Genomic DNA, 57,671 nt, shown 5'->3' on the forward strand with positions numbered 1-57,671 from the left:
ACCATACTGATATGTAACCTTTTTCCTTTTCGCTGAAGACTGTTCTTCATTATTTGGAACGCTCACAGACTCTCAGAATGCAGGAAGCAATGTGCGATGTCGGAATCTAACCAACAATTCGAACTCATTTTCTTTGAAGAAATGGCTGAACATCTTGAAGAGATGGAATCCCTATTACTTGAAATGAACCAAAATGATGACGAGCCTGACTTGGCAGATAAGCTTGACGCTATTTTTCGAGCAGTTCACTCGATAAAAGGCGGCTCTGGCATTTTTGGTTTTGACGATATTACTCACGTCAGCCACGTTCTCGAGAGCTTGCTCGATAAGATGCGCAATCATCAAATTACCCTCACCCAAGCCGTTGTCGATGCGCTACTTAATGCCCGTGACTTACTCGACGTACTCAAAGGCTCATATCAAGCCGATCACGACTCAGCGTCATTCAAATCGCAAATCGATACGCTGTGTGATGAGCTGCAGCGCGCAACAGTGTCACCAGATTCTCCACCAACAAATTCAGAGGCCGCCCCTTTCTCTACCAGCGCACCCTTGTCCGCGGCGGAGAAATCAACCATCAAAATCCTGTTGGTTGAGGACAGTAAGGTTATACAAAAAGTCGCCAGTTTCACTTTAAACAAGATTGGTTTTAGTTCAGTAGAGGTTGCAGAGAATGGCAAGCATGCACTAGAAATCTTAGAGGCCTCGCAAGACGAACCTTTCCAACTGATTCTCCTCGATTGCCAAATGCCGGTGATGGATGGATATCAAGCAACTGAAAAGATACGACAAGGCGCGGCGGGAGAGAGTCACAAGAGCGTCACCATTATCGCCATGACCGCAATGACAGGAGATGAAGAGCAGAAAAGGTGTATAGAAACGGGAATGGATGATTACCTGTTAAAGCCAATGAAAGCCGAGCTAGTAGAGAAAAAAATAAACCAGTGGCGCGGCAAAATACTCCCCAATTCTGAGCCAGCACCGCCCTCTAGCCCCATATCACAGCCGAAAAAAGCCGACAGTAGTCAACGCGCGATCCCAGCGACCAAGTCTCTGGAGTCGTCCTCAATTCGAGTGAGCACGCAAAAAGTTGACCTGCTTATCAACCAAGTGGGTGAGCTCATCATCACTCAATCTATGTTGCAAAAACTCACCTTCGATTTAGGGCTAAACAGCAACGAACTGCTTGCCGGTAGACTCAACCAGCTAGAGGCGAATACCAGAGATCTTCAAGCCACCGTCATGTCGGTACGCATGATGCCCATCGGCACCGTTTTTGGTCGTTTTCCACGTATCGTACGAGATCTTTCCCACGCCCTGAAAAAAGAGATTCAGCTCAACATCGAGGGTGAGCAAACACAGCTCGACAAAGGACTGCTCGAAATGTTGGTCGATCCGCTCACACACTTGGTTCGCAATAGTATTGACCATGGTATCGAGGCGCCAGAGCAAAGAGCGAAACTCAACAAAGCCTCCCACGGCACGATCACATTGTCTGCGGTGTATCGCGGAGGTGACGTCATTGTTCATGTCGATGATGACGGTGCAGGCATCGATCCACAAAAAATCCTCACCAAAGCCAAAAATAACGGGCTGACACTGCCTCAAAACATGAGCGAGCAGGACATATTTCAATTGATCTTTTCTGCCGGTTTCTCAACAGCAGAACAAGTCACCGAAGTCTCTGGTCGAGGTGTGGGTATGGACGTAGTCAAACGTAATATCGCGAGTATGGGAGGCACAGTAGAAATAAGTTCTACTCTTGGAATCGGAACCAGAATGTCGATCCGACTGCCGCTTACCCTTGCCATACTCGAAGGGATGTCGATCAGTGTCGGTGAGCATGTCTACATCATTCCATTGTCTAATATTGTTGAATCGCTGCAACCAAAACAGCACGACCTCAAAAAACTCAACAGCGGCGAGACCATGATAAAAGTACACGATGACTACATCCCAGTGCTTCGATTGCATAACTTCTTCAATCTAGACACCGACATCACCGACCTTAGCAATGGCATTATGGTGCTACTCGAACACGGCAGCAAAACCATTGCTCTATTTGTTGATAGCTTGCTTGGACAGCAACAAGTGGTGGTCAAAAACCTAGAAAACAACTTTCGCAAAATCCCTTGTGTTTCCGGAGCCACCATCATGGGAGATGGGCGAGTCTCGCTGATCTTAGATGTCGCCGATTTGGTTCGCCAGCCAGATACCTTGCACTGCAAATAACCGCTATCAACAAGTTAACTTGGTATAAGCCAACTATTTCCTAGACTATTTTCAACTCTATCAGTTTATTGCTCATAATGTGCTCACCTTAAGAGTGACATTAACCCAATGCAAAGGATAACCACTTTGGAAATAGGAGCGAAAATAGTGAACAGCGCCTCCGACAACGACAGCCAATCCGACGCAAAAGGCTACTTAACCTTTTGGCTTGGTGAAGAATATTACGGCATCGATATTCTCACGGTTCAAGAGATCATTACTTACAGTCAAGTGACTGCCATCGCCAACATGCCACCCTACATCAAAGGGGTCATGAACCTTCGTGGCGTAGTGATACCCATTGTAGATATGCGGCTCAAGTTTCAGCTAGAAGATGTACGCTATCACGACATGACCGTCGTCATTATTCTCAATATTGGTGAGCGTATCGTTGGCATTGTGGTCGATAGCGTCGCCGATGTGGTTGCCATCGACGCCAACGACATACAGCCCGCCCCCGACTTTGCTGACGCCCTTGATACCAAATACATTCAAGGGCTCGCTTCGCAAAGCGAGCTCATGCTTATTCTAATTCACATCCAAAAACTTATGACCAGCCGTGACATGGCACTGTTCGAACAACTCGATAGTGACGCTTCGCTTGTCCACGACAATCAGTAAGGTTATGCCCATGAGTAACAATGACCAAGAATACCTTATCAAAGAGAACGAGATACTGGTGTCAACCACGGACATGTCTGGGCGCATTACCTTTGCCGATGACAATTTTGTCCGCGTCAGCGGTTTCTCCAAAGAAGAGTTAATCGGAAGTCCGCACAACATTGTTCGCCATCCAGACATGCCGAAAGAAGTGTTTGAAGATCTCTGGCGCGAAATCAAAGCCGGCAACTGCTGGTCTGGGATCCTCAAAAACAAACAAAAAAATGGCGGCTTCTACTGGGTAAAATCTGATGTCACACCCCTGTATAAAGACGGGAATCAACTTGGTTTCATGTCTGTTCGCTCCATGCCCGATAAAGCCGAACTCGATAATGTCAAAGCGCAATATGCGAAGTTCAAAGACGGCGAACAAGATGACCACACCATACAAAGTGGTAAGATGGTGAAAAAACATCGAACAAACCCGCTGCGTGCACTCACCATTAAACAACGCCTGTTTGGCTTAGTGGCCATGGCCACTGTCGCCCTGCTTACTGTCCTCGGTATCGGCATACACAGCTCGTACACTGAAAAAGAAGCTGTCGAGCATCTTTACAATAATCATATCGAGTCCTACAGCCGACTGCACAGCATAGACAAACTCTGGATAGAGAATCGTTTATTGTTGCAATCTCTACTGCTACCCAACAGCTTCGACTATCGCATCACCGCGGGACAACAGCTCAAGCAAAACACGACAGAGTTAGAGCAGCTCAGCGAAGCACTGATCAATAAGTTTGATACCGAACACGCCTCCATCATCGAAAAGTATCGAGTCATCGCCAACCAAAGCACTCTGCTTGCAACCATGACTCTGCCTGAAATTTACAGCATACTGATGTCAAGCGATGCCAGCCTTCACGACAGTGAACTGTTTAGAACTCGCGTTTCTGTCGCCATTTCAGAAATCACCAGCTACGAAGACAATCTCGGCGCTTTGATTAGCGAGAACCGAGTTCAATCTGCGGAAATCTACGATCAAAGTAAGCAGGTATTCTGGTTTGAAGTCGCCTTGGCCTCGGCTATCACTCTGTTGTTTATCGGCATCTACTTGGTGTTTGCGTATCTGTTTAGCCACGACATCAATCGTCGACTCAAAGATATCCGCCGTTACTTTAAACGACTGGTCAAACAGGACTATCTGTTTGACATTGATATCAAAAACAACGACGAAATTGGCCAAGTTCTCCAGTCACTCAAAGTCATGAAAGTTCAATTAGCCTATAGCATGGAAAGCGTACGCCAAAAAGCAGTCTCGGCGACGCGAATCAAAATCGCGTTAGACAACGTGAGTACCAACATGATGATTGAAGACAGTGACCACACCATTATCTACGTTAATCCAGCCATCGAAGGTATGTTTGAGCAAGCCCAGCAAGAATTCCAAACCTTAGCTCCTGATTTTGATGCCACAAAGCTTGTGGGATCCAAAATCAAAGATCTAAATATTCCTGGGCTCTGCCCTCCACCCCACCAGCTCAGCCCTGCGAGTGGATTCGAGCAAGAGCCACATTCAGCCAATAAAGAGCAGGTGCAGGAAGTGGATATCAACGGCCGCATTTTCCGCATCGTCAGTAATCCTGTTATCGACGCATCAGGCCAGCACATTGGTTATGTGACCGAATGGTCAGATCGCACCACAGAGATCGCGGTCGAGAAAGAAATTGAGCACGTGATCGCCTCAGCCGTTGATGGTGACTTCACAAAACGCATGGCGCTTGATGGCAAGACCCCATTTTTCACCATGCTGTGTGGCAACATGAATCGCTTGCTAGAGATAAGCGAAGTGAGTTTGGCTGACATTGTTTCCGTGCTGTCTGCGTTAGCCAAAGGCGATCTTACCGCACAGATTGGCGCCGATTATTCTGGTGCGTTTGGCGAGCTTAAAACCAGCTCGAACCTTACTGTCAGCAAGCTTAAAGAGATGATTCAGCACATCAAAACCTCGGCAGATACCATCAATACTGCGACCAAAGAAATTGCCATTGGTAACATCGATCTCGCACAGCGCACAGAAAAGCAAGCGCGCAGCCTAGAAGTGACCTCATCCAGCATGGAAGAGCTGACGATTACCGTAAAACAAAACTCCGAGCACTCCAAACAAGCCAACCTACTCGCAAAACAAACCTCAGACAATGCACGTAAGGGCGGCGAAGTGGTTAAGCAGGTGGTTGATAACATGTCAGAAATCCATACCAGCTCACGAGAGATCATGAACATTATCTCCGTCATTAACAGCATTGCTTTTCAGACCAATATTCTCGCTCTCAATGCCGCCGTCGAGGCCGCTCGAGCAGGAGAGCAAGGACGTGGGTTTGCTGTTGTTGCTACCGAAGTTCGTAACTTAGCGCAGCGCTCTGCTGCAGCGGCCAAAGAAGTAGAGAGCCTGATTAACTCCTCAGTGAATAAGATTGAGACCGGTTCGAAACTGGCCTCACAAGCCGGTGATTCTATTTCTGGTGTGGTTAATTCCATTCAAGATGTGGCGCAGCTGATAGAAGAGATCACCCAAGCCTCAGTTGAGCAAAGCACGGGGATCGATCAGGTGACACAAGCAATACTAGAAGTCGATGATGTGACCCAGCAAAACTCTGCTTTGGTGGAAGAAGGCTCAGCAGCTGCAAGCTCACTCGAAGAACAGGTGGCTAACTTAGCACTCTATGTCTCGGTGTTTGATACCGGAGATCAAAATGTCAGTGACATTGGCGAGGTGCAACTTCCGACTCAGGAGAGCCATTTAAGACCCGTCAGTCCACGCTTACTTTCAAATAGTGACAACGAGGACTGGGCTGAGTTTTGATGATTGTACATACTCATTTTGAATATACCGATGACGACTTTGCTGCGATCGCCTCCCTTATCTACAAAAGAGTGGGCATTGACCTTCACAGCAACAAAAAAAAACTGGTCTACAATCGGCTAGTCGGAAGATTAAGAGCACATCAACTGAGCCGTTTTGCTCAGTATATTGCCTTACTTAACGACCAGTACCACGCTGAGTGGGAGTACTTTGTCAACGCGCTCACCACCAACTTGACCTATTTTTTCCGCGAACCTTATCACTTCACGCTCCTCAAGCAGCATGTTCGCGACCATTATGTTGGCAATAGAGTCATTGAGCCGATTCGGATCTGGTGCAGTGCCTGCTCAACCGGTGAAGAGGCGTATAGCATCGCCATCACCATGGCTGAGGCGTTTGAAAGCTATCAGCCTCCGGTCAAGATACTGGCAACCGATCTCAACACGCAAGTGCTCGCGACCGCCAAGCATGGACGCTATACATTGGAGCAATTAGGCAGCGCGAGTGAGGAGCAAAAAAAACGCTTCTTTCACTTTAATAAAGCGGCGAAAATGTACGAAGTAAAGCCAGAGATACAAGCGTTGGTGCACTTTAAGCGACTGAATCTTATGGATCATCAATGGCCAATGCAAAAGCAGTTTCACACCATTTTTTGTCGTAACGTACTGATCTATTTCAACAGAGAGACCCAGTACTCGATCCTGACTAAGTTCGCGAATTATTTGCCGAAAGACGCCTTACTGTTTCTCGGTCACTCTGAAAGCTGCCCTGCGGAGCAAACGCCGTTCAAGCTGCTAAAACAAACCGCTTACCGACGAGTATAACAACGATGCTAAAAGTACTGATCACCGATTCTAATAATGGTACCTGCCAACATCTAAAAAGCATCATCAGTAGTCAGACCAACATGACGGTAGTTGGCATCGCCCATGACGCTCACCAAGCCAGAGCGTTGATTAAAGAAGTCGAGCCCGATGTAGTTACGCTTGCTATCGAACTTGTTGGTATGAATGGTCTTGCGTTTCTCGGCAAAATTATGACCCTGCGTCCTATGCCAGTTGTCGTCATTTCTCAGCTTTTCTCCAATAACCCACTACTCGCCAAACAAGCCATCAAACTGGGCGCAGCGTCCTACATTCAAAAGCCAAATTTATCCGCAGTGTCAGCAAGCCATATTGATTCCTTCGCACGAGAGGTGATCAAAAAACTAAGAGAAGCGAAGTCTCAGTTCAAACGCGCGCAGCAAACCATGCATAATCAAAGCTACTCATCACCACTAAGACCGACATTGCAACAAGAGTCAGCACCAGTGTCGACAGGGCAAGTATCCCATCGACTCATTGCCATTGGCGCTTCAACTGGGGGAACCGAAGCCATTACCACACTACTTCGATGCCTGCCGGAAAATAGCCCCGGTATTGTCATTGCTCAGCACATGCCTTCAGGCTTTACCAGTTCATTTGCCTCACGGCTACAAGGTCTATGCTCGGTTCAAGTACAAGAAGCGCGCCATGATGAAGTGATCAAATCTGGCCACGTCTACATTGCGCCCGGCGGCTACCATCTAAAAATACAAAAACGCGCCGGCTGTTTTTACACACAGCTCAACGATGACGAACCAGTCAATCTCCATAAACCTTCGGTTGACGTTCTATTTGAGTCCGTCGCTGAGCAAGCAGAAAAAAGGGGCATCGGTATCATTCTTACCGGGATGGGAAAAGACGGTGCGCGCGGCCTATTAAAAATGAAGCAAGCAGGCGCTATGACCTACGCGCAAGATGAGCAAAGCTGTGTGGTGTACGGCATGCCAAGAGCGGCGAAGAACTTAGGGGCAGTGTCTAAAGAAGTACCCCTTGAGGATATAGCGGAAGAACTGCTTCAACTTAACTCTTATACCGTTACTCCTGATGTTTGACAGAGTTAATACTTGTTCACATGCTGTTAATATGTGTTTGCCCTACTAAAAGTAATCCCTTGTCTGTTGGATATTTGCAAGGCAAACTGCTGGGCAAAAGTTCGAAAACACTCTGAATGTCTAAAAATCGCCATATTTTTCGAAACGAGGGATTTTATATCATTGGCTTTTCGGTTTCGGTGGCTGAAAGTTTGGGATAATTTGGAAACCATTTGGAAATAGCTATGCCTGTACTCTTACCAGAGTAATAGCGACAGAAAATTCATTATTTCTGTTGCGCTGTACTTACGAACCGATAAGAACATAAATCGATATCTACTTAGCTATCTTTACACTCCTTTACATCACATGACGTTACCTTACCTATATTAGTATATTCTTAAATAATGATATAAAGAGAAGGAAAACGTCATGAAAATCAAAAGCACGATCATTGCATTACTCGGTATTGTTATCGCCTTCGGAGCAGTGGCAGGTGGAATGAATAAAGGCATGAACAACAATATGCCACGTCCAGCATTTTCACAGTTTGACCTGGATGGTGATGGCAAGATAACCGAAGCCGAGTTCAATCAAGCACGCTCAGAGCGTATCGCACAGCGAGCGGAAGAGGGGCGTACGTTAAAAAATATCAATCAAAGCCAAAGTTTTGCTTCGTTAGATAGCAACGCGGATGGCGCTATCTCTCAACAAGAGTTTAACGCTCATCAAGGCTTGGCGAACCCCCAAAATATTATGGGCAAAGGCAAAGGCAAAAACAATCTATAGCTCAATTCAAGCAGGCCTCCATTTGTGAGGCCTGACTTATTTTGAGATCAAGGAAGAAAGCATGCTTATGTTGGTGTGCTAATTTTACTTAAGGTAAAGCTAATGTATATGGTAAGGGAATCGCTATGACTAGGTATAGCTGGTTACAAAGGGCTCTGTTAATTCCACCTGTCTTGTTGGGCATCGCGCTATTGGTGGTGGCACCGGGCATGAAAGCCGAACCGCCTAAAGCGAGCAGTGCTGCCACTAAAAAGGTGGTACGGGTGCTGAAAGTTGAGCCACGAAACATCCAACCTTCAGCCATCGGATATGGGCATACCGAACCTGCTCAAGATTGGCAGGCGCAGTCCGAACTCGACGGTGCAGTTGTATGGGTTTCGGAGCAATACAAAACCGGTGCCATTATTCATAAAGACAGCGAAATCCTCAGAATCGATCCTGCCTCTTATCAACTCACCATTGCCCGCTTGCAGGCAGAGCTTGAAGTACTAATGCTAACGAATCAAACCATTATCGATTCTCTTAAGATCGCAGAGAAAGAGTTTCAGGTACAACAGTCTGAATATGCCCGATCAATCAAACTGAGTGAGACAGGGCATATATCCAAAACAGAGAAAGACCGCGCGACTAAAGACTTGCTCAGTAGCCAGCAACAACTTCAGACTCAAAAAAACCAGCTGGCGATTAATCAAGCGCAGCAGAAGGTATTACAAACGGAACTTGCGCTTGCAAACCGTGATCTTGAACAAACCGTGATTAAAGCTCCGTTTGATATTCGCATTGTCGAAACCTTGGTTGGGCTTGCTGAGTATGTCAACAAGGGGGAGTTGCTGTTCAAAGCGGATGGTATCGATGCCGTCGAGGTACGTGCGCAGTTTCCGCTTGGTAAAATGCGCCCACTGAGAAATTCCAATCGCTTAGACTCGCTTGACGAAGATGTGCATAGCAACTTGAGCGCGACAGTCGAGCTCCAAGCTGGCGATAAAGTGATCACTTGGCCTGCCGAGGTCAGCCGTTCCGGCGGTGAAATTGATGCTCAGACTCAAAGTCAAAGTCTAGTCGCGCAAATCAATCAGCCTTATCAGCAAGCCATTCCCGGGAAGAAGCCACCACTTATTCGTGGGACTTTCGTTAAAGTCACGATTAAAGCACCGATGATGGAGCAACAAGTCTTGCTACCGATAAACGCCATTCATGACGGTAAAGTTTACACTGTCTCTGAAGGTAAACTGAAAAGCAAACCTGTCAGGATTGATTTCGTCCAAGGGCAGGTAGCGGTGATCAAATCTGGCGTGGAATTCGGTGATGTGGTTGTACTAAGTAAACTTTCACCTGCCGTTGAGGGGATGGCTTTACAACCGCAACCGGATGAGAAAATCGGCCTTTGGTTGGATACGCAGAGCGGATTTAAAACCGCAAATGCGATTCAGAAAGAGGGCAAGCTATGATCGCTTTTTTCGCCCGCCACGCTACTGGCGCCAACGTCCTGATGATAGCGGTACTGCTGTTAGGTTTTTTTGCCTTGCCCAAACTGCAGAAAGACACTTTTCCGTTGACGCCGACCAAAAATATTGAGGTTCGGATCGTTTATCCGGGTGCGTCGCCATTTGATATGATGGAAGAAGTGTGTTATCCGTTGGAAGATTCACTCGATAAGCTGAGTGGAATGAAAGAGTTAAGCTGTGATGCCAGAGAGAATTTGGTCATCGCCAATGTGGAAATTGGTGATGATGAAGACATCGACGCCTTAACCAGTGATATTCAACAGCAGGTTAACGCAATCAATGATTTTCCGGATCGAGTTGAGCAGATTACGGTGTCGAAACTAGACCGGGTGGCAACGGTGGCCAGTGTCGCTATTACCGGCAATATGTCAGATAGGGACTTATATCTCTATGCCCAACAAATTAAGCACAAACTAAAAGAGAGCCCTCTTATCGCGCAGGTGACCGTGAGTGGTTTTGCGGATCAAGAAATAGAAATTCGCGTATCGCAGTGGAAGTTGCAACAGTACGGCCTGAGTATGTCTGACTTGTCCAATCTGGTACAACAGCAAAGTATCAGCACTCCTGCTGGTGTATTTAGTAATGACTTGGAAGAGATCAGTGTCCGCTTCGACCACTTAGGCAGCAACGTCAGAGACTTCGAAAATATCGTGATTAAATCCAGTGAGGCGGGGACTCAGGTTCGCCTCGGTGATGTCGCCGTTATTCAACAGAAGTTCACTACCGATGAAAATCAAATCCTGTTCAATGGTCAGCGTGCTGCTTTGCTCCAGGTGTCCAAAACACAATTTCAAGATACCTTGACGGTTAAGGATGCGATCGTCAGCATCGTTGAAAAAGAACAGGCGAAAGCCCCTCAAGGCGTCGCTTTAACCATCACCCAAGATTCCAGCACCAATATTATTGAGCGTCTGAGAATCCTCACCAGCAATGGCGTGCAGGGATTAGCACTGGCATTTTTGATGTTGTGGGCGTTCTTTAATATTCGCTTTAGCTTTTGGGTCACCATGGGGCTGCCGGTTTCATTCCTTGGCGCCATTTTTGCGATACAACTTCTCGGTTATACCCTGAATATGATGACGTTGGTTGGGCTGATTGTTGCCATTGGTTTGTTAATGGATGACTCGTTGATCATTGCAGAAAACATCGCCGCCAAGAGGCAACAAGGACTCCCCGCGTTTGACGCTGCAGTTGAAGGTACCAAGCAAGTCTTGCCAGGTGTGATTGCATCGTTTGCTACCACCATCATGGTGATAGGGCCGCTGATGTTTCTCACAGGCAATATGGGCGAAGTACTACGCTACATTCCCATCGTGTTATTGATTACGTTACTCGTCAGTCTGATAGAAGCTTTCTTGATCTTGCCGTCTCATTTGGCACACAGCCATACTGAATTGCGCTCTAATCCAATACGGGACAAGTTCATTGCCGGTTTTGAAAACATCAGAGACAGATTCTTTATGCCAGTGAGTGTCAAGGCGATGAATGCACCTTATCTTTCACTAGGGATATTGGTGATGGTAGTGATGATTTCAACCGCTTCCATTTCGTCAGGTTGGCTGAAATTCAAAGCCATGCCGGCCTTAGAAAGTGACGTACTGCAAGCGCGTATCTTACTCCCTCAAGGCAGTTTACTTAGCCAGACAGAGGCGGTGGTGGAGAAGGTGGCTAGCGCGCTTGATGAACTCAACCAAGAATACGCAGAGAAATACCCAAGCTCACAACCTTTGGTCGCGAGCACCACCATCATGTTCAACTCAAATGCTGATGCCAATGAATCGGGGCCGCATATGGCAACCGTCAGTGCCGATCTACTGCCAGCGCAGTTTAGGCAACAGAGCATTAAAGAGCTGATCCAAGATTGGAAACAAAAAGTAGGCCCTACTGCCGATGTGGTTTCACTCAAGTTTACCGACAAAGAACGCGGTATCGCTGGCAATGGCATTGATATTCGGGTTCAGGGTGAGTCGTTTGAACAGCTCAATCAAGTCAGCCGCTCGCTTGTGAAATGGTTGAAAGGATTTGACGGTGTTTATAACCTCTCCACCGATCTGCGTGAGGGTAGAACCGAATTTCATGTCAACCTTAAAGATGAAGCTGGTGTGATGGGGGTGAATGCTTCCAACATTGCTCAAACGCTGCGCAGCGCGGTAAAAGGCAGTACTGATCTGACGGTTTTCCAACAAGGTGAGCTGGTGGATATTAGTGTGAGATTGGATGAGTTTACGCACCAAGCTAGCCTGAATGAGTTGAATAATTTGATGGTGACGGCAGGCAATGGAACCCTTGTTCCGCTATCAAGTGTGGCGACATTTGACAGAAAGCAAGCCTTCTCGCGAATTCACCGTATTAATGGGATGAACACTGTGGTTGTACAAGGCAATATCGATACCCGTGTTGCCAATGCGCGTGAAATCATGCTGCAGTTCAATAGTGAATTTGTTCCGCAAATTCAACAGAAATTCCCAGAGGTCAGTTTTGCCTCTCAAGGTCAGGACAAAGAAAGCTCAGATACGGGCTCCTCACTAGCGACCTTCTTTGCGCTTGGCGTGGTGGGTATCTATCTTATCTTGGTGTTCTTGTTCCAAAGTTACACTCAACCTATCGCTGTGCTATTGGCGATACCGATGGGCTGGATTGGTGTGGTATGGGGGCACTTGGGCATGGGGTTCGATTTAACCATTCCAAGTTTGGTGGGCTTCGCAACCTTGGCGGGGATCGTCGTCAACGACAACATTTTGTTGGTCAATTTTATTAAGCAGAACATCGCTCAAGGCGAGCGTTTGATCGATGCGTGTAAAGTGGCAGTGCGTGACCGACTCAGAGCAATATTTATTACCTCGTTAACCACATTCGCAGGCTTGCTTCCACTGTTAACCGAAACCAGTACACAGGCTCAATTTTTGATCCCGTTAGTTGCCAGTATTGCGTTTGGCTTAGTATCGACGACGTTACTCGCGTCAATTGTTGTGCCTTGCGTGCTGCTTATTTTGGACGATTTAAAGCTGACCAAATGGGCACAAGATGCTCAATCTGCCCTTTGAGGCCCTTGAGAGTACATGCTGAATCGAGTCATTCAGCCCGGCATGAAAACGGTAGTTTGTGTAGGATTTATTTGTCAATTAAACCCTATCACTGACTGCTGTTTTTTTGCTTACCGTTAATCTGACTTTTGCTACATCTCGGCCAATCGATCAATTTGGGCTGTAAAACTTGGATTGAATGCGGACTACTATGGTACTCATTCCATACGCCGCACCAAAGCTACTTTGATCTATGCTAGAACAAAAAAACATTAGGGCGGTACAGATCTTACTTGGGCATTCGAAGCTAGATAACACTATTCGTTGATCTAGAAGACGCTCTGAGAAAACAGACTGCTGATAAGCGCTGATACAGGCTTTTCTTTTCTTCTGAAAAGCCTGTGCCCCATTGTAAGCTTTGGGTAGGAAGAGCCCTATCGAAAGTGACTAGATTTACACCTAGGCATACTAATGTTGGCCTGTATAAGCTAATGCATTTAATTAGACGTTCTATTCATCGTAATCTGAACTAGGCTTACGCGCAGGAAAGTTCTTGTCACAATGAAATGAGCGCATCACAATCTCCGCTTATCTCTCACACATGGTCGCTGCACCATCACCGTGATGGACGTCACTATCAACAATTAAAACCTTCTCAACCCTCTCTATAGTCACGGCTCTTTTGGCAGCAAGCACTAGGCCATTGATAAAACAAAAACTGCTTCCAAAATCTCGATGAGCATGGTGATAGCCGTCACTCAGAAGAATCGCAACACCATGTATTACTGCCTGTTCAACCGCATCATACAAGAGCCGATACTTATTGATTGGGTAGCGGTGCCCTCGTGGTAAAAGTTGCTGTGAATAAATAGTTGGGTATATCAGCGGAACCATAGTCGAATAAATCAATCGCTTTGTTTTGATGGTACCAGCTTGCCACCTTTTCTATCACTGGGTGCAGACCTTAGCAAATGTGATCAAGTTACAAAAACCTGTGACACAATAATAACCACACCGAATATGTGGGTTACATCACTATATAAGCAAATTTTATATTAGATAATACTTATAGAGTTGTGCGAATGGATAATTGTGTGACTAAGGTGGCGAAATAGGATGAGAGCATTAATTGTATTTACGTTAGGGGCTCTGCTTGGCTGGAGCCAAATGACGGTCGCGGGAGGGCCAAGTGCCCACGGAAACAAGCGCATCGCAAAAGAAGTAGCAAGCACGGCGGTACACGCTAACTTTGATATTTTGGACGATGAGTTTGATTATGCGCCAGACGTGACTTTGGCCTGCTTAGAGTGTCATAGCGAAGCAGCGAAACAGGTCCACCAAACTTTCCACTGGACATGGGCCAAGAAAGTGGATGACGAACTCGTTGGCAAATCACGCAATGGCTTTAATAACTACTGCGTCTCTGCGCGAGGAAATGAAAGCTGTACTCAGTGCCACACGGGTTATGGCTGGCGCAATGATGACTTCGATCTTACCGAAGAGGAAAACGTCGATTGCCTAGTGTGTCACGACACGACAGGAACCTATAGAAAGAATGGCGCATCGTCTGGTCATCCATTTTACGAAGACAAAATTGTTGATGGCAAAGTGGTACAAAAGGCTGTGGACCTTGCCTATGTCGCTCAACACGTGGGTGTCCCGGAAAGAGACAATTGCCTAGCTTGTCATGCCAACGGTGGCGGCGGCAATGGGGTTAAACATGGCGATACTGATATGTCTTTGGTCAATCCAGCCTTTGAGCTCGATGTGCACATGAGCCCTGAAAAACTCGACTTTTCATGCCAAGACTGTCACACCGCTAGTGAGCACAAAATTTCTGGCCGCTATGTCGACAGAAAAGCGTTCATTGATCATGAGCTTAATATGGGCCGCAAAGATCGTCAGGGCAACAACGTCTCATGTGAATCTTGTCATAGTGCCACACCACATAACGATCGCGACATCGACAATCACACCGCGAAAGTCGCTTGTGCATCTTGCCACATTCCAGAAATGGCACGCGGTCCCTATCTCACTAAGCTTTCATGGGACTGGTCAACCGCGACTCAAAAGAAAGATGGCGAGCCATACGTTGTGAATCAACTTTTTGATGGTGTCGAGAACATCGCCTACACCAGCAAAAAAGGCACATTCACCTGGGGCAAGAATGTGGTTCCTGAGTATCGCTGGTACAAAGGCGAGTTGAACCAAATGACGTTCCATGACGAGTTTGATCCACAAGCAGCTCCTATCGACATCAATCCATCGACTGGGGATTACAATGATCCCGATGCTCGCATTTGGCCGTTCAAAATACATCGGGGTAAGCAACCGTATGATACAGAGCTAAACCGAATACTGCCGATTAAGCTTTACGGCAAAAAAGGCACCGGGGCACTTTGGACCGAGCTCGATTGGGACAAAGCCCTCACAGCAGGTGCCAAGCTTAACGAAATCGACTTCAGTGGAAACTACGGCTTTATCGAAACCAACGGCTATTGGCCACTCAAACATATGGTCGCTCCGGCCAAAGACTCTGTAGCCTGTAAAGCTTGTCATAGCCAGCAGAGTCGATTAAACGGGCTCAATGACTTCTACTTAGTTGGTCGTGACCGTTATTCCATTGTGGAGTGGCTAGGCGCACTGATGATATTCGGAGGAATTAGCGGAATTGGTCTGCACCTGATAGTAAGAGTTGCGACAGCCTGTCGCAGAGAGTCAAACAACAAGTAGCTAGTACGGGAACTTATGATGAGTAAAACAGTTGTTATATTCAAACGATTTGAACGATTCTGGCACTGGGGACAAGCACTTTTGGTGCTGATGCTCATTGTCACAGGTCTTGAGCTGCACGATATGATTGGCTTGTTTGGTTTTGAACAAAGCTCCCACCTACACCACATTGGCGGCTTTATATGGACCGCTCTGGTGGTCTTGATCTTTACTTGGATCTTGACCACTGGTGACTGGAAGCAGTACGTGCCGGATATGAAGGGCATTGATGGCGTCCTGCGCTTTTATCTCTACGGCGTATTTGTTGGTGAAGCCCACCCACACCATATGACGCCTCAAGACAAGTTTAATCCTTTGCAGCGACTTGCTTATTTGGGGGTTGTCTTTGTGGTCATTCCGACGCAAATCCTAACCGGGCTAGCGTTCTTCTTTTATCCGGAGCTTAGAGCTGCCGGCATCATCGAACATATCGGTATTGTTGCCGCCATACACACTCTATGTGCCTATACCGTGATCGCATTTCTCGTCGTCCACCTCTATCTGATTACATTAGGCGAGACGGTTTCTTCCCATCTAAAAGCGATGCTGACAGGCAAAGAGAAGATTAAAGAGAAATAGATCTCAACATCATCGAATTAAATTGAACAAGGAACAGAGTATGAGAAAAGTGATAATGGGTTTATTGGTTGCATCCATGTCCTTTGGTGTTATGGCCGATGCAGAGAAAGGTCAACAAGCCTACCTAGAACACCTCAAACCTCTTTTTGGTTATAACGGTCAGGAGTTTGCGTCTCAGCACCTAAAAGTTGAGTGGAAGCGTTTCTTTAAAAAAGACGCCAGCCGATTTATTAAAAAATTTAGTAAGAAGCATCCTGAGGCGGCCGACTATCTTGCCAGCAAAGAGTTCCAAGCGATTGCTCCCGACATTAAGGATTTCGCTATGAAATACGCAGCGGACAGCGGCGAGCTTGCAGCCTGCGACTAAGGTCTGTTACCCGTTTTAGCTAGAGATTTAATCATCGCAACAGTAAGCTACTCCGCAAACTGGTGTAGCGGCATTGGAGGCCAATATGTTTCACAAAACAGCTATCGTTGCAGCGTTAATTGTCGCACTGCCCTTTTCCGCAGCCGCTGAGCAAGTTGTCGGCAAAGTTCAGTCGGCAATACACATGTCGAAAGTCATTCAGTACGTCAATCCCAAAACCAAAAAAGTCAGTGTTATCAAGTATGACGAAAATACGGTTCTTGAGGATGCGGAGTCGTTCAAAGATTTCACCGTCAATACCAAGTTTAAAGCAGAAGTCGATGAAAACGGCTATGCCAGTATACTTAAGCGTGTTTTGGTCAAGCTGCCTGACGATCAAATTATCGACACTGATACTTTGGCCGATCTACTCGATGAAGGTACGCCAGTATTCATCGGTGATGCGCGACCAGAAAACATCTACAATGCGAGTCATATTCCAACCTCTCACCCTACACCTGCTAACAAACTTGCAGACAACCTAGATTGGTTACCCAAAGACAAAGATGCTCTGATTGTCTTTTACTGTGGCGGCGTGACCTGTCCGCTCAGCCCTAAAGCCCTTAAAATTGCGACTGAAAAGGGCTATACCAATGTCAAAGCTTATGTTGAGGGGTTCCCAGCATGGAAAGGCGAGGTTTATCCAGCGCATATCAATGCTGACTGGGTTAAGAACAACCTTAATGAGCATCATGTCATCTTAGACGTTCGTGACAAGCCGAGCAGCTATGTTAAGGGTGCTGTCCATATTCTGACATCCCAATTGCTAGAAATGCACGATAAGTGGAACCAAGACAAACTCCCCGTGGCAAAACGCACTATCTTTGAACTGCGCGATAAAAAAGCGCCGATCATTATCGTCGCAGACACTCACTATGCCGATGAAGCCATTGAAGCTTATGAAATTCTCAGCTTCTGGAAGTTTAAGAATGTCACCATACTCAATGGAGGCATGGAGCAATGGGCCGCGGCCAAGTTACCAACAGAATCAGGCAACATAAGTACTGAGCTTGTTTATGTTAAAAAGCCTGTTAAAGGGGCGGTTGAAGAGCAAGAATTTGTAAACGCTGCAACAAAAGGCAGCGCAATAATCATTGATGTGCGTAACCCTGATGAAGTCGCAAAAGGACGTATCAAAGGCTCCATCAACATTCCATTGGCAGAGCTTGATCAACACCTCGCTAAGATACCGAAAGACAGTCCTGTCATTCTGCATTGCGCCGCAGGGGCAAGAGCTTCTTTAGGCTACACCATGCTGAGTAAGAAAGGCTTTACCAACGTAAAGTTCCTAAACGACTCCTTTAAGGGCGTAACGAGTGACAACAGTATCCCGTTAATCTAAGTACAAGTCAGACTTTCATCATCACTAAGCCGCTGCCACCGCAGCGGCTTTGATTTACCCATAATTTTAATTACGACTTGCATAGACATTGGATAGATACGAAGCTGTTCAAACAGTGGAAAACGCTGAATATGGTGTTTGCTTAACGTTACCTTGTTGTTTAAAAGCCTGCACCTTTGCTAGCTTGACTATCCAAAAATGACAGTCATAACCAGCTTTAACACCTCCTTTGGAAGTACCCACCTGAGGCGGCTGAAGAGGCTATTAAGCTTGTGTTAGAGCAGGCTGAGGTGTTGGCCGATGGGTGGTATTCGGCTAAAACAAACTAGAGGCAAGGGGTAAACTTTGCCTTTTGAGTCTTTATTCATTGTTGATTTTCAAGAGGTGACGTATTACTCGGTTCAGAATACATAAAGTAAAGAGTTGAGAGTAATTTAGAGTATCGACCCTAAGTGATTTCTGTCCAAAAATGAGCTGTTGAGTCCGCAAGACCGGTGTGAGCATCAGGGTGTTCCACTTATAATTCTATCTCCAGAGATATATTGGCCGCCCTACATCAAAGGCTTCACCTTTTTAAGGACTTCATCAAATTTCACCGTCTCAATGTAGTTCCTCAAAGTAGCCAAATCCGCTTTACTACCATAGGTATCGTAAGTGATGTTTCCATTCTTATGACCAACAATCGAAGCGGGTACCGCTGCAATGGAGCCACGCTGCTTGAACTGATCGATAAACGTATGGCGGAAGCTGTAAAACCGCTTCCCTTCTCTCGCTAAATCAATGTAGTCAGAAAAATATCTCTTGAACCACTCCCCAAACGATTTGTAATAACCTTCCTTTTTACTGTAGGACAGCTCGGAGAACAGCCGCTCTTCAGAAGCAAGTGGTTCAATGAATCGCTCAAAACCCAACTCGATCAGTTTACTGTGCACTGGTACTGCTCGTCGTGCGCGTTTGTTCTTTAGAGATTGGTCTTCATCTTGATTTGATAGCTGGAAGAACAGTATGCCATCTCTAAGAACACAATCTTTCCGTTTGAGCTGCGCAATCTCGTTAGGTCTCATTCCGCTGAGAAGCGCGATTAGAGGCATCCAGTATTGTGAATATTTGGGAATCCGCTTGGTGTAATGTCGTTTGATTTTATGTTCGGTGAAAATGGGTTGGCTGAATATTTTTACAAGGTCGTTTTTGCTAAACGATGCAACATTGTCCTCTTCATCTAGCACCGATCCACCGCTTTTTGATGCCAGACCACAGAAGGGATTGATAGACTGGACAGGAAAATTGTCTCGTATCCAACTGTAGATCGTTGAGGTTTTCTCAATGTATCTGCCCACTGTCGATTCTGAAATCACCTCAAGTCCGGCACATTGATTGATTTTAACCCATTGGTGCTTTGGAAAAGCATGAAAGCGTTTCTTGTTAGTTTTAGAGTTGGAAACTTTAGGAAACTGTCGTAGTTGTGAGAGCGCATGATCTGCATGGGTGACGTTGATTTGGGTAATATCGTGAACCCCAATAAGCTCATGAACAAGAAGGCACATCTCAATCGTTTTCTGCGCTTCTAGCGCCACACCTTCACTATTCTTTCTTACCCCTAATTTGTTGTTTCGGTGCGTCTGGTATTGTTCGCAATACCACCGTATATCCACCTCACTCGCGCTCACCGTAGCAGTGTTACTTTCTCTTTCATGCGCTTTCGAAGAAGCTATGTCGGCAGGGATATCAACTGCAATGTTTTTTAAGGGGGGATGTTGCTCAAACTCCTCGAAACATTCATCCGGAGCAACTTCTGTTGAACTCTCGGCAGCGTTTTGCCTTAGCGCTTTCAGTACTCTCGAAAATCGTGAAAAGTCGAAATATTCCAAACTGTTACGAGCTTCCAGCATTAATTTATAGTGACGAACAAGCGTCTTTTTCACTTTATTCTTAAAGGACTCCTGACAGGTCAAACATTCGTCGTAAATCAGTGCTCACATTTGCTGGGCTCTTGTATCTGGTGATGTGGCGCTAGGATACAGCTTGTGGATGCATTGTAGGTCTCTAGATGCGGTTAAGGAGAGGGTCTGCTTGTCCTTATCTGACATCAACCTTCGCAGTGCGCCTCGAAGCTTTGGTGAAGCTGAAACCCTTTTGTATGCGTCTAAAGCTAGGAACATATCCACTTTCATTCTGGCGACCAGTTGGCAAGTGACAAGCTCTTTTCCTTCACAAGACAACTGTCGATCTATCGCGTCTTCTACCCTCCAAATGACGTCAATAAGCCGTTTTTCAAGCTCTAGAGCTTTCGAACGAGCCTCTCTTGGCGTCACTTTACCCAACGAATACTTATATTCAAATTGACCATAAAAATAGTCACGAACACGCCGAGGAAATTGGAAACGGAAAGTCCAAGAATGATGACTAGATTGAGTGAGATAGCGCATAGCTCAGTACCAGTCGCGTTTTCTATGCTATTTGAAAGGTGTGGTGCGTTATAACTCGTTGATTACAAATTACTAAACGCTAGATGGGTGGAAGCCCCAGCCCCTTCCTGTTACCAAACCTATAAACCCTTGTTACATAAGGCTTTGAAAGAGATGGTCTGTGTTGATAACAGCCAGTTAGTACCAGTGTTTAGTACCAACTTACGAATGCTATTACAGTAGCGTAGTAATGCTCTTAGTTCAATAATTAGGCGGTCGGTTAGCCCCCTTAGGGGATGACCACGACTCCCTTTTCTCCTTAACCTTTTTCAGTAATTTGTCATCCCAGCATTTCGCTGTCTTACTGTCCTCAAAAGCAAAACCAATCAAGCCCAGTGCTTTTTCTTTGTGTTCTGCCATTAGCTCTAGACGTATCTCTTCAGGAATAGGGTTACCAAGGCGTTGCTCTACATCCTCAAACTGTCGTTCAATCAATGGCATCAATCGATCCATTATGGTGGTTTTAGCCTCCGTCATTAGCTCTTGTTTAGCATCGAGCATACTCTGATGCAGACTATCCGCCATGGCGTCTAACTCTGCGTAAAAGTGTTTGATTTTGGTGTGCTGAGCTTTAGCACCATGTTTGGGTGGCTGGACATCAGGAATATGTCGCTGCATTGCTTGATTGTAACTACGCTGCATATCCGCAAGCGCCCACTTATCAAACAGATCGCGAGCATTTAGCACTCTCCGCCCATCATTTTTTTCCTCAAGCGGCACAACTGTGTAGTGCATGTGGGGGCTGGACTCATCCAAATGAACAACGGCACTCACTAAATTACGACCAAAGCGGTCTTTAAGCCAATCCCTTGTTCTGTTCGCCCATGTATTGATAACACTATTGTCTTTCAGTAGTTCTGGCGATAGTGCAATCAAACCATCCATCGCAAGTACAGCGTTTCGACGCGGTTTCGTTGTAAGAGTCTCTAACCGAGCCTTCACATCCGAGACCAAATTACCGCTACCAACGAAGGTATGATTTTTCGATTTTTTAGCCGGATCTGCGTTTGGGGTATTTTTATGATGGCGGAACTGATGCGCTCCAGATTGGCGAATGTTCGCCAATGACTTGATCTTCTCCATACGGAGGATAGTTGTTCCCATTTGTACACTTCTTTAATAGAAGTGTACAAATTGTGTACGCATTTTCCAAATGTGTATACCGCCGACAACAATCGTAGATTGTGTATACTCACTACACAATTACGGCGTACCTTGATAATTATGTGAGTCCTGCGGAGCTAAAAAAACCTCCGAATGGAGGTTTAACACTTATTGGCTATAGTCTCTCGACCAACCACAATTGGTGCAAGTTTCGACGACATCTTCAATCTTGTGCTCTACCCCAAGCGCATCTTCAAAAATCTTAGTTGTCGTATCTACGATAATTAATTGCTCGTCTTCGCATACACCGCACGCTCCGCAATAGTCTTCATGTTTTTCTGATTCTATTCTTAAATATTTATTCATTATGTTCTTATATTTGTGTTTTTTTATTCTTCTAGTCCTAGACAGCTTCGTTCTGCACGCATAGTGAGATTTATAGGCTGTCTTTAGGTTTTGGCTCAAGACTTCGAACTGAGGTGTTGTGGTATTGTGTCTCCAAGATCTTCATCTCAATAATTATCAGATAATAGATCCACAGCGATTCACGTGATTCCTGTAGTTCTTTAAGTTGCCTAGTACGAAACTCATGTTGTAACCTTTGCACAGTCAATCGCAATGCTCTATCGCTAGCCAGCCGCTGTTCTAACATCTCAAGCATATAAGCACGTCGCATTGAGGACTCCATCCAATGCAGCTCACAATTTACCGCGCCAAGTTCTCCTCGCAAAGAAAACACTTTTTTTATACTTTCAGTATCACTACCTAAGATACGTGCAATTTCTAATTCGATATTTGCACGCTTGCTTTTCAAATATTCCATATTTTTAATTGAAGTTTAATCAATTCTAAATATGGACACAAAGAATGAAATTAACCACTTAATCATAAAATGAACGTACTTCACTCGCTAGTTTCACGACATAGCACGGAATATAATATTTTTCACACAAGATAACTTGACTAGGAATATTATATAGCTGGTGGCTAGTGTCTTTTATCTACAGTAAATAGAACAGGTTTATCACTAAAGCTTGCTTTAATTGCGATTCTTTGAAGAGGTTTACCCCGCTTCTGTCTATTGAAATACTTTTCCAATCGAATACTTAACTTCGCTTTTTCAGCCACTTCGGTTAAAGGCTCGGAGACACATCGAATGAAAAAATGCTTCTGATACTGCTTATCGGATACGGCAAGCCGAGATTTTAGCGTTTCAATGGTGACTGGAATAAGACTATCTGCATTACCCTGCTTTTGTAAGTTGTTTACCACCCAATGATAATATCGAATCGCCAAGGGGGACTTGAATTGCAAAATCTTATCCATTTGGAGTTTACAGTATCCGCTAGTACCGATTACGAAGGGCATAAACTCAGGGCTGAACACCACGCCTAAACAGAGGAGTTTTCGATCTTGGCACTTGTATAAGAACGCGCTTTCGATAGGCGTAATTTCATATCTCGAACCATCTTTTGGAAAAATGTTGATCTTCTTTCCCACTAGTCGTTTCGCAGCTTTTTTAAGGGGTTCAGTGCTTTTACTACCTTGACATAAATCGCTCAAAATCGTGGACATAGGCAGTATCATTGAGCGGCCTTCAATCTTTCCAAGCTTAAAATCATGAATGATTTCTGCATCATTTGGAAGTTGACCATGCTTCTTATCGAACACATCACTTACATCGAAGCAACTCATCAAATAGTATAGAAGACGGGTTTCAACAAGCCCTAGAGAGTATTCTGCATAGAGCAGCGCGTGTTTCAATTTTACTACTTTACCTCCCCATCGACACGGCTCTGGGATAGCTTCAAGCTTACAGCTTAGTTCTGACTCAATATCAGACTGACTCTGGAGTGCTAGAGTTTGTGGTTTATTTTTATTCATACGTTAATTTTCTAGGAAGATTAGACTTTGAAAATTAACCATTCAAGTGCTTTGGAGAAAAATTCCCAAATTTGGTGTCGATAACGTACCACTTAGTGCCAAAAAAAACTTTTAATTTGCCACTCATTTCCTTTTATCTGCCACTAATAAGGTTCTAAACACTTGCCATACGTGGCCTATCACACCTCTATTAATCTCTTTTATAGATCTTGGTTAGGATCTAAGGAACTAGGTGCTATCAAGCCAAAATCGTCGATACGAAGCATCTTACCAGTAGCGACTTCGTCGCGGTTTTGTGAAGAGCGTGGGAAAGCTGTTCGTGGATTAACAAAGACCCGAATTCAACGTTGAACTGCTCAAGGGTGTGTTCACGGGGCGCGTAACACACCTTTGCCCCTTTCCAATTTAACCTCTCAAGCCAGTCAGCACGCCATTGATAACTTTGCACAAATTTTTCTTATCTGACCATCATCCACTCGGAGTGTTCTTAGGGGTTACGGTTACGATTACATTCAAACACTTCCTCTTTCCACAAACCATGTTAAAGTATTTAGCAATCAGATAGTTGGTGAGGAGGGGTTTACATGGCTTGGCCGTACGAGAAAGCGTTAACGAAGCTAGGGGAGTTGGTTGCTGATGGTATCGGGGGGGCATTCTCACCAAAGCAGATAAGGCGAGTCGGTGAAGCTAAAGTTGATGCCCAGCGTGATGAGATGCTAATGATCGCACAAACTGAGCAACAGATAGCGGACATCAAAGCAGGCAAGCTGCAGTACACGGAAGAGCGTAAGCTTATTGCTGTAGCACCGGAAGCGGGCGCTCAGCAGTTGGTTGAAGTTCAACAAGGTAATAGGGTTGAGCCATATCTGAACTTAGAAAATCTGGACAAGCAAGTTCAGAGTCGCAAACAGATTCAGGCGATGCAAGAAGAAGTAAACCTCACCAAAACAGTGTTGCTTGCTGAACAAGAGATTGAGTCGGGTAACTATGAAGCTAATGACGAACCAGTAGATCCTGACTGGTTTACTCGCTGGCGTGACAATGCAGAGAAAGTTAGCAATGACTACTTACAATCCCTGTGGGCTAAGGTTCTAGCAGGAGAGGTAACCACTCCGGGATCATACTCCCTTCGCACACTCGACTTGCTGAAGTGTCTGTCTAAACGTGAAGCTGAACTAATTAGTAAGCTCGGCGGATTCATAGTTGACAATCGAGTCGTGCGAGGATTAACAAGGCACTCGACTACTAAAGTGGATCAGTTTCTCGAAGGGAAAGGCTTTCACTTTAATAATCTACTGTACCTTCAAGAATTGGGGGTAATCTCTGGCGTGGACTCCGTCGGTCTTAACTCAACTTTTGGGAGCGTAGATGCTAAAAAGTACATAAGAGCGTTTACCCCTAACAATACTAAAGGATTAGTTATACAGCACGAAGATGCTAACAAAAAACTGATTGTCAGTGTATTCTTAGTCAGTGAAATGGGTCGAGAGATATTTGCCTTGGCCGACTTTGAGCCCGATGAAGAATACCTAGAAATCATCGGGGAAGAAATCGCTGCTGCAGGTTTTGATGTATTGTTAGGGGATTGGCAACAGGTAGATACCACATCAGGGAATCTACTCAACGGACGTGCTATTAAGCCTAAAAAGGATTCAAAACAACCTTCCTAAATGGTTTGCCCACAACTCTGCTGCCTCATTATCATAGTTGTGCCAGAGGTATTGGGTTGAAGTGTAGTGAATGAGTTATTTGGGCCAATCGATAAATGGATATGCAATACCTCAGATTATTCGTTAAATGCTAATTTAGCGAAAGCTGTAGCTCATTTCTGTCCAAAGGTAATTTAGAAGAGACTCTTACTCGATTAGCCATCCAACACCCACCTCCTCTGCCCTTCCAAGGCACGAGGAGGCATTTAAATGTATTAGCTAGTAGTTTGATACCTTGAACGGCAATACACCCTCCAAAATCTCACTCACGTCATATTGGTCGATCTTCTCTTTTAGTAACTTGATTGGTACATCACCACCATAAACATTATCGGTAATGGTGTCGTTTTCATGACCAACGAGTCTTCTCAGGACAAGGCAATTTTCTCTACGTTCTTGAAAGAATCCAATAAATGAATGTCTCATACTGTAAAACGACTTTTTCTGGTCTGTAAGCTTCATTGGTTCGGTAAAGTTACGAGTAAACCAGCTTTCCACTTTACCGTAGTAGCCCGCTTTTTTTGTATAAGTAAGATCTGGGAACAGCATTCTTTCATCACTCACAGAATCTAAATAAGACTGGAAGCCGAGCTTTAGCAACACATCAGGAACAGGGACATAACGAACCGCATTCAAATTCTTAACGCTTTGATCCTCATCATCTTCTTGTATCCAAAAGCAGAGGATGCCTTCGTGGGGTTTAACGTCTTCGACCCTCAATTGACATATCTCGTTAGGTCGTGCACCAATAGTTAGCTCTATTAAGGCGACCCAATACTGGTAGTTTAGCCGTATGTTCTCACGGGTATTTCGCCCAATTTTTCCTTGTGTATATACCGGATGTGAAAAGATCTTTTTGAGATCTACTTTCGTGAACGGTAATTTTTTCTGTTTTTGGCTATTTGTATTGCCAAGTCTTCTTCCGTTTGAGTTAGACTTGCTCCCTCCTAGCCCTTCAAATGGATTGTATGAGATTTTGTTGTGGCGAATAGCCCATCGATACACCGTCGATACGTTCCCCATATCGACTAGTGATTGATCTGGTTTGCGAACATCAAACTTAAGCGACTCATTTTTCTCAATAATTTCATTAGCGCTCAACCCAAGAAAATGCGCTCTCTGCTGCCCATTGTTTGCGTTTTTAGGGAATAGTTTAAGCTGTGCAAGGACTCGGTTTGCATCGTCTCGGCTAACGCTGGCCATATCATGAGACTCCAGAATATCATGAGCTAACCGACAAGATCTCATTATGGCTTTGATGTGCTTTTGTGATTTCTTATTGTTTATTAGCTCCTGCTCATAGCCTTTCAAAACCTCTTCAATATCCACTATAGGCTTTGCTATAGGCTCATTCACTAAAGACAGTCCGGACTGTTGCTGCGGCTCTGGCTCTGGGTCATTTAGCCAATAATCATCGGCGGTTGTATCAATGCTAGTTTGCCTATAATCGTGCCACTCATACTCTTTCACTTGTTCTAGAATGGCTCGTGCTTTCACCACATTCAACGCGTCAAGACTGCACTGAAAATCTCGTACAAAACGATATAAAGCGATAGCGACGTTCCGAATTTCCTCGTAAAGGTGTGGCTCATCAGCATTAGGTCTATGAGCGATAGTTTTTAGATATGAGTTGGCAGCCTGTAAAGGAGTTTGATTGCGCTCCCATAGGGACTCAATTAGATCAATCGATGGGGTAAACTCGCAGGTATCCTCTTCTCGTAAAGAGATACGGGATTTTTGGGCACGTACAAGATAGGGATTAGCTTCTAGCGTTTCTAAGCAGTTTGTGAGCTTGGTGATGATTTTCTGCTTGTTATCATCCGAGAACCCCCATACATGCGTCTCTTCTATTGGACAAATCTTTGCCATTATTGAATAGAAGTTACTAAGGTTTTCATTCTGCTCGCCATGCCTTTCTAACACTTCGATTTTCTCCCACAGACCCTGCTGCAATCTAGATGCTCTCAATTTAGCAGTAGTGAGTGAACGAGTGGATAGCGATTTCTTGATTTCACGCCCATATGGAAAAAAAGATCGAAATCGAGCGGGAATTTGATAACGGAAGTACCAGATACCTGAAGAAGAACGTTGAGTTAGATAGCGCATGCTTAGTACCACTATTTAGTACCAATCGCTTTCTGAGCTATATTTGTAGGGTAATTACTTGATAAGTAAGGATAAAGCAGTAGAAGGGTGGAAGCCCCAGCCACATCCCGGCACACAAGTCACTCGCTGCGGCTGCTTCCTTCCGGACCTGACCGAGTTCACGAGCTATTGTTGCGGGAGGACCAGGGCCTCCATAGATTTTGTTGCTGTTGCGCTGTGAAGGTTCACTGCTGCAAAGCGTGGGAGGATTATCTGGTATCGGGGCGATGATTGCAAGGGCTTGCGAGCAAAACTGTTTGCTTTATCTGTTAAGTGCTTACAGATTAAACAAAGCGCCCAACATTGCTTCGTTTGTGAAGCTGCTGAGCGCAGGTTATCCCCATCGATGTCCCTTGCTTAACACGATTATGTCCCTTGGTGCTCTTCATCAATGTTGATGATGTAGTCAGTCATCCACGCAGTGCCAAGCAGACACAGCCAAACAACGAAGACAGGTTTAGGAACATCAATCGTTGGAACCACAACTATCGCCGCGAAACCAACCGTTGGTAGCGTCCAGCAAAGTAGCTTATTCCACTTAAAGGTTTTTAGCCTGCCTAGGCTTTCCATTGATGCGAGCATACCCGTCATACATAGCGAGATTAATGCCGCATAAGGCAAACCCGCAGCCCACATGGGTAAGATTAGGAGCAGTGACCACCAGCTGTGTTCCGTTGAGCCCTTCCAGTTTCTCGCCGCGAACCAAGCAACAAAAACCGAGAACCCCTGTACAAGTGTCACCATCGGAGTTCCGCCTAGTTTGCCTGCTGACTGCGTCAGCATAATACCGACATTCAGAGTGAGGACGATAAGCCCAACAATACTGACTACCCAAACATTACTGCGCTTAGAGAACGCAACCATAAAGACCGGGAGTAATATCCACACCGCCACTGACATCGCAATAGATTGCAGTGGAAGCGTGAGGCCATAAACAATCATAGATGCGAGCAGCATTAGACCAGCGACACCGCCTTGAGGCAGTAACCATAGAGCAGGAATCATCACCGCAAGGACGGGGATATCCCCTTCAGTAACACCAATGGTTCTAGCACAAATCATCGCCAGCACACTTGTGATTACGAATTGAAACACCGAAAATACCATAGCTCCCCCCTCATACCTTTCCATGGCAAATAAATCTGGGACAGTTTCAGTATGGATCAATTCAAGGCGCAAATCTTTGCAGTAATTCACCAAATTCCATTTGGGAAAGTAGCAACTTACGGTCAGATTGCAAAAATGGCGGGCTATCCGGGCTACGCAAGGCATGTTGGCAAGGCGCTTGGTAGCTTGCCTGAAGGTAGCCGCTTACCTTGGTACCGTGTCATCAACGGCAAGGGAGAAATCTCTCTAAAGGGAGATTCGTTTTTGAGACAGAGATCGATATTAATGGAAGAAGGCGTGGAGTTTTCAGTGAAGGGGCGAGTGCGCTTAAAAGAATTTGGTTGGCAGCCCTAAGACTGCCAACGCATGTTCATTATCTCACACCCACCAGCAACAAGTTCACTTGCTCAGTGCTATTCGCATCGGTAATAACCGGGTAAGAGGTGTCAGAGATGAAACGCAGCTTACCTTCCACTTCGATACGTGCGCTCACACTGTAGGTATGCTTTGGATTGATCTCTTGAGTGTCGTAGCTTAATTCAAAATCGAACGGCACTTGCGCACCATCCGTTGTGAAGGTTTGCTCACTGATCACTTTCGCCGCCACATCTTGTAGCGATACGTCTTGAAGTTTCACCGTTACAACAGCATCAGCCGGTAGCGCAATTCTTTCTCGGTAAGCGATGGTGCCTTTTACTGATGCCATTGTTTCTTGCTCTGAGACAGTAGTTTCTTGCTCCGCAGAGGTTGGTTTTTCGACTTCCGTTTGCGGGTTTGATTGAGGTGCAGTTTGGCAGCCAGCTAGGCCAAGGATAAGCGCCAATGCGCCAAATTTTATTAGTTTCATGAAACCTCACTTGATGGGGCGATTAACTCTGTTAGCGATAGTTTTATTAGAAACACATCGCTACGTTATGCAATAAAGATAACAGAATTCTACAGTTGCGACGCTCAAGCTCGGTCATTTTGCGGAAAAAACCACTCTATTCCTACAAACCTCCGTATCCCTTGACGAATCCATCAGTAAAATCCACACTTTGCCCATTACGTACAAGAAAAAGACCTATCTATGAGCAAACCATTAACTGAATTACTCGAACTGTTGCAATTGGAACAATTAGAGCAAGGGCTATTTCGAGGTCAAAGCCAGCACTTAGGCTTACCTCAAGTGTACGGCGGCCAAGTCATTGGTCAGGCACTGTCTGCTGCGCGCTATACAGTGGCAGAAGATCGCACCGTGCACTCATTCCACAGCTACTTTCTTTACCCGGGCGATCCGCTAAAACCGATTATCTACGATGTTGAGAATCTTCGAGATGGCCGCAGTTTTAGTACCCGTCGCGTAAAAGCGATTCAAAATGGTCGCCCTATTTTCTATCTTACGGCTAGCTATCACTGTGAGGCGCCAGGCTTTGAACACCAAAGCACAATGCCAGAAGTAGCAGGACCTGAGAACTTTGCTTCTGAATCAGAGCTGGCGATGCGCATTGCCGATTTCTTGCCAGAGCAAATCCGTGAAGTGTTCTGCAGCGAAGAAGCGATAGAAGTGCGTCCGGTACACGTTGTTAACCCGTTGAAACCTGAGAAGATTGAAGCCAAGCAATATCTTTGGATCCGTGCTAACGGTGAGGTTCCAAACAATGAGCTCATTCACCAGTATGTGCTCGGTTACGCTTCTGACTGGCGCTTCCTCACTACCGCTCTGCACCCTCACGGCGTCTCTATCTTCGCGCCTAAATTCCAGATGGCAACCATTGACCACTCCATGTGGTTCCACCGTCCAGTGAACACTAACGAGTGGTTGCTGTATGCCATTGATAGTCCTAACGCGAGCAATTCCCGTGGGTTAGTACGAGGCGAGATCTTTAACCAGAAAGGTGAACTGGTTGCCTCGACGATTCAAGAAGGTGTGCTTCGATTTAACGAGTAAAACGAAAACGCGCCTTATCAAATCGATAAGGCGCGTTTTTTAGTTTACCGTGATTCGCGTTACTGTTTCGGATTTGGATATTTACCAAACTTTCGATTAATCAGATAGTTAATAACGCGTCTTGCAAACCCAGAATACGGAGAATACAAAAAACCTGTCGACGCCCACTTACCTTGCTGCATCACTGGGCGCATTTTTGAAAAGGTCTCAAACCCTTCTTTACCGTGATAATGTCCCATCCCACTTGGTCCTACACCACCGAACGGCAAGTCATGCTGAGCCACATGCATCATCACCTCATTAATGGTCAACGCGCCAGACATGGTGTTTTCCATCACTGCATGTTGCAGCTCTTTGTCATCAGAAAATAGGTACAGTGCCAATGGTCTATCACGCTCTCCAATGAAGTGATAAACATCGTCCATCGACTTGTAAGTGATCACCGGTAATATCGGTCCAAAGATTTCACGCGTCATCACAGCTTCATCGGTGCTTGGTGAAACAACCAGATGAAGAGGAAAACGGCGCGTCTCAGGATCCGGCTCACTCGCTGGGATAAGGTTAATCACCTCCCCCTGCCCCTCTTTTGCAAGCGTTAGAGTTTCCTGTAAACGGTCAAAAGAGACAGTATCAATCACTGCGGTGTAATCAGGATGGTCGATGGTTTTAAAGCGGCTTTTCATCACCGATTTCGCGGCTTTCACTACCTGGTTCAGTTTTTCTTCTGGCACCAACAAATAGTCGGGGGCGACACACGTTTGCCCTGCGTTATAAACTTTCCCCCCTAAAATCCGTTTGATGGCTTTTTTAACATCGTAATCGGGACCAATGATAGTCGGCGATTTACCGCCAAGCTCTAAAGTCACTGGTGTTAGGTTTTCGGCGGCGGCAGCCATTACCTTACGCCCCGTACCACCAGAGCCGGTAAAAATCAGATGGTCAAAAGGAAGCTTAGCGAACGCTTGTCCGGTACCGCCCGTTTCAGCAATAAAGCAAATCTCATCTTGGGTAAACGCGCTCGAAAAGATTTTGGCTAGCGTTTCGCAAAGGTGCTGGGAATTTTCTGACATTTTGACCATCACACGGTTGCCCGCAGCTAGCGCTGCCGTCATTGGCCCAATCGCTAGAAAGAGTGGGTAATTCCATGGCACTATGATCCCTACGACCCCCAGAGGCTGAGGAACCACTTTGTTTTTTGCCGGCCAGAACCAAATCGAGGTATGACGTTTTTTGTCACGCATCCACTTCTTAAGCTGCTTACGAGAATCGACGATACCTTCAATGGAGGAAAACAGTTCGAGCAACGCCGTCTCGGTTGACGAGCGGTGACCAAAATCTTTGCCAATCGCCCCACAAATGGCTTCTTGGTTATCTCGCAATACTTTTTCGAGCTTGAGTAAGTTCGCCCTTCTTAGCTCACGACTGATAAACGGCGCTTCTTTAAACGCAGCTTGCTGCTCTTGCAGTCGCGTCATCATTTGCTGTTCATTTAGGGTAACCATACTCATTTATTGTGCTCCTTTAACAAGTAACGCTGCTAATAATTGTTGGCATTGGTGAACGTTCATCTCTTCGGGAACCGGATATTCTCCGAAGGCTTCTTTAATTGCTTGCTGGGCAAGCGCCGGGATGTCCTCTGCTCTTAACTCAGCAATGTGTTTTGGGATGTTCAGTAAATCCAAAAGCTGCTCGACATCCTGTATCAACGCCTGACTGTTGTTATAACCGAGGCTATGCGCCAGCGTTGTCAGCCTCTGGTTATCTCTTTGTGCAATAAACTTGAGAACATGTGGCAGCACCATGGCATTCGCTCTACCATGAGGCACGTGATAAAACGCGCCAAGCTGATGGGCGATGGCATGGACGTAACCGATGTAGGTGCGAGTAAACGCCAAACCCGCTTCAAAACTGGCCACGGCCATTTTCTCTCTTGCTTCGCTGTCTTGACCATTTTGGTACGCCCGAGGCAAGTATTCAAAAATCGCGGTAATCGCGTTTAGCGACAAGGTTTCGGTTTTGGCGTTGGCGTATTGGCTTAGATAGGATTCAATCGCATGCGTGAGTGCGTCGATACCGGTTTCTGCAGTGATTTGCGGCGGAAGACCTAGCATGATCTGTGAATCAAGCACAGCTGCCTTAGGAACTAAAAATGGATCGGTTATGGCGCGTTTAGCCTTGGACTCTATATCACTGACAACCGCAGCAACCGTCCCTTCAGAGCCAGTACCTGAGGTTGTCGGGATGGCAATTAACGGCATAATTGGGCGATGCACTTTCAGTAAGCCAGGAAGCTTTGCGACATCTTTCTTGGTTCTTACACTTGCTGCAATGGCTTTCGCGCAATCAATGGGAGAACCACCACCAAACGCTATAATCCCATCACAGCCAGAATGACGATAACGTTCTGCCCCAGCGCGAACCGTCGCGTAGTCAGGATCGGGCTTTACTTCATCAAACACGGTAAAGGGCATATCGGCGTGCTTTAATGCTTCTAGCATACCATCAAGCAATCCTAGGCCACGTAGGACGCTGTCTGTAACGATAAAGGGGTTCGTCACAGAAAAATCACGGCAATAGCTCGCTATATCAAGCACTTTACCATTACCAACTATACACTGAGGCTCGGGAACAGGCACCATTTTGATAAACGGTTTTTTCACCGAGACCAACATCTGATGCAGCATAAAAACACTCCTTTGTCTTTACCAATCAACCTATATTTGAGCCGCTACTATCAACTGATAGGTAGAACTGTTTATAGGTTATAGAGTGATTACTCAGAGCTGGCAAGGCTGCCGAGTCTAAGTTGAGAACTATTACCAAATCAATATATTGGCAAAGTGACGTATTGGCGAATCAACGTATTGGCAGCGCCGTCGTGTATTTCAATGGCTCCATCGCAAAGGTTGATGTGACATTAGACAATCCATCTATGCTGTTGACCAATTTCTTATAGAACTCATCAAAGCACTTCATGTCTTTTACCAATACTTTCATCATATAGTCATACTCCCCCGCCATCCGGTAGAACTCCATTACTTCTGGGAACAATGACACCGTTTCGACAAACGCTCGATACCATTCATGAGAGTGATTTGTGGTCTTTATTTGCACGAACGCGGTAAACGACAACCCCAGTTTCTCAGGATCTACAAGCGCGACGCGTTTATCAATCACACCACTCTCTTCAAGCTTCTTGAGGCGCTTCCAGCACGGCGTTGTCGTGAGGTTTACGGCTTCAGCAAGATCGTTCAATGACAACGTGCCATCTTGCTGGAGCAGCGACAACAGCTTCTTATCTGTACTATCTATATCCAAAATAGCTCCAATGTAGAAAATTTTTCTACCAATTAGCGAAAACAAAGTAAATATAGCAAAGTTTTTCTCCCAGTTAGTAGGTAAATTATCATCATCGAAATCGTGAAGCAGGAAACCGCCGCCATGTGTACTGACCATCAATGGATTAACAACTCTGTTCGTAAACTTGAAGCTGACTTTCAACGCTCAGCTGACACACATCTAATCAAACTGGATTTGCCTAGCATTGATGGGATTGATGTTTATCTAAAAGACGAGAGCACACATCCGACGGGCTCACTGAAACACCGTTTAGCACGTTCCCTGTTTCTGTACGCGATTTGTAATGGTTGGATTGGCCCTGAGACAACAGTCATTGAATCTTCTTCTGGCAGTACCGCTGTATCAGAAGCGTACTTTGCGCGTCTACTTGGGCTGCCATTTATTGCTGTGATGCCAAAGTGCACTGCACGCAAAAAGATCGAACAAATTGAGTTTTACGGTGGTAAAGCACACCTGGTTGATCGTTCAGATCAAATCTATGCTGAGTCACGCCGACTTGCTGAAGAGTTAGACGGTCACTACATGGACCAGTTTACTTATGCTGAGCGTGCGACTGACTGGCGTGGTAACAACAACATTGCTAACTCTATTTTCAGCCAAATGAAGATGGAAGATCATCCGGTACCGAGCTGGATTGTGATGAGCCCAGGTACAGGTGGCACGTCTGCAACCATTGGACGCTTTATCCGTTATCAGCAGCACGACACCAAACTGTGTGTGGTTGATCCTGAGAACTCAGTGTTCCATGACTACTTCAAAACAGGCAATGCCAACATCACTGGCGACTGTGGCAGCAAGATTGAAGGCATTGGTCGTCCACGTGTTGAACCAAGCTTTATCCCTGGTGTAGTAGACGAAATGCGCACCATTCCGGATGCGGCAAGTATTGCAACGATTCATTGGCTAGAGAAAACCTTAGGTCGTAAAGTCGGCGCGTCTACTGGTACTAACCTTTATGGCGTACTGCAACTGGCGAGTGAAATGAAAAAGCGTGGTGAAACGGGATCAATTGTGACTCTACTGTGTGACAGTGGCGAGCGCTATCTGGATACTTACTACAACCACGAGTGGATTAATAACAATATTGGCGATCTGCGACCTTACCTGGATAAGCTCGAGACATTCGAAGCGACCGGTGAGTTGGCTTAACAGCGGTCTTTAACTAAATAAAAACCATCAGTTGGCAGGGAGTGATTCGTCACTCCCTTTTTTCCATGCGTTATTTATGTTCGTAAGACGCTTTCACTTTATCCTGCGCTAGAGCGATGTAAGAAACTAAATCGCGATACGCAATATCCATTTGCTCCACAATACCTACATCATGACTGCCATCGGCAACCATTCTCAGCCCATCGTGAAGCGCGGTTGCCTTAATATGGAAGTACTCTAATGGACCACCAACCGATGCCAACTGCTGTGTTTCCTCATGGCCAGCAATCATTTGACCAAAAATCGTGTCGTGTTCACCTAACGTCAGCAGTGATGCATCAAAGTCAGCGCCAATCAGTTTAGAATGCGCAGTCGCCCACATGTTGGTGTATTGCGCGATGGCGCTTGAGGCATAAATGTCCACTGTGGTGGTGTAAATCACATCAACAGTGTCAGAAGAAAGCGACAGAATCGATTGAGTATCGCTTACGATATCAGCGGCTCCCGTAGAGGCATCCGCCACCTGAGCCGACACGAGTTCGATATTTTCACCCGCTTTGTTGGTGCTGCTTTCAATTCGCTCGACCAAACCCGAGATCTCGCTGGCAGCTTCATTCGCTCTACCCGCCAATGAGCGCACTTCATCTGCAACCACGGCAAATCCGCGGCCATGTTCACCCGCTCGAGCCGCTTCAATAGCAGCATTAAGCGCAAGCAAGTTAGTTTGTTCAGAGATCTGGTGAATGATGCTAATAAATTGCGTGATATCACCAGTAAGCACTTGAAGCGCAGCGACGGTTTCTTTGCTCGCCATCGCCGATTGCGACACTTGATCCAAAGATTGATACATCTCTTCCAACTGCTGTTGAGTGCTATCAAACACACCCAGATTGGCCTGCAATTGATCGCTTTGGTTGATCAGTTGATTATTAGCCTGCTCGATATTGGCTGTGGCGCCAACAAGCTGTGAAGTCACACTACTTAAAAACAGTCGCGAGCGCTGTTTTTGCTTCTCTAGCTGGGATTCTAATTTGTGTATCTGCTGCTCTTTGTCAGCTAACTCTTGTTGCAATTGCGCCAGTTGGCAAGCGAAGGCATCTTTCTGTTCGGTTTCAGACTGCAACTGCTGCTGGAGTTGTTGTACTTGTTTTTTTGATGCAAACATAAGACCACTTTTCGGTTCGTGCTTTATTTATCGTTATTGTCTTATAACGGTAGCATTGATGCGGGAAATGAAAATGGCTGGAAGAGTAAGTTGTGATTGGGGGCCGGTGGTATCACCCGAATAGGGTATGGACTTGAGGGGTGTTGGGTGAGTGTTTTCTTTGGCGATGCGGCGGTAGCCGCTAGCCTGCTATTCTCCCCCTTTACAAGGGGGAGTTAGAGGGGGTGCTCTTAGGTTTTTCACTTGCGTTTCAGTAAGTTAAAAAACAAAAGCACCCCTCCCAACCTCCCGGCTACGCGCCCCGCTTTTAAGGGGAGGAGCTACTGGCTCGCTGCGCCTCACTTATGTTTTCGCTGGCGATGCGGCGGTAGCCGGAATACTTAAAAGCCTAAAGGAATTAAGCGTCCCCTTCCTCAGCATTACGCGCTGCAGCTTCTTTAATGATCGGCTGAAGTTCACCCTTCTGGAACATCTCCATAATGATGTCACAGCCGCCAATTAGCTCACCTTCAACCCATAGTTGTGGGAAAGTTGGCCATTGTGCGTATTTTGGAAGTTCAGCACGGATATCTGGATTTTGTAGGATATCTACATAAGCGAATTTTTCGCCACAACCCATCAATGCCTGAGCCGCTTGAGAAGAGAAACCACAGCTTGGTAGCTTAGGTGAACCTTTCATGTAAAGAAGAATCGTGTTCTCTTCGATTTGCTGCTTAATTTTGTCGATCGTTTCCATTACGTCCTCGAAATACTTGTACTGCGAATGTGTTCACATTCTAGCGAATCGCCGCAGAATAAAAAGCACATTAATAGTGTGGTTATATCTTTGTTACTAGGTTGTGATGTAGTATACCCAAATACCTTGCAAACAAAGGTGATGTAAACAAATCATCACAATTATTTTATCACGGACTCTTTTAATAAAGTAAAAACTTGCTAAAATAGCAAGCAGTCGGTCATCACATGACTCAACAATAAATATACTTGGAAGCAATCAGGGTAAAAACCCTCTAATAATCAATGGAGAAGCGAGCAATGGCATTCGAACTACCAGCACTTCCTTATGCAAAAGATGCTCTAGAACCACACATCTCAGCAGAGACTCTAGATTTCCACCACGGCAAGCACCACAACACTTACGTGGTTAAGCTAAACGGCCTAATTCCTGGTACTGAGTTTGAAGGTAAAACTCTAGAAGAGATCGTGAAAACCTCTTCTGGTGGCGTATTCAACAACGCAGCTCAAATCTGGAACCACACGTTCTACTGGCACTGCCTAGCGCCAAACGCGGGCGGCGAACCAACAGGTGCAGTAGCAGACGCAATCAACGCAGCATTCGGTTCTTTCGAAGAGTTCAAAGCGAAGTTCACTGATTCAGCAATCAACAACTTCGGTTCTTCTTGGACTTGGCTAGTGAAGAAAGCTGACGGTTCTCTAGACATCGTTAACACGTCTAACGCAGCGACTCCATTAACAGAAGAAGGCGTAACTCCACTACTAACAGTAGATCTATGGGAACACGCTTACTACATCGATTACCGTAACGTTCGTCCAGACTACATGAATGGTTTCTGGGCACTCGTTAACTGGGCATTCGTAGAAGAAAACCTAGCTAAGTAATCAGCTCTTCCTAAGTTTCTTTTAAAGACCTGTCTCGACAGGTCTTTTTTTATTTCTAGGCTAAAGCTCCCTCCCCTCTTGCCGATAAAGTCATTGTAACGAGAGGGCTTTATGCAAATTCATCACTTAGACAAAGCAAATTTAATTAACGAACTGCAATGTGGTACGTCGCTGAATCGCGCCGTAGAACAAGGCAGACGTGCCGACTTTGCTCTAATGCTCTCTATGTTTTCTCAAGACTCGCGTGAGACGGCAGTCACCGAGGATGTCGATACCAACGTCACCGATGAAGCAATATTAAGAAAACGCTTTGACGTACCCACAGCTCAGAAACTGCAAGGTGAGCTAGATGACTACGCAGTGTCTGCCTCTATCGCTAAACAATTTCATGATGGCGGCCTCTCTAGTGCGAAGCTTCAGCACTACAGCACACCAGAGCCTTTGAACTATAGTCCAACTGATACCCATGGTCTTGCGGAAGAGGTGTATCACAACCTATCAGGTCATACACGACGTCAACTGGGTCAGAAATCATTGCCAAAACCGACCGTTGATGTGCTATACAACCAATTGACCACGGCTAATCGAAAAGACGCGCTATCCATTCAACTTTAGTTCCCTCACTACAACCCTCTCTTAAAACCACATTTCTTTAGTGGCTTCTAATGTAACGCTGACCACTCTTTCTGTTCAGAGTGTGATTCAATGCAAAGTTACCAAACCTTTCTGCTTTCTATACACAAAAACTTGAAGTTATTCACATTTGAATCACAGTTTTTCTACCAAGTTATTACCTAAGGAATGGCATACGTAATTAGTAGCCTACTTTTTGGGGATAAACATGATCATTAAAAATTCAGTCGTGTTAGTGACATCTGCTGGTACCAGCTTAGGTGCGATGATCGCTCTGCATTTCGCTAGGCTTGGCGCTTATGTCGTCTTATGCGATATCGATGAAAGCAATTTGACCTCAGCCTACCGACGCTGCTTAGAGGTCACTGAGCAAGTGGAAAAGGCACACGTGAGTGACCTATCGCTTCAAACCATCGAGACATTATTTTCCTCTATCGAATCCAGACTAGGCCGAGCCCCGAACGTTCTAGTTAACCATTGGACTTCCCTACCGAAACAGACCCTGACCGGTGGGCACTCGGGCGGTAAATTCATTACCCAGTTCTCCTTACTGGCATCCAACCTATTCTTGTTTGGCCAAGTCGCCGCAGAGCGAATGTCACAAAGCCAATCAGGCGTGATTGTCAATGTGGTCGCCCAGGAGCCCGATCAGTATTACAGTGATTTAGACAATACCACATCGATGGTGACTGGATTTACTAAGAGCTGGGCGAAAGAGCTGAAGCAGCACAACATTCGAGTGGGTGGTGTGATACCTGTAAGTAGCCATAGCCATCATGCCAATGGCAACTGGTCTCAGATCCAAGATGAATTGACACGGACTACAGAATACATAGTCAGCAACGACTACTTTAGCGGACGTGTAGTGAGCGCAGAAACTTAGATAAACCAACGCAAATAATACGGCTGTACTCCTACTCTCCTTAAACGTAAAAAGCCCCTTCATTTCTGAAGGGGCTTTGTCATTTTTCCCGTAAATTTCGTGCTAGCGAAAATCTACTACTGAATTAAGCTTCAGCTTTCTCTTTTTTAGCTTTAGCAGCTGGCTTCGCTTCTTGGTCTGCTTTCTTCTTGATAACAGTTGTACCTTCGAAAGTTTCGCCTTCAACGAATGCGCTACCGTAGTAAGCCGCTTTCAGAACTTCTTTAAGCTCAGAAATTAGTGGGTAACGTGGGTTCGCACCAGTACATTGGTCATCGAACGCTTCAACCGCTAGCTCATCAAGCTTAGCTAGGAAGTCAGACTCAGCAACACCTGCAGCTTGGATAGAAGTTGGGATGTCTAGGTCTTTCTTAAGCTCTTCCAACCATGCTAGTAGACGTTCAATCTTCTGAGCAGTACGGTCACCAGCTTGGCTTAGGCCTAGGTGGTCAGCGACTTCAGCGTAACGACGACGTGCTTGTGGACGGTCGTATTGAGAGAACGCAGTTTGCTTAGTTGGGTTGTCGTTCGCGTTGTAACGAACAACGTTAGAGATTAGTAGTGCGTTCGCCAAACCGTGTGGTAGGTGGAACTCAGCACCAATCTTGTGAGCCATTGAGTGACAAACACCTAGGAATGCGTTCGCAAATGCTACACCAGCGATAGTTGCCGCGTTGTGTACTTTTTCACGAGCGATAGGGTCGTTTGCACCGTTCGCGTAGCTTGAAGGTAGGTACTCTTTAAGCATCTTAAGTGCTTGTAGAGCCTGACCGTCAGAGTATTCGTTCGCTAGAACTGATACGTAAGCTTCTAGAGCGTGAGTGACTGCATCGTAACCACCGAATGCTGTTAGAGACTTAGGCATGTTCATAACAAGGTTCGCGTCAACGATAGCCATGTTAGGAGTTAGTTCGTAGTCAGCTAGTGGGTACTTAGCACCAGTCTCGTCGTCTGTAACAACTGCGAATGGAGTAACTTCAGAACCAGTACCAGATGTTGTAGTGATACATACAAGCTCAGCTTTTTGACCCATTTTAGGGAACTTGTAGATACGTTTACGGATGTCCATAAAGCGCATTGCAAGCTCTTCGAAGTGAGTTTCTGGGTGCTCGTACATTACCCACATGATCTTAGCAGCATCCATCGGAGAACCACCACCTAGAGCGATGATTACGTCTGGTTGGAAGCTTTGCATTGCTTCTGCACCTTTCTTAACTACAGATAGCGTTGGATCCGCTTCTACGTCGAAGAAAGTTTGAACTTCCATGCCTTGAGCTTTAAGCAGCTTCACTACTTCATCACTGTAGCCGTTGTTGAATAGGAAACGGTCAGTTACTAGGAATACGCGCTTCTTACCTTCTAGGTCGCTCATTGCGATTGGAAGGCTACCACGACGGAAGTAGATAGACTTAGGTAGTTTGTGCCACAACATGTTTTCAGCTCGCTTCGCTACAGTTTTCTTGTTGATTAGGTGCTTAGGACCTACGTTCTCAGAGATAGAGTTACCACCCCAAGAACCACAACCTAGAGTTAGAGAAGGCGCTACGTTGAAGTTGTAAAGGTCACCGATACCACCGTGAGTAGTTGGGATGTTTACAAGGATACGTGCAGTCTTCATCTTGTCACCGAAGTAACGGATGCGGTCAGCGTTTACGTCTTGGTTAGTGTACAGACCAGATGTGTGACCGATACCACCGATTTCAACCATAGTTACCGCTTGAGCAACTGCGTCTTCGAAGTCGTCAGCGCGGAATAGACCTAGAGTTGGAGATAGTTTCTCGTGAGCAAATGCGTCGTCGTAAGAAACTTTACCTAGACCTTCACCAACTAGAACTTTAGTGTCAGCTGGAACTTTAACGCCTGCCATCTCAGCGATTGCTGGAGCTGGTTGACCTACGATCTTAGCGTTTAGGTTGCCGTCGATTAGAAGAACTTTACGTACTTTCTCAGCTTCAGCTTTGTTTAGAACGTATGCTTTGTGTGAAGCGAAACGCTCTTTAACTTCGTCGTATACAGAGTCAACAACGATTGCAGCCTGCTCAGAAGCACAAACTACGCCGTTATCGAACGTTTTAGACATAAGGATAGAAGCCACTGCACGTTTGATGTCAGCAGTTTCATCGATAACTACAGGAACGTTACCTGCACCTACACCGATTGCTGGCTTACCAGAAGAGTATGCTGCTTTAACCATGCCTGGACCACCAGTTGCAAGGATAAGAGCGATGTCGTCGTGCTTCATAAGAGCGTTAGAAAGCTCTACAGATGGTTGGTCGATCCAACCGATGATGTCTTTTGGAGCACCTGCTGCTACTGCTGCGTCTAGTACTAGTTTCGCTGCGTCGTTAGTAGAGTTCTTCGCACGTGGGTGTGGCGAGAAGATGATACCGTTACGAGTCTTCAAAGAGATTAGAGATTTGAAGATTGCAGTAGAAGTTGGGTTAGTTGTTGGAACGATACCACAGATGATGCCTACAGGCTCTGCGATAGTCATAGTACCTAGGTTGTCGTCTTCGTCAAGGATGCCACACGTCTTTTCATCTTTGTATTTGTTGTAAATGAACTCAGATGCAAAGTGGTTCTTGATAACTTTATCTTCAACGATACCCATACCAGACTCTTCAACCGCTTGCTGTGCAAGAGGGATACGAGCTTGGTTAGCTGCTAGAGACGCTGCGCGGAAAATCTTGTCAACTTGCTCTTGAGAGTAAGTTGCAAATTCTGCTTGTGCCGCTTTAACGCGTGCAACCATTGCATCTAGTTCAGCCATATTTGTTACAGGCATAAGGAATCTCCTAAAATAAAAAAACTAAAAACTTTTTAGTAAGTTAGCTACTTCTGCTAATGAAACTCTTAACTACAGAACAACTCTACTTAGTAAACTGCTTTCAGAGCTGAGTATAATCTTTCACGCTTTGAAAAAAATTGACTCAGATCAGTTCTGAAAAGTAATTTACCTACATAGTAGTAACCCCAAAGGGTTTCGTGACGTAAGACATTGTTTTTTAAGGTGTTACCCGGGTAAAATACCAAGAACAAAAAAACACCGATCAGTATTTTTTTTTCATAACCCTAGCAAATTGTGTAAAAAATTTTCACTTTCGTACCAGAAAAACAAGTAAAACGTCGCCATCGTGCTACTAAGTATATGTAGATGACATTGGTTCCTTTCAACCCATGACGCAAAAATAATCAAAATTAGACAAGCGCAACACTTTGGCAACAAAAAGGTATGTTACCTCAGTTGTGGCACGAACTTTTCCTTCATATTCCATTCATATTTTCACATCACTCCGAAGGGCTGATTCATTGGTGTTATACGTTAAAAATAGTCATCAAGTTTTAGTCGATTCTCTGCCCACAATGTCGTACATTAGCCGCACTTTTTACCCGGGCATAGATGCCTTGCATTGTGTCCCTCTTCTATCATCGAGATTCGTCTATGAGTAGCATCGAATTTGCAATCTATTTGCAGTTTTTCTTAGGTTTGGTCGCTGCGGTAAACCCTGTTGGGATCATGCCAATTTTTGTGTCTTTAACCAGCCACATGTCTCCAGAAGACAAGAACAAAACGGCTGCGACGGCCAATATTGCCGTTGCCGTTATTCTGATCACCTCGTTACTGGCAGGTCAGATACTTTTGGATATGTTCAGTATTTCTCTCGATTCGTTCCGAGTTGCGGGCGGCTTGCTACTTCTCAGCATCGCTTTTTCGATGATGTCGGGTAAGCTCGGTGAAGATAAACAGAATAAACAAGAAAAGTCGGAGTACGTCAGTAAAGAGCAGATTGGTGTTGTGCCCCTAGCCATGCCTTTGATGGCGGGTCCTGGTGCAATCAGTTCGACCATTGTTTATGGTGCTCGGTATCCAGACATGGTGGAAACGGTTGGCATCATTGTCAGTATCATCGTCTTTGCTCTTTGCTCATGGTTACTGTATCGCTCGGCTCCGCTCATTGTTCGCTTCTTGGGACAAACAGGTATCAACGTGATCACGCGTATCATGGGTCTGATCCTCGGTGCGCTGGGCATTGAATTTATGGCCAACGGGCTAAAAGCTCTTTTCCCTGGCCTCGCTTAACCTACCCTTCAATTTCATCACTTGTTTAAATTCTTCAAGCATTCTTTTCCAAGGATGCTTGATTTGCCTCTATACACCGTATGGCTGCATCTGACATACCGACAGAGCACCAGACGTAGCACTAGATATAGCAAAACTGCCCCTTCGCGCTACTTGGGTATATACTAGCCATATTGAAGGCTTATAGACTCTTGCTATGGAAAACAACCGCTTAAAGCACAAGCTTTACATCATTATCTTTGGTCATCACACCCGAGCGGGTCGAATTTTTGATATTGCCCTTATCATTGCCATTCTGATTTCGCTAACGGTGTTAGTGCTGCACTCTATCGAAGGGTTAGCTACAGAGTGGGATCAGACCTTTGTGATGCTTGAATATTTCTTCACCGCGATATTTACCGTTGAGTATTTATTGCGCTTATATTGCTCACCAAAACCTAAGGCCTACGCCACCAGCTTCTATGGTGTAGTCGACTTACTATCGATTCTCCCAACCTACTTGGCACTGCTTTTCCCATCGGCCACCTTTATGGGGGTGATACGTCTACTTCGTGTCATGCGAATATTCCGTATCCTCAAGTTGGTTCGCTACCTGCAAGACTCCAATATTCTGCTGCGTTCACTGTTAATGTCACGCCGTAAGATCCTCGTTTTCTTCAGTACCGTCGCGATATTGGTGACAATTTTTGGTGCTTTGATCTTTGTCATAGAAGGACCTGAGAACGGATTTACCAGCATTCCACAAAGTATCTATTGGGCGATTGTGACCATTACGACTGTTGGCTATGGAGACTTGGTGCCAAGTACACCACTTGGCAAAGGGCTAGCTTCACTGACTATGCTGCTTGGTTACTCCATTCTGGCCGTTCCTACCGGGATAATTACCGCAGAGCTCAACCAGGAAATGAAAACTCACCGAAACTTAGTGAAATGCCCAAACTGCTCGAAATCCGGCCATGAGAGTGATGCGCTGCACTGCAAGCACTGTGGGAGTGAGTTAGCAACACCAGAAAAGAGAGTGGTTGAAGTAGACTCCGAAGATTTAAAATAGCAGACACTAAAAAGCCCTCAGAAGAGGGCTTTTTCAAACTTAGGTTCAACCAAGCTATGACGCTTAACTGGCCTTCTCAGCCAAGATAATGCGCAATGTACGACGTAACGGCTCTGCCGCGCCCCACAATAGTTGGTCACCCACAGTGAATGCGTTTAGGAAGTCGTTACCCATTGCCATTTTTCTTAGGCGGCCAACAGGGATAGACATCGTACCCGTCACTTTCGCAGGTGTAAGCTCTTGTGCAGTGATGTCGCGATCGTTTGGAATCACTTTCACCCAATCGTTGTGCGTAGCGATGATTTCTTCAATCTCATCCATCGGTACATCTTGCTTAAGCTTAATAGTAAGCGCCTGTGCGTGACAACGCATTGCACCAATACGCACACATGTGCCATCAATTGGAACTGGGCTGTCTTGCAAGCCTAGGATCTTGTTCGCTTCAACGCCGGCTTTCCACTCTTCTTTACTTTGGCCGTTTTCACGCTTCACATCGATCCATGGGATCAACGAGCCTGCTAGTGGCACACCGAACTGATCCGTTGGGAACGAAGAAGAGCGGATAGTCTCAGCCACTTTACGGTCAATATCAAGAATAGAGCTTGCAGGATTGGCGAGTTCAGAAGTCACACAGTCATTTACTACACCCATTTGAGAGATAAGCTCACGCATGTTCTTAGCACCTGCGCCAGAGGCTGCTTGGTAAGTCATCGCGCTCATCCACTCAACCATGCCTTTCTCATAAAGACCGCCAAGACCAAGAAGCATCAAGCTAACCGTACAGTTACCGCCAACAAAGGTGTTGGTACCTTTAATAAGGCCATCTTGGATTTGACCAAGGTTCACTGGATCTAGGGTAATGATTGAATCTTTGTCCATACGGAGAGTAGAAGCAGCATCAATCCAGTACCCTTTCCAACCAGCTTGACGAAGCGCTGGGTAGACTTTCTCAGTGTAGCTACCACCCTGACAGGTAATCACAGCGTCCAGTTGTTTTAGGCTTTCAATATCAAAAGCGTCTTGCAGAAGACCAGCATCTTTACCAAAGTTTGGTGCAGGGATGCCAATTTGAGATGTGCTGTAGAATACGGGCTCGATGACATCAAAGTCTTTTTCTTCGACCATGCGCTGCATTAGTACCGAACCCACCATGCCACGCCAACCGACTAAACCTACTCTCATTGAATTACTCTCCGTGTGAATTGAAATAAAGGCTCCCCCATCTATAAAATTTTCCGAGCCATAACACAAGAGCTAATTCACAAATTAAAGTAACTTTTTTCACAAACCCAACCAGTTAGTACTCCATAACCGTTTAGTAATTAGTAAAAAGGCTCCTTTCGGAGCCCTTTTACTACTAGCTTGTTATTTTGGTTTCTTTTCTCAACTGAGCCCTTTTACCTAGGGCATAACCAAGTCCTAAGGGAGCAAAGAAGATCACTAAAATAAACAGAATGAAATAGACTATAGTGCTCTTAATCAACTGAATGAGCTTTTCGACAGCAAGAGTTAAGACATCTTGAGATATTTTATCGAGATCTTGAGCAAACAACTCTCGCTCGCTGTTTACGATGACCGCTATTTCTTTACGCTCACGCTCAATCATCTTGATAAGCTCTTCACGTTCACGCGCCACCATGTCATCCAGTGCTTGTCGCTCTGCACTGAGCTGTGTGAGCTTATCTTGGGTCTTAACGTCTAAATCGTTGAGTAGCGGCTGAAGCTCAATCGCCATTTTTTGAGCTAAATCGCGCATGTATTCAGGGTTATTTTCAACAAAGTCTTTAAACGCATCGGCACTGATTTGGAAGCTCTTAATCGCGCCGTGGATATCATCGCCACTGACATTGCTATTGAGTGCGATAAGCTGGGCTTTCCACGTCATCAGCTTAGGTGTTTGCTCCGACATCAACGACAATCTATCAGACACATCGGAAAGCGCTTCTGGCATGGTGCCAAGGGTTGTCGTCACTTCACTTTCATCAATACCCTGAGCTTTTAACCACTCGCGATAAGCCGGCACACGAGCAAAGCTCAAGTTTTCAAACGGATGCAGCGCCGCAAATTGGTCAACAAAGACTTTGGTTGTGCCATAACTATCCGATTTAAATAACGACTTTGCCAACTGATCGATTTCTTGACTCAACTTAGTCGCCGTTTGTGTAGCCTCTTCAGTGACAAACAGTGTTTTGCCGTTACCTTTCGTGAAAAACTGCTCCATCTGAACCGTGAATACCCAAGTATCAATTAGGCCAGCGGTAGGAGACACTTGATAGGCTGACTGCCCTAACCCTTCTTCAGCATGAATCTTCCATAGTAAAATATGAGATTGATTCACAATGTCAGTTTCATCGTACTTGGCGGCTAAAGAATCGGATGTCGCTTCAACTTGAGTGAAGAACTCACGACTAAACTCGCGCGTCATTAAGCGCATATTGAGTTCTTGTTTCGTCAGTGGCGTAGTTTGGCTATCGAGCTGAACTTCTAGCAATGAACAGCCAGAAATTAGAGAAATAAACAGCATTAGAAGTGCGCAGCACAAGCGGTGCATTGGTTTCATCGTAAGCCTCAACGTTGAAAAGTAGCGATTGTCTAGTCACTTCACCTGTATGGTGAAGTCACTTAGCCATATATTATCGCCACTATAAATAACCCAGGTAAAATTCACGTTAACTATTGATATTTATAGTCTAAATTTCGCGATTTACTAGACGTTATTGTTGACTTTGGTTGGAGATGTAGTCTTCAGCCGACACAATCGCTTGTTTAAGACGCAGCTCTAGTTTCTCTATCGCCTCAGAGTCTATGGATTGGGTTTGCTTTAGTTGCAGCTCAGCGGTGATTGCGGTTTGACGGAGCTGCTCTGCGAAGATGCTGCCAGAGACCCCTTTTAGGGTATGTGCGACGCGGGTCGCTTGGTCAATATCGCTATCAGCAAGACTGCGTAGTTTATCTGCATCTTGACTGTGCTCGGAAACAAAAACGCCTAGCAGTAGCAGCATCGACTCTTTGTCTCCATCCAAGGTATTGAGCATTTCAGAAAACTGGATCGGCGCGCCCTCTTCAGCCGCCTCTGATGGTGCGGAGATACCCTCGTCACGAACGACTTCTAGCTCTACTTGTTCTGTTTCATTCACCGGCTCTATCTTTGAAAAAGACGGCGTTACGTCATGCGGTTGTGTGACTTCTTCGGCTTGTCCCTTTGATGTTTCATTCGCGCTATTTGCCCGTGCATATTGTGGCTCGCGAGTCACCGAAACAGGTTCATAGCCATCCAAGTCATCACGGCCACTTGCCAGCAGTGGTTCAGACTGTTTTTTGAAACTGCACAGCAATAAACAAACAATCGCCACAAGGCTGACCAATACGACGATCAGTACTTGTTCATTCACTATGCGTTCAGATTGCAGTTCGCGCAGCGATAGCTCTGTCATAACAGGGTGGTTAACCACACGCTCGACCAGAAACTCAGTATTCGCCGCTTGTGACAACAGCACCGATGCTTGAGAGTTAAGCTCCAAAACGTGTACGCGGTCACCACCAGAAAGCCCATAAGCTTCGCGCTGAATATCTTCAAGCTTCAAATACACCTGACGCGGTTCAACCGTGTCATTGAATAAGGTATCCAGCACCACCGCAGAGAGTCGGTCACTAAGCGAAATCGCCGCTTGGCTTAACCGTGTTGGTTTGGCATTAATGCTGGAAACAAAAGTATCCATACGCGCTTCATCTTGCGCTAGAAGCTGAGCCTGCTCTACAAATCGTTCGAGTAGATAGACGGTATGAGAAACATCCGAGAGCAAATCCGATTGAGTCAATGATTTGAGCTGCACGGTTTGGGCATGTATAAGCTGTATTTCAAGCTCGAGTTGCTCAGAGAAACGTGAGCGATAAGGTTGGGCTAAGAAAAGGGTTTGCCTTAGCTTGTCGATGCTAAACGAGATCTCGTCAATGAGATGAGTAATTTTCTCTTCTTGCGACGAAATATACACCACTGTAGTCACGGCAATAGACCATAGCAGCACGATGGTTACGGCAAAGCCATTAAGACGTTTTAATACATTCAACCGTCGTTCCCTCTCAACAACAATAAGGCTTATCCCTGGCCTTTCTTGACCCTGCAAAAAAGCGCTACAAAGTAGCGCTTTTTATCTGCTTAACGATTTCGAGTCAGTTGATCTCTTAGGTTTGGCGGTGTGCCTTTGATAGTAAGAGTATCGGTATCTGGATCGTAAAACACCCGCTCACCTAGAAGCAGGCTATCAAAACTAAGATTCAATCCGCCACCGGCACCAACAAACTTTGTGAGCTTGCGTACAGTCGAGCGATCAGCTGGAAAACTCTCTTCCAATTCATAGCCTTGTTCTTGAGTGTAATCTAAAAAGCTCGAACCTTCATTGCTTGGAAGCTCACCAGATAACTCTTTGATTTGCACTTCGTCGCCTGTTTTTAGCTGATCATTACAGTAATCGTAGACCTGCTTTTTGTAGTTGACGGTTTCATCTTTATCAAGCTGAGCGTCGGCACAGTAATCTTCTACCGCTTGCATCAACAAAGAGTTCTGCTGCTTAGTATCAAGCCCTACTTCGGCTTGTAAAAAGTCTAGGAAGAAGTCCGCTACTTTGCGTCCAACGCGACCCTTAATGTAAGTGAGGTAACGATTTGAGCCTTTGTCCAAATCGTAGCTGGTTAGATCGATACGTGCCGCGATATCCATTTTTGCGATATCAAGGTAGTCGATTGAACCGATGTTTAAGCCTTCCGTCACTTGCAAGCTGTTGTACGATGGCAGCAAACCGATAAACAAGTAATCCGTTGCTAACGATTGATACTGAGCCATAACCAGTGTGCCCGCTTCCGCAAATGGGTATTTTGCTAGTTCGGTTTTAAGGCGCTCGGCACTTTGCTGAGAGAAGCTGTAAAAGTCTTTCTCACCTTTAAGTAGCTCACTTAGCCAAATCTGAAAATCACTCTCACTGGTAAAGGAACCAAATCCTTTTCCCGCTTTCGAATTAAACACACGATGCAGTTCAGCCACTAAGGTTTCGGTTGAATTGTCGTTGTGCAACATCTCTTCGCGATACTGAACGACAAGCTCTTCCTGCTCATTTATCGCTAACTGGTGTAAAATAACGTTAGATAGGTTCAAACTCATTGTGAATTTATCATGGTTGCTGTTTCGTTTGTGATGCAGAGTAGGGTATCATAAGCCGCTTTCATTATCATTAGCAGAGTCTTTATGCCAATTACATCTAAATATACCGATCAACAAGTTGAAGACATCCTTGCCGAAGTTGCCGCTGTTCTAGACAAGCACGGTGCAAGCGCGGAACTTTCACTTATGATTGCAGGTAATATCGCAACCAATGTCTTAAATCAAAACGTTGCTCCTTCACAACGCCAAGCAATTGCGGAAAAATTCTCTAAAGCTTTGATTTCATCATTAGAAACTAAAGATCAACACTAATCTCGACAACGGATAGATTACACGGCAGATGGTAGATAGCGAAAATTCATACGGAGAAAAGGTCTCCCGCCTAGTGGGCTGGGGTCACTGGTTTGCGTTCTTTAATATAATTGCGGCAATGCTGGTCGGTACCCGCTATATCGCCTCTTCTCCGTGGCCTGATACGTTGCTGGGACAGTTTTACTTGTTCGCATCGTGGATCGGCCACTTTGGCTTTTTGGTATTTGCCCTCTATCTGTTAGTGCTGTTTCCGCTGACCTTTATTGTTCCCTCGCGAAAACTGTTTCGATTGATTGCGGTGTGTTTTGCTACATTTGGCCTCACTGTCCTATTAATTGATACCCAGGCTTATCAAACCATCAATTTGCACTTGTCTCCGGTGGTTTGGGATCTGCTATTTAGCGACGAAAACAGCACCATTAGCTCCGATTTACAGCACCTGTTCATTGTCCTGCCACCGATTTTCTTAGCTGAGCTTGCGCTCGCGGAATGGGTATGGCGCAAACAGCGCAAACTGTCTCATAAGCATGTCGGCCGCCCATTGGCTGCGCTGTTTTTCGTGTGCTTTATCGCTAGCCACCTAATTTTCATTTGGGCGGACGCGTTTTTCTATAACCCTGTCACCGTGCAAAAAGCCAATTTCCCTCTCTCCTACCCGATGACAGCGAAGTCATTTATGGAGAAACATGGCTTACTGGACAGAGAAGAATACCTGCAGAAACTTAAAGATAACGAAGGCGCTGCGGATTTGGTTCGCTACCCGCTAACAGAAATTGAGTTCAATCGCCGCTCTGAGAATTTGAATGTACTGATTGTCAGTATCAATAACCTTCGCAGTGACATGCTGAATCCAGAGACCATGCCTGTCGCGTACGGATTTGCTCTCAACAATCAAAACTTCATTAACCACTACAGCTCAAGCAATGACGACTTTGGCGCTTTCGGCTTGCTTTATGGTCTTCCAAGCAGCTACGCCAGCAGCATTAAGTCTCAGGGAACTGAACCCTTGCTGATGTCTGTACTTGCTAATCAAGGTTACCGATTTGAGCTTTATAGTGGTGATAACTTTGAAGACGACCTCTACAGCGAGACCATCTTCAGAAAATTCCCAATGGTTGATTTAACCGCAACCAAGTCGGAAACGCTGGATAAAACCATCTCTGACAATGCGGCCATTGAGCAGTGGAGCGATGCCATTATTAATGGTTCAAACAAACCATGGTTTGGCTTTATTGAGTTGTCCACTGTTGATAACTTTAGCGACTACCAATCACAAAGTAATGCGCAAACAGCCGAAGAGCGCTTTGTGAGTGCTTACTCAGCCGCAGCTACCGCTGCTGATGCCGAGTTTGGCAAAATTCTGCAAGCGTTAGTTGATCAAGACTTGCTAGAAAGTACCATCGTGATTTTGACGTCAAACCACGGTACCGAGTTCAACGAAACGAAGACTCGAAGTTGGGGTTCGAATACCAACTACAGTCAATATCAGTTGCGTGTGCCTATGGTTATTCATTGGCCAGGTAAACTTGCTGCCGACTACGGACATATGACCAGTCACCTCGATCTTGCTGCGACCATATTGGAAGATCTTAGCGGTGTGTCCACCAATGTGAAGAACTTCAGCAGCGGACGCAACCTGTTTGATGAAAGAAAACGTAAGTGGATCATCGCAGGTGATACAAGAGAGCTCGCTTTGGTGACTGCAAATGACACCACGGTAGTCGACAAGTTTGGTAACTACAGCCTGTATGATAAAGATTACAACAAGCTTGATAACACGAATCCGAAGCTTCCTATCTTGATGCAAGGCTTCACGGAACTGCAACGTTTCTACGCTAAAAGTCAGTAAATCAAGCAGTTAATCACATGAATTGCCCTTGACCAGTAAAACACTCTGGTTTAGATTAAACCCATCGGACTGTAGCGCAGCTTGGTAGCGCACCGTCATGGGGTGTCGGGGGTCGCAAGTTCAAATCTTGTCAGTCCGACCATATTCAAGCCCTAAGACTCGTCTTAGAGCTTTTTACTACTTAAATGTGTAGTTTTTAGACACCCAAACCATTATTTTGAATCAGTTGCTTATAAATAGAGCAAACAGTAAAAATAAGGGTTTACAAACAGTAAGATGCCCATTATTATGCGCATCAACACGGAGAGATGGCTGAGTGGTCGAAAGCACCGGTCTTGAAAACCGGCAACCGTTAATAGCGGTTCTAGGGTTCAAATCCCTATCTCTCCGCCACTTTTTCTTACGCATTAAGCCCTTGTTTTCAAGGGCTTTTTCGTATCTATCGTACTGCAAATCACCTATCTCAACAGAGAGGTGAGACAATGTACTTACAAAAAGCGCCAAATGGTGTATATCAAACCCGCGTTTGCACTCCTAGAGAACTTCGTTCTCATGAATATCCGTATGACTTCAAATTCAGCCTATTAACTCGCAATCGAAAATTGGCAATAGAGCGCAACTTCGAAATAGCTCAATGCATTCGAGCAGCGTTCCACACTGCCTCCAAAAACACTGTACCTAGCGCAAAAGCTTTTACCCAAGCCCTACGAGAGCAAGTTAGATCGATACGCAATAACTATGACGAAAGTCAACAGACTGAGTTTCCCATTCAAGAGCAAAAGACTCCTGGGTATTCTGACTTCCCAGAACTCGATCATATCGACTTTCATACGTTAGAACCTTATCCCTCGTCTGAGCAGCATCCCATCTCGCTCTACAGTGTAGAGAGCTTGCTGAGAGAGTTCTTAGCATCAAAGCGTGTAGAGAACGTCAGAGCGCTGACTGTACATCAACTCGAACAGCGCATATCTCATTTCTTGTCTTTTGCTCACAGTAATAACACTGTCTACATTACGTCAGCGACATTTATGCAATATGTGACTCAGCTTCACAGTGAAAAGCGGTCAATGAAGACAAACAAAGATTACTTTGCTTCAACGACTCAGTTCTTCGGGTGGCTGTATCAGATGGACTACATATCTCATAATCCAACGGATAAAGTATCGCCCAAATTTAGAGCTAAGCGACACGCTAGCACCGAGCGGGATAGATGGACTGAATCAGAACTTAGAAAGATTTTAACTAGCAAGGCTTTTCTTAGTCAATCAATCGACTTTCAATGGGTTACCCGTCTCCAGCTTTATCATGGACTGCGGACAGGAGAAGCGTGTCAGTTCTATACGAATGATATTACTGAGATACAGGGAGTCTTGTGTCTCCACGTCAATGATAATTCCAAGGATCAACATCTCAAAAACTCTCACGCAGTTCGGTACGTCCCGTTGCATCCGAAGATACGCGATGAATTCATAAAGTTTGTTCGCACTCGGAGTAAACGTAACAACCGCCCTCTCTTTCTATATAAACCACTGTCCGCGGATAAAGACTGGACAAAGACATATCGAACTCAATTTGGTCGAGTACAAACTGAAATTGGTATGAAGCCAAGACAACGACCGACTGCATACGGGCTACGCCATACTTTCATTGATCAACTCAAAGTAGCAGACGAGGCTGAACATGTCGTCGCCGAAATAGTAGGTCATACGAACCCCAACATGACATTTGGTCGGTACGGCAAGAAGTTAAAAGTTAATAGACTTCTTGAAGCTGTAGCTAAGTTTAATCTCACGGTGGAGGTGTCTCATGACTAAGTTAACTGATCAAATGCGCGCTGAAATCATAAATGTGCTTGTCGAAGGTGAGTCTTATAGAGAGAGTATCGACATGCAACGCTTCTTAGTGCGTGGAGTGACTGAGTTTGAGATCGGGCTAATCGACACTGCAATTCGATTGCTACATGAGTCTCCTTACCTCTCTGATGTCGACTTTGAAAATCTGGGCTTCAGTCACAAAGGGATACAGAGAGTCTTGGGCGGAGTAAATCACTTTAAAACTCTACTGCACATTGAAGAATACTCACTGATGGCTTGGGTACAAGATAACGGGCTGCAAGATGAAAACTGCATTACTCTGCCCTATTTTGTCTATCAGCACTACGTAGATGAGATTAGAGCCAATCATTTGGAGGGCTTCGCTTTGACCTCTTACTTTCAGGTCGACCTCGGTCAACAACTCGCTAGAGCCATGACTTTTAAGTGTGGTACAAGCTTGTTACTCCCCAAAGATCCTATGGAGATTGCAGCTTACATCATACTGTCAAGATTTGGACGATATAGGTCTATGACTTACGACTTCGAGAGAACGATATTGACAGCAGAAAATGAACACCGTTCAATAGAGATAGAAGTTAAAGTATTCTCTTCTCAACTAACAAGAACGACGCCTATAGCTGTTTGCCTGATCGATGATATCCCTGAACTCGATTACGTTTCCCGTTCATCGACTAAGATACTACACCTACACGACTTCTCTATGAGACATGAAAATGGCGCCAATCGAGAACTTTTGAAAGCGATGAATTTCTAATATATTAGATCGTCAACGAGGTGGGATTCAAATGAGTGCCCACCTCTGCAAAGGAGTTTGCATGAGAATACTTTACGTCGATGTCTTTAGTCTGCTTCGCTCAAAATCAGATTCAATAGACATTGAATCTGCACACAAGCTTGCTAACGCAGCAAAAGAAGCGAACCTAATGCTGTATCCTACGCAGAGTAGATATACACGCGCTTGGCTTGTCGAGAACAAGATTTTTGATAGCAACATTCTCGCTCCCGATATAGCAACGAGTCGTAGTGCGCGTCTTGATGACTCCAACGCTGTTCGTCATTTAAGAGCGCACGCGCATGCCCTAGAAGCAGAATGGTGGGTCTGTGGCGACTTTGATGGTGATGAACTGCTAGCTGACTATCGTGATAGATATCTATCTAGTAAATTCGGCGCTGGTGTAACCGACGAGCTGATTGAGAAAATAAAGCTACTCAGATCCTAACAGACGAGGTGTGTCGCAATCAGCAGTGAGAGATCTCAGCACACCTTTGGATATTTCTGTGTCAGTGACTTTCCTAATTTAGTTAAAAACGAATAACTATAGGTATGGCTGACCTCTAATCGAACAACCACTTCTGACCTTACTCATCGCATAAATCCTTTAAGCCAGTACAAAGTTCCCTAATCACTTGTTTGATTTCACTTAGGTCATTTTCTGTCTTAGGCACTTTTTTAAGATACCCACTATCAAAGCCATGTTTACTAACAAATCGAGTTAGTTCTTCATTCTCATTGTCAGCGCTTATTCCCTTTAACCAAATGTGAAAGTTTTCATTGTAAAAACCAACACTAAGCCTAAGTGATTTACCCTGATATTTGGCTCCAGAAATATCACAACAAGACCAATCTTCGCTTGATTTAACAGGAGTTGTGTGTGACTTTAAAAAAGGATCTATGTGTTCAGTCGTCAACTCTATCTCTAAAGATTTAGTATATAGATCATAGTGGTAGTGGTTTCTTTGCGACTGGCATAAGAGTATTATTTCTTCTGCGGTAATGGATATAAAACCTTGTTCGCATACTTCAAATAAACCTGGATGTTTGATAAGTAGCCTTATCCACGCTTTTGTAGTTGGAGCTTCAATAGCCGTACTACAAATCGCCATCAGAGAGGTAGTTATATCATCAGAATCAAAGAGTGGATCATCGACTACAGCTTTGACAAGCGCTTGTCGAGACTCCATATTTGTCCCACCACCACCTGGGTGAATTCTTAAAAGTCGTTTCCAACTATGGTCTCGTTTAATGTTATTTTTAGTTAAACGTGTACTAAGCAAGCTATGCCTGTTACCTGTCCAATTAGTAAAGTAATTACCCTTGCTTAGTACTGCTCGCTCCCATAGGTAGTCGATAGATGACGAGCTGCTAGATATTTGGGAGAATACATTTTGAATTGCTTCCGAATATAGCTTGAATCTAGCTAAGTACTCATTATCTTCATGATCAATCCAATTACAGTGCTTATGTTCTCGGTAATAAGAAAGGATTTCAGCAAAGTTTAAAAGACAGCCAACTTGACCTTTTAAGAAAGGGTGATTTTCAGCACTCACAATAGCTTCACGCCAATCATCCGATTTAAGTAATAAATGAGCTTTTATTTTTTCTTCAAGAACCTGAGCGCCAGCAAAACCTGCTATTTCTATATCATCAGCTAGAATCTCAAGGATAGGTTTACCTGATTGACACAGCTTATCAATCGCAAATAGTGTTTTATTGAATTCATCAGAGGTGTTGATAATGGTATTTTCGGTTAAATTGAAAACAACCCTTAGCCATTCATTTAGCTCTCTGTCAGACGTAGCTTTAGCAACGTAGTTGTAAAACGCATAAAACCTGAGTTTATCATCGTAGCTGGCGTCATTTTTCAATACGTTTTTGAATGTTTTTTGTTCGTCATAGTAATACTCAGTTTCTAAGTAGCCTTGTATTTGGCTATTGACTATTCCATCTCTGTAGATGAGGTCAAGGAAACTAATCAGGCGCACAAAAAACTGTTTATTCAAGCAACCTAACGCTTCATATTGAGAAAGCGTAAGCGCTTCTAAGCGACCATTTTTACCAAACAATTCTCCACTATGAACAATGAGATCCAAAGGTGAATCTTGATATTCAATGAGGTATTGATAGGCAATAATTAGTCGAATGAAATTCATTAACTCATCATCAAAAGTATCGTCATCAGAACAAATATTTCTAAAAGGCCAAAACAGATCCGCCCAATCGGTATCTACCTTATGGATGAAGTACTCATACCCGCTGGCATTATCTTTAAAAGGTAGCGCGTATTCAGGCCACGGACCTTCAAAAGATTTTACTTTTTGCTCCAGCTTGGCTTTAAAGTTTTCAAATATAGTTAACGGTTTACCACGAGCATTCATTTTTATATAAAGCTCATCTGACAAACCAAATGAATGAAGATCTAGAAACTGAAAGGTAATGTAAGGTTCTCTTGTATTGATTATCCTCTCGTACAAGTTGATATCGCTTTGAGGAAACAATGTTTGAATCGCATCGAGCATATTTAAGCAAGCTTGAACAGTTGGGTCTTGTTGCCACGACAAATAAAACCACTGACTATTATTAATCTGCTTGCTTATCTCTATCCCAGATAATTCAATATCTTTGGAGGTTAAAGCATCAAAAAACTCCATTGTGCTTGGACGAGTCTTATAGGTAAAGCGAGAGCGATTTTCACTAGTGACAAACCGATTTCTAAATTCTACAATATGCCCATGTTGTACTGCTAAGTACCAATGCAGCAAAAACAAAGTCGTTAAGCGCTGCTGTCCATCAAGAACCGAGAAAGCCTTACTTTGACCTTCTTCAAAATTTCCATAAACAAAATCTAAATCTAGTGATTGTCGTGATTCATCATTGTTATTTAGTGCTTGGAATAATGAACTTAAAAACAGTGTTCTTACTTCAAGCTCTTCTTCTCGACCTTGTGCGTAATCACGTTGCAATATTGGAATTTCAATTGCCTCAACAACATCAAATAAACCATAAAACGTTAATCTTTTTCCCTTATTCATACCCTAAATCCTCGTGATGAACACCTACACCTTGAAAGAAACCGAGTAACATTTCTACCATAGCCCTTTGATGATCTTCGCTATCTTTCGCTTCCCAATACAGCATCTTATCTACCTGTTTGCTGTAATACTTAAGAAACACATTCTTAGTGCAGAGCGGAACAAAGGTTGCTTTCTTATCTAATGCGATGATACTCGCTCGTTTAATTGGGAATACCGCATTCTGGTAACTACGATTCGTGCTGCTATCCAGCAAGGTTAGATTGCCAATTGAGTTATCAACATCTTCCTCGCCATCAGGGTCATAATACGCCCGCACTTTGTCGTACAAAGCTTCAAACTTA

Annotated in this window: 45 protein-coding genes, 2 tRNA genes, 1 other RNA gene and 2 pseudogenes (1 of these 50 only partly in view); 29 read left to right on the forward strand and 21 right to left on the reverse strand. The window is 45.0% G+C overall.

Annotated elements, in window-relative coordinates:
• The first annotated feature begins 96 nt into the window (after window positions 1–96).
• The 9 genes and pseudogenes from L4C42_RS14055 to L4C42_RS14095 form a co-directional block, all read left to right on the forward strand.
• Window positions 97–2,232, forward strand: a complete 2,136-nt coding sequence (locus tag L4C42_RS14055; protein ID WP_429760905.1) for a chemotaxis protein CheW — start codon at window positions 97–99, stop codon at window positions 2,230–2,232.
• A gap of 147 nt (window positions 2,233–2,379) precedes the next feature.
• A complete protein-coding gene (locus tag L4C42_RS14060; protein WP_429760907.1) occupies window positions 2,380–2,892 on the forward strand; it encodes a chemotaxis protein CheW in 513 nt (170 codons plus the stop codon).
• Between the two features lie 10 nt (window positions 2,893–2,902).
• On the forward strand, window positions 2,903–5,731 hold the full coding sequence (locus L4C42_RS14065; protein WP_429760909.1) for a methyl-accepting chemotaxis protein: 2,829 nt from the start codon (window positions 2,903–2,905) through the stop codon (window positions 5,729–5,731).
• The gene (locus tag L4C42_RS14070) at window positions 5,731–6,555 is read left to right on the forward strand and encodes a CheR family methyltransferase (protein ID WP_429760911.1); all 825 of its coding nucleotides are present in this window, start codon (window positions 5,731–5,733) and stop codon (window positions 6,553–6,555) included. Before L4C42_RS14065 ends, L4C42_RS14070 begins: the two co-directional genes overlap by 1 nt.
• Before the next feature lie 5 nt (window positions 6,556–6,560).
• The gene (locus L4C42_RS14075) at window positions 6,561–7,646 is read left to right on the forward strand and encodes a protein-glutamate methylesterase/protein-glutamine glutaminase (protein ID WP_418641622.1); all 1,086 of its coding nucleotides are present in this window, start codon (window positions 6,561–6,563) and stop codon (window positions 7,644–7,646) included.
• Between the two features lie 411 nt (window positions 7,647–8,057).
• A complete protein-coding gene (locus L4C42_RS14080) occupies window positions 8,058–8,414 on the forward strand; it encodes an EF-hand domain-containing protein (protein WP_418641623.1) in 357 nt (118 codons plus the stop codon).
• Between the two features lie 125 nt (window positions 8,415–8,539).
• Window positions 8,540–9,862: an efflux RND transporter periplasmic adaptor subunit gene (locus L4C42_RS14085; protein WP_353498247.1), complete on the forward strand. Its 1,323-nt coding sequence runs from the start codon at window positions 8,540–8,542 to the stop codon at window positions 9,860–9,862.
• Window positions 9,859–12,963: an efflux RND transporter permease subunit gene (locus L4C42_RS14090; RefSeq protein ID WP_429760914.1), complete on the forward strand. Its 3,105-nt coding sequence runs from the start codon at window positions 9,859–9,861 to the stop codon at window positions 12,961–12,963. The genes L4C42_RS14085 and L4C42_RS14090 overlap by 4 nt, the downstream gene beginning before the upstream one ends.
• 156 nt (window positions 12,964–13,119) lie before the next feature.
• A pseudogene (locus tag L4C42_RS14095) lies at window positions 13,120–13,270 on the forward strand (integrase); the annotation flags it as partial.
• A gap of 188 nt (window positions 13,271–13,458) precedes the next feature.
• Here the strand turns inward: L4C42_RS14095 and L4C42_RS14100 are convergent.
• Window positions 13,459–13,836: pseudogene (locus L4C42_RS14100) on the reverse strand (hypothetical protein); the annotation flags it as partial.
• Between the two features lie 222 nt (window positions 13,837–14,058).
• Between L4C42_RS14100 and L4C42_RS14105 the strand changes: the two are divergent.
• The 4 genes from L4C42_RS14105 (at window position 14,059) to L4C42_RS14120 (ending at window position 18,041) form a co-directional block, all read left to right on the forward strand.
• Window positions 14,059–15,675: a tetrathionate reductase family octaheme c-type cytochrome gene (locus tag L4C42_RS14105; RefSeq protein ID WP_429760916.1), complete on the forward strand. Its 1,617-nt coding sequence runs from the start codon at window positions 14,059–14,061 to the stop codon at window positions 15,673–15,675.
• Between the two features lie 18 nt (window positions 15,676–15,693).
• The gene (locus L4C42_RS14110; protein WP_429760918.1) at window positions 15,694–16,293 is read left to right on the forward strand and encodes a cytochrome b/b6 domain-containing protein; all 600 of its coding nucleotides are present in this window, start codon (window positions 15,694–15,696) and stop codon (window positions 16,291–16,293) included.
• A gap of 40 nt (window positions 16,294–16,333) precedes the next feature.
• Window positions 16,334–16,660: a hypothetical protein gene (locus tag L4C42_RS14115; RefSeq protein ID WP_429760920.1), complete on the forward strand. Its 327-nt coding sequence runs from the start codon at window positions 16,334–16,336 to the stop codon at window positions 16,658–16,660.
• 85 nt (window positions 16,661–16,745) lie between these two features.
• Entirely contained in the window at window positions 16,746–18,041 is a 1,296-nt protein-coding gene (locus tag L4C42_RS14120) for a rhodanese-like domain-containing protein (protein WP_429760922.1), read from the forward strand.
• A gap of 551 nt (window positions 18,042–18,592) precedes the next feature.
• Here L4C42_RS14120 and L4C42_RS14125 read toward each other — a convergent pair.
• The 4 genes from L4C42_RS14125 to L4C42_RS14140 form a co-directional block, all read right to left on the reverse strand.
• Window positions 18,593–19,963, reverse strand: coding sequence for a site-specific integrase (locus L4C42_RS14125; RefSeq protein ID WP_429760924.1), 1,371 nt, complete (start codon window positions 19,961–19,963; stop codon window positions 18,593–18,595).
• A gap of 51 nt (window positions 19,964–20,014) precedes the next feature.
• On the reverse strand, window positions 20,015–20,467 hold the full coding sequence (locus tag L4C42_RS14130; protein ID WP_429760926.1) for a hypothetical protein: 453 nt from the start codon (window positions 20,465–20,467) through the stop codon (window positions 20,015–20,017).
• A gap of 240 nt (window positions 20,468–20,707) precedes the next feature.
• Complete coding sequence (mobV, locus tag L4C42_RS14135) at window positions 20,708–21,610, reverse strand: MobV family relaxase (RefSeq protein ID WP_429760928.1); 903 nt, start codon at window positions 21,608–21,610, stop codon at window positions 20,708–20,710.
• Between the two features lie 987 nt (window positions 21,611–22,597).
• Entirely contained in the window at window positions 22,598–23,494 is an 897-nt protein-coding gene (locus L4C42_RS14140; RefSeq protein WP_429760930.1) for a RepB family plasmid replication initiator protein, read from the reverse strand.
• 584 nt (window positions 23,495–24,078) lie between these two features.
• Here L4C42_RS14140 and L4C42_RS14145 point away from each other — a divergent pair.
• Window positions 24,079–25,164, forward strand: a complete 1,086-nt coding sequence (locus tag L4C42_RS14145) for a DUF2806 domain-containing protein (RefSeq protein WP_429760932.1) — start codon at window positions 24,079–24,081, stop codon at window positions 25,162–25,164.
• A 258-nt stretch (window positions 25,165–25,422) separates the two neighbouring features.
• Here L4C42_RS14145 and L4C42_RS14150 read toward each other — a convergent pair whose 3' ends face one another.
• The 3 genes from L4C42_RS14150 to L4C42_RS14160 all read right to left on the reverse strand — a co-directional run bounded on the left by L4C42_RS14150 (window position 25,423) and on the right by L4C42_RS14160 (window position 28,455).
• The gene (locus L4C42_RS14150) at window positions 25,423–27,309 is read right to left on the reverse strand and encodes a DUF6538 domain-containing protein (protein WP_429760934.1); all 1,887 of its coding nucleotides are present in this window, start codon (window positions 27,307–27,309) and stop codon (window positions 25,423–25,425) included.
• 91 nt (window positions 27,310–27,400) lie between these two features.
• Window positions 27,401–27,497: signal recognition particle sRNA small type (gene ffs, locus L4C42_RS14155), an RNA gene on the reverse strand.
• 217 nt (window positions 27,498–27,714) lie between these two features.
• Window positions 27,715–28,455, reverse strand: a complete 741-nt coding sequence (locus tag L4C42_RS14160) for a VP0952 family biofilm-associated protein (protein ID WP_353498215.1) — start codon at window positions 28,453–28,455, stop codon at window positions 27,715–27,717.
• 51 nt (window positions 28,456–28,506) lie between these two features.
• Here L4C42_RS14160 and L4C42_RS14165 point away from each other — a divergent pair, with 51 nt between their 5' ends.
• Window positions 28,507–28,809, forward strand: coding sequence for an MGMT family protein (locus tag L4C42_RS14165; RefSeq protein WP_353498214.1), 303 nt, complete (start codon window positions 28,507–28,509; stop codon window positions 28,807–28,809).
• A 19-nt stretch (window positions 28,810–28,828) separates the two neighbouring features.
• On the opposite strand, the gene L4C42_RS14170 is transcribed toward L4C42_RS14165, so the two are convergent.
• On the reverse strand, window positions 28,829–29,302 hold the full coding sequence (locus tag L4C42_RS14170; RefSeq protein WP_353498213.1) for a YbaY family lipoprotein: 474 nt from the start codon (window positions 29,300–29,302) through the stop codon (window positions 28,829–28,831).
• A gap of 222 nt (window positions 29,303–29,524) precedes the next feature.
• On the opposite strand from L4C42_RS14170, the gene tesB reads away from it, so the two are divergent.
• Window positions 29,525–30,385: an acyl-CoA thioesterase II gene (gene tesB, locus L4C42_RS14175; RefSeq protein ID WP_353498212.1), complete on the forward strand. Its 861-nt coding sequence runs from the start codon at window positions 29,525–29,527 to the stop codon at window positions 30,383–30,385.
• 59 nt (window positions 30,386–30,444) lie between these two features.
• On the opposite strand, the gene L4C42_RS14180 is transcribed toward tesB, so the two are convergent.
• The 3 genes from L4C42_RS14180 to L4C42_RS14190 all read right to left on the reverse strand — a co-directional run bounded on the left by L4C42_RS14180 (window position 30,445) and on the right by L4C42_RS14190 (window position 33,703).
• Window positions 30,445–31,893: a coniferyl aldehyde dehydrogenase gene (locus L4C42_RS14180; RefSeq protein WP_353498211.1), complete on the reverse strand. Its 1,449-nt coding sequence runs from the start codon at window positions 31,891–31,893 to the stop codon at window positions 30,445–30,447.
• Window positions 31,894–33,069: an iron-containing alcohol dehydrogenase gene (locus L4C42_RS14185; protein WP_429760938.1), complete on the reverse strand. Its 1,176-nt coding sequence runs from the start codon at window positions 33,067–33,069 to the stop codon at window positions 31,894–31,896.
• A 172-nt stretch (window positions 33,070–33,241) separates the two neighbouring features.
• Window positions 33,242–33,703: an Lrp/AsnC family transcriptional regulator gene (locus tag L4C42_RS14190; RefSeq protein ID WP_353498209.1), complete on the reverse strand. Its 462-nt coding sequence runs from the start codon at window positions 33,701–33,703 to the stop codon at window positions 33,242–33,244.
• 123 nt (window positions 33,704–33,826) lie between these two features.
• On the opposite strand from L4C42_RS14190, the gene L4C42_RS14195 reads away from it, so the two are divergent.
• Window positions 33,827–34,894: a PLP-dependent cysteine synthase family protein gene (locus L4C42_RS14195; protein ID WP_418641627.1), complete on the forward strand. Its 1,068-nt coding sequence runs from the start codon at window positions 33,827–33,829 to the stop codon at window positions 34,892–34,894.
• A gap of 70 nt (window positions 34,895–34,964) precedes the next feature.
• Here L4C42_RS14195 and L4C42_RS14200 read toward each other — a convergent pair whose 3' ends face one another.
• Window positions 34,965–35,708 carry a methyl-accepting chemotaxis protein gene (locus L4C42_RS14200; protein ID WP_429760994.1) on the reverse strand — a complete coding sequence of 248 codons (744 nt, stop codon included), beginning with the start codon at window positions 35,706–35,708 and terminating at the stop codon, window positions 34,965–34,967.
• A 748-nt stretch (window positions 35,709–36,456) separates the two neighbouring features.
• Window positions 36,457–36,795: a Grx4 family monothiol glutaredoxin gene (locus tag L4C42_RS14205; RefSeq protein WP_353498206.1), complete on the reverse strand. Its 339-nt coding sequence runs from the start codon at window positions 36,793–36,795 to the stop codon at window positions 36,457–36,459.
• Window positions 36,796–37,094: 299 nt separating this feature from the next.
• Between L4C42_RS14205 and sodB the strand changes: the two genes are divergently transcribed.
• From sodB to L4C42_RS14220, 3 genes are all read left to right on the forward strand, one after another.
• A complete protein-coding gene (sodB, locus tag L4C42_RS14210; protein WP_042499104.1) occupies window positions 37,095–37,679 on the forward strand; it encodes a superoxide dismutase [Fe] in 585 nt (194 codons plus the stop codon).
• A gap of 111 nt (window positions 37,680–37,790) precedes the next feature.
• Entirely contained in the window at window positions 37,791–38,294 is a 504-nt protein-coding gene (locus tag L4C42_RS14215; protein WP_353498205.1) for a VC2046/SO_2500 family protein, read from the forward strand.
• A gap of 226 nt (window positions 38,295–38,520) precedes the next feature.
• Entirely contained in the window at window positions 38,521–39,195 is a 675-nt protein-coding gene (locus L4C42_RS14220; RefSeq protein ID WP_353498204.1) for an SDR family oxidoreductase, read from the forward strand.
• A 124-nt stretch (window positions 39,196–39,319) separates the two neighbouring features.
• On the opposite strand, the gene adhE is transcribed toward L4C42_RS14220, so the two are convergent.
• On the reverse strand, window positions 39,320–42,019 hold the full coding sequence (gene adhE / locus L4C42_RS14225) for a bifunctional acetaldehyde-CoA/alcohol dehydrogenase (RefSeq protein WP_353498203.1): 2,700 nt from the start codon (window positions 42,017–42,019) through the stop codon (window positions 39,320–39,322).
• Between the two features lie 657 nt (window positions 42,020–42,676).
• Between adhE and L4C42_RS14230 the strand changes: the two genes are divergently transcribed.
• Window positions 42,677–43,315, forward strand: a complete 639-nt coding sequence (locus L4C42_RS14230) for a YchE family NAAT transporter (protein WP_429760942.1) — start codon at window positions 42,677–42,679, stop codon at window positions 43,313–43,315.
• 196 nt (window positions 43,316–43,511) lie between these two features.
• Window positions 43,512–44,366 (forward strand): ion transporter, encoded by an 855-nt coding sequence (locus L4C42_RS14235; protein WP_353498201.1) that lies wholly within the window; start codon window positions 43,512–43,514, stop codon window positions 44,364–44,366.
• 63 nt (window positions 44,367–44,429) lie between these two features.
• Here the strand turns inward: L4C42_RS14235 and asd are convergent, their stop codons facing one another.
• The 4 genes from asd to yejK form a co-directional block, all read right to left on the reverse strand.
• Entirely contained in the window at window positions 44,430–45,548 is a 1,119-nt protein-coding gene (gene asd / locus L4C42_RS14240) for an aspartate-semialdehyde dehydrogenase (RefSeq protein WP_418641628.1), read from the reverse strand.
• A 175-nt stretch (window positions 45,549–45,723) separates the two neighbouring features.
• Complete coding sequence (locus L4C42_RS14245) at window positions 45,724–46,917, reverse strand: GAT domain-containing protein (RefSeq protein WP_353498669.1); 1,194 nt, start codon at window positions 46,915–46,917, stop codon at window positions 45,724–45,726.
• A 163-nt stretch (window positions 46,918–47,080) separates the two neighbouring features.
• Window positions 47,081–48,433, reverse strand: coding sequence for an Hpt domain-containing protein (locus L4C42_RS14250; RefSeq protein WP_353498199.1), 1,353 nt, complete (start codon window positions 48,431–48,433; stop codon window positions 47,081–47,083).
• Between the two features lie 89 nt (window positions 48,434–48,522).
• The gene (gene yejK / locus L4C42_RS14255; protein WP_112462213.1) at window positions 48,523–49,521 is read right to left on the reverse strand and encodes a nucleoid-associated protein YejK; all 999 of its coding nucleotides are present in this window, start codon (window positions 49,519–49,521) and stop codon (window positions 48,523–48,525) included.
• 84 nt (window positions 49,522–49,605) lie between these two features.
• Between yejK and L4C42_RS14260 the strand changes: the two genes are divergently transcribed.
• From L4C42_RS14260 to L4C42_RS14290, 7 genes are all read left to right on the forward strand, one after another.
• Window positions 49,606–49,833: a YejL family protein gene (locus L4C42_RS14260; protein WP_042474173.1), complete on the forward strand. Its 228-nt coding sequence runs from the start codon at window positions 49,606–49,608 to the stop codon at window positions 49,831–49,833.
• 28 nt (window positions 49,834–49,861) lie between these two features.
• Window positions 49,862–51,682 carry a DUF3413 domain-containing protein gene (locus L4C42_RS14265; protein WP_353498198.1) on the forward strand — a complete coding sequence of 607 codons (1,821 nt, stop codon included), beginning with the start codon at window positions 49,862–49,864 and terminating at the stop codon, window positions 51,680–51,682.
• A gap of 65 nt (window positions 51,683–51,747) precedes the next feature.
• Window positions 51,748–51,824: transfer RNA gene (locus L4C42_RS14270), tRNA-Pro, on the forward strand.
• 160 nt (window positions 51,825–51,984) lie between these two features.
• Window positions 51,985–52,075 (forward strand) — tRNA-Ser (locus L4C42_RS14275).
• An 89-nt stretch (window positions 52,076–52,164) separates the two neighbouring features.
• Complete coding sequence (locus tag L4C42_RS14280) at window positions 52,165–53,496, forward strand: site-specific integrase (protein WP_429760946.1); 1,332 nt, start codon at window positions 52,165–52,167, stop codon at window positions 53,494–53,496.
• Window positions 53,489–54,271 (forward strand): hypothetical protein, encoded by a 783-nt coding sequence (locus tag L4C42_RS14285; RefSeq protein ID WP_429760948.1) that lies wholly within the window; start codon window positions 53,489–53,491, stop codon window positions 54,269–54,271. Before L4C42_RS14280 ends, L4C42_RS14285 begins: the two co-directional genes overlap by 8 nt.
• 61 nt (window positions 54,272–54,332) lie before the next feature.
• Complete coding sequence (locus L4C42_RS14290) at window positions 54,333–54,737, forward strand: hypothetical protein (protein ID WP_429760950.1); 405 nt, start codon at window positions 54,333–54,335, stop codon at window positions 54,735–54,737.
• A gap of 139 nt (window positions 54,738–54,876) precedes the next feature.
• On the opposite strand, the gene L4C42_RS14295 is transcribed toward L4C42_RS14290, so the two are convergent.
• Both L4C42_RS14295 and L4C42_RS14300 read right to left on the reverse strand, forming a co-directional pair.
• Window positions 54,877–57,327 (reverse strand): DUF262 domain-containing protein, encoded by a 2,451-nt coding sequence (locus L4C42_RS14295; protein WP_429760952.1) that lies wholly within the window; start codon window positions 57,325–57,327, stop codon window positions 54,877–54,879.
• Window positions 57,320–57,671, reverse strand: partial view of a DUF262 domain-containing protein gene (locus L4C42_RS14300; protein ID WP_429760954.1) — the end only. 1,490 nt of this gene lie beyond the right edge of the window; 352 of the gene's 1,842 nt are visible here — the last part of the coding sequence; its start codon lies off the right edge, out of view — the gene reads right to left on this strand; it ends in the stop codon at window positions 57,320–57,322. The genes L4C42_RS14295 and L4C42_RS14300 overlap by 8 nt, the downstream gene beginning before the upstream one ends.

This window comes from Vibrio wakamikoensis, from assembly GCF_050337275.1.
Classification (GTDB): domain Bacteria; phylum Pseudomonadota; class Gammaproteobacteria; order Enterobacterales; family Vibrionaceae; genus Vibrio; species Vibrio chaetopteri.

Bases quoted from the DNA above. Each gene is read 5' to 3' on its own strand.
- L4C42_RS14205 (WP_353498206.1), bottom strand. From the start codon at position 36,795: ATGGAAACGATCGACAAAATTAAGCAGCAAATCGAAGAGAACACGATT.
- L4C42_RS14110 (WP_429760918.1), top strand. From the start codon at position 15,694: ATGAGTAAAACAGTTGTTATATTCAAACGATTTGAACGATTCTGGCAC.
- L4C42_RS14145 (WP_429760932.1), top strand. From the start codon at position 24,079: ATGGCTTGGCCGTACGAGAAAGCGTTAACGAAGCTAGGGGAGTTGGTT.
- L4C42_RS14170 (WP_353498213.1), bottom strand. From the start codon at position 29,302: ATGAAACTAATAAAATTTGGCGCATTGGCGCTTATCCTTGGCCTAGCT.
- L4C42_RS14150 (WP_429760934.1), bottom strand. From the start codon at position 27,309: ATGCGCTATCTAACTCAACGTTCTTCTTCAGGTATCTGGTACTTCCGT.
- L4C42_RS14295 (WP_429760952.1), bottom strand. From the start codon at position 57,327: ATGAATAAGGGAAAAAGATTAACGTTTTATGGTTTATTTGATGTTGTT.
- L4C42_RS14160 (WP_353498215.1), bottom strand. From the start codon at position 28,455: ATGGTATTTTCGGTGTTTCAATTCGTAATCACAAGTGTGCTGGCGATG.
- sodB (WP_042499104.1), top strand. From the start codon at position 37,095: ATGGCATTCGAACTACCAGCACTTCCTTATGCAAAAGATGCTCTAGAA.
- L4C42_RS14165 (WP_353498214.1), top strand. From the start codon at position 28,507: ATGGATCAATTCAAGGCGCAAATCTTTGCAGTAATTCACCAAATTCCA.
- L4C42_RS14290 (WP_429760950.1), top strand. From the start codon at position 54,333: ATGAGAATACTTTACGTCGATGTCTTTAGTCTGCTTCGCTCAAAATCA.
- L4C42_RS14140 (WP_429760930.1), bottom strand. From the start codon at position 23,494: ATGAATAAAAATAAACCACAAACTCTAGCACTCCAGAGTCAGTCTGAT.
- L4C42_RS14055 (WP_429760905.1), top strand. From the start codon at position 97: ATGTCGGAATCTAACCAACAATTCGAACTCATTTTCTTTGAAGAAATG.
- L4C42_RS14280 (WP_429760946.1), top strand. From the start codon at position 52,165: ATGTACTTACAAAAAGCGCCAAATGGTGTATATCAAACCCGCGTTTGC.
- adhE (WP_353498203.1), bottom strand. From the start codon at position 42,019: ATGCCTGTAACAAATATGGCTGAACTAGATGCAATGGTTGCACGCGTT.
- L4C42_RS14260 (WP_042474173.1), top strand. From the start codon at position 49,606: ATGCCAATTACATCTAAATATACCGATCAACAAGTTGAAGACATCCTT.
- L4C42_RS14180 (WP_353498211.1), bottom strand. From the start codon at position 31,893: ATGAGTATGGTTACCCTAAATGAACAGCAAATGATGACGCGACTGCAA.
- asd (WP_418641628.1), bottom strand. From the start codon at position 45,548: ATGAGAGTAGGTTTAGTCGGTTGGCGTGGCATGGTGGGTTCGGTACTA.
- L4C42_RS14120 (WP_429760922.1), top strand. From the start codon at position 16,746: ATGTTTCACAAAACAGCTATCGTTGCAGCGTTAATTGTCGCACTGCCC.
- yejK (WP_112462213.1), bottom strand. From the start codon at position 49,521: ATGAGTTTGAACCTATCTAACGTTATTTTACACCAGTTAGCGATAAAT.
- L4C42_RS14070 (WP_429760911.1), top strand. From the start codon at position 5,731: ATGATTGTACATACTCATTTTGAATATACCGATGACGACTTTGCTGCG.
- L4C42_RS14245 (WP_353498669.1), bottom strand. From the start codon at position 46,917: ATGCACCGCTTGTGCTGCGCACTTCTAATGCTGTTTATTTCTCTAATT.
- mobV (WP_429760928.1), bottom strand. From the start codon at position 21,610: ATGGGAACAACTATCCTCCGTATGGAGAAGATCAAGTCATTGGCGAAC.
- L4C42_RS14220 (WP_353498204.1), top strand. From the start codon at position 38,521: ATGATCATTAAAAATTCAGTCGTGTTAGTGACATCTGCTGGTACCAGC.
- L4C42_RS14075 (WP_418641622.1), top strand. From the start codon at position 6,561: ATGCTAAAAGTACTGATCACCGATTCTAATAATGGTACCTGCCAACAT.
- L4C42_RS14105 (WP_429760916.1), top strand. From the start codon at position 14,059: ATGAGAGCATTAATTGTATTTACGTTAGGGGCTCTGCTTGGCTGGAGC.
- L4C42_RS14065 (WP_429760909.1), top strand. From the start codon at position 2,903: ATGAGTAACAATGACCAAGAATACCTTATCAAAGAGAACGAGATACTG.
- L4C42_RS14285 (WP_429760948.1), top strand. From the start codon at position 53,489: ATGACTAAGTTAACTGATCAAATGCGCGCTGAAATCATAAATGTGCTT.
- L4C42_RS14085 (WP_353498247.1), top strand. From the start codon at position 8,540: ATGACTAGGTATAGCTGGTTACAAAGGGCTCTGTTAATTCCACCTGTC.
- L4C42_RS14200 (WP_429760994.1), bottom strand. From the start codon at position 35,708: ATGGCGAGCAAAGAAACCGTCGCTGCGCTTCAAGTGCTTACTGGTGAT.
- L4C42_RS14080 (WP_418641623.1), top strand. From the start codon at position 8,058: ATGAAAATCAAAAGCACGATCATTGCATTACTCGGTATTGTTATCGCC.
- L4C42_RS14130 (WP_429760926.1), bottom strand. From the start codon at position 20,467: ATGCGCTATCTCACTCAATCTAGTCATCATTCTTGGACTTTCCGTTTC.
- L4C42_RS14185 (WP_429760938.1), bottom strand. From the start codon at position 33,069: ATGCTGCATCAGATGTTGGTCTCGGTGAAAAAACCGTTTATCAAAATG.
- tesB (WP_353498212.1), top strand. From the start codon at position 29,525: ATGAGCAAACCATTAACTGAATTACTCGAACTGTTGCAATTGGAACAA.
- L4C42_RS14235 (WP_353498201.1), top strand. From the start codon at position 43,512: ATGGAAAACAACCGCTTAAAGCACAAGCTTTACATCATTATCTTTGGT.
- L4C42_RS14265 (WP_353498198.1), top strand. From the start codon at position 49,862: ATGGTAGATAGCGAAAATTCATACGGAGAAAAGGTCTCCCGCCTAGTG.
- L4C42_RS14215 (WP_353498205.1), top strand. From the start codon at position 37,791: ATGCAAATTCATCACTTAGACAAAGCAAATTTAATTAACGAACTGCAA.
- L4C42_RS14090 (WP_429760914.1), top strand. From the start codon at position 9,859: ATGATCGCTTTTTTCGCCCGCCACGCTACTGGCGCCAACGTCCTGATG.
- L4C42_RS14195 (WP_418641627.1), top strand. From the start codon at position 33,827: ATGTGTACTGACCATCAATGGATTAACAACTCTGTTCGTAAACTTGAA.
- L4C42_RS14230 (WP_429760942.1), top strand. From the start codon at position 42,677: ATGAGTAGCATCGAATTTGCAATCTATTTGCAGTTTTTCTTAGGTTTG.
- L4C42_RS14115 (WP_429760920.1), top strand. From the start codon at position 16,334: ATGAGAAAAGTGATAATGGGTTTATTGGTTGCATCCATGTCCTTTGGT.